Raw genomic sequence first — 57,671 nt, forward strand, 5'->3', positions numbered from 1 at the left:
ACCATGGCCAAATATCGTTCCGCATCCAAAGCGGCCATACAACCAGTTCCAGCAGCGGTAACGGCCTGTCTATATTCCTTATCCTGAACATCACCACTGGCGAATACTCCAGGTTTAGTCGTTTTGGTAGACTTTCCTTCGGTTATGATGTAGCCTGTTTCATCCATTTCCAACTGTCCTTTGAAGATGTCGGTATTGGGCTTATGTCCGATAGCAATAAATAGTCCTGTAATTTGAATATCTTCTTTCTCTCCTGTTTGATTGTTCACCATTCGAAGACCTTCGACCACCTGTTCACCAAGAACCTCATCCACTTCGGTATTGTATCGAATCTCGATATTGTCCAAACTGTTTACTCTATGTTGCATGGCTTTCGAGGCCCTCATATGATCCTTACGCACCAACATGGTAACTTTCTTGCAGATATTGGCCAAGTACGAGGCCTCCTCGGCTGCCGTATCACCACCTCCAACAATGGCAACTTCCTGTCCTTTATAGAAAAAGCCGTCGCAAACCGCACAAGCGGAAACCCCTCCTCCCCTTAAACGTTGTTCGCTGGGAATGTTCAAATACTTTGCTGAGGCTCCTGTGGAAATAATAATCGTCTCTGCCTCAATAGTTTTGTCATTGTCCACCACTACTCTATGGATTCCGCCTTGCTCATCGCTGAAGTCTACTTGGGTTACCATACCTACTCGAACTTCTGTTCCAAACCTTTCAGCCTGCTGTTGCAATTGTACCATCATGGTAGGTCCATCGATTCCTTCGGGATATCCTGGAAAATTATCAACCTCAGTAGTTGTGGTCAATTGTCCCCCGGGTTCCATTCCAGTGTACATGACCGGTTTTAAGTCAGCCCTAGCTGCATAAATTGCTGCGGTATATCCCGCAGGGCCTGACCCAATTATCAACGTTTTTAATCTTTCAATTTCTTCTGACATAATTAATTTCTCCTATAAAAGTTGGTACTACAAAAGTAGGGTTTTTATGCAGAAACTTACACTCCGAGAATTTGGGAAAGTTACTCCCGTTCGGATTGTAAACAATAGGAAATTTAATGCAAAAAGAAAGAGCCATAAGGACTATGACTCTTTCAACAAGCATATAGATCAAGTTGCTGAGAATATAACTTCGATTTCTTAAAACCGTTACAACCAAGGAGCTCAACCTCAAAACTCCCTGGCGTAACGGAAACCTCAATTAGTTAGGGGATTTGACCAAGAACACTACAAAGAGCTCAAAACAACCACCTAACAGTTGCTATGGAGGTTTATGGAATACTCCATGAAGAGTACGTTACTAATTCTTTTGTAAACATAGTGTGGAATGGTCCTAATTTCTGATTGGAATTAATCAATGCCCCATCTGCGTTTATGGATACACGATTTGAGGCAATATTTAAAAAATACGTTAGTGTGGTGTTTTATAAAGTCCAGTTGTAAGGAGGTAAAAGACCTCCTTCATTCGTATTTAAAAATGATTTTCGTAAGGAAAAACACGGTTAAAATTCCGTTCAACCATCCTTCCTCTATAATCTAAAAATGTGTGGGGATTGAATTCACTTTTTGCAGTTTAATGTGGTGATTCCAACTCTTGAAGACATAATTCCAACTTTGATTTTAGATAATTTAATTTGTCAGAATGATAAAATGGGTAACAAGAAAATAACCTGTTATTTAAAATTATAATATTCTTAACATACAAACCCTAGCGAAATCTTATAGTTTTGTGAAACTGTGAGAACCGTTTTTAAACAAATTGGAGTAGTTCTTTTTATTGGCTTGGTCCTAATAAAGGTGTCTGCTTTTCATGTTTATGAACATCATATTGACAACCAACACGAAAATCAATGTGAGCTTTGTGTTCTACTGGTTGATTCTCAGCAGGCGGAAACATTGTCCGTTATTCTAGATTCCAATCTGGAAAAATATTCTCTAACTGGTCTTCAATCCAAAATTCTTGTACCTGACTTCCAGGTCCTTTCCGATTTATTGAAAACCGATTTGTTTTCGAGACCTCCGCCCTTGCTTTTTTCCTGATTATTGCAGACAACCTTAGCTTTTTCTTAGAAAGAACGACCTTTTTTGGTTTGTCCATTGTTTTATGCTTCATATCAGGAGTTTAATCCAGTCTACTTGGCATATTTACATTTCATGATCTATTGTTTGATTATGAAGTGCACAATTACAAACATAGTTCAAACATACACTGATGATCATAACTAACAACCTTTCAAAAAGATACGGTGACCAAACGGCACTGGAAAATTTGAACCTCAATATTAAGGAGGGCGATATTTATTGCCTCTTAGGCGCAAACGGAGCAGGCAAAACAACAACTATTAATCTCTTATTGGGATTTATTGAGCCTTCTTCGGGCAGTGCTTTCATTAATCAATTGAGCGTTCACGAAAATCTTAAAGCAACAAAACGATTTCTGGCCTATATCCCTGAAAACCTTATGCTGTACCCTAGCCTTTCAGCCATGGAAAACCTCGAATACTTTTCGGGAATTGCGGGTAAAAAGCTTTCCAGTCAACAACTAAAGGATTTTTTAGAGGAAGCGGGACTACAATCCGAAGCTTTCCAAAAACGTATTTCCAATTTTTCCAAGGGGATGCGTCAGAAAGTAGGTATTGCCATAGCACTGGCCAAAGATGCCAAAGTTTTGCTCTTGGACGAACCCACTTCCGGTTTAGATCCAAAGGCCAGTAATGAGTTTGGATTGTTATTGCAAAAGCTGCGAACCAAAGGTGTCGCTACTTTAATGGCTACCCATGATTTGTTTCGAGCTAAAGAAGTCGCCACCCATATCGGCATCATGAAGGATGGGCAGTTGAAACAGCAATTTGTAACTAAGGACCTTAGCCTTCAACAATTGGAGGAAGCCTACCTCAACACAATGAAATACAAAGAGTTGGCCTCATGATAGCAAAAACTTTTCTAAAAGAAACGAAAGAACTCCTACGAGACGGAAGAGTTCGAATAGCAGTGGCAATTGTGTTCCTTTTGTTGGGAGCAGCAACATGGATAAGTGCACGGCAGTATAAAAACGTAAATGAGCAATATGTGGCGGCAAAAAAAGCGGAACGTTCTATTTGGGACAATCAGGGAGAGAAAAATCCACATTCCGCGGCACATTATGGAACCTACGCTTTTAAGCCCAAGTACCCGCTATCCTTATTGGACCAAGGAGTTGATAAATACGCGGGAACTTCAATTTTCTTAGAAGCACACAAACGGAATGAGGCACAGTTTAGTGCGGCAACAGACCAAACGGGTTTAGCACGATTTGGCGATTTGACCCCTGATTTTGTTCTGCTGTTCATCATACCATTGCTTATTATCCTTTTAGGATACAATAGCTTTACCAAAGAGCGGGAAATGGGAACGCTTACCCTCTTGAAAAGTCAAGGGTTTTCCAGTTGGAAGTGGATGTTGGGCAAATGGATGGCACTTTTTCTTCCTATTTTACTGATGGCCACAGCTTTGTTCTTGGTTGCTGGGGTAGTGTTAAGCAACCTAAAAGACTTTGGTGTCTTTAATTGGGGGTCACTTTTCGCCATGTACTTGGTCTTTGTTGTTTACTACGGCATCTTTATCAATATTGTTTTATTAATATCGGCAAGGACCAAAAAATCTGGGATTTCCCTAGTTGTTTCACTCTGTGTTTGGATAATTGCTTGTTTAGGTGCCCCCAAAGCTGCAAGCAATATTGCTGAGTCCAAACATCCTTATCCCACTCGACAAGAATTTGCCGCCAATGTCCTCAAGGATAAAAAAGAGGGATTGGATGGACATAATCCATGGAGTAAGGAAGCAAAACTTTTGGAGCAAGAAGTGCTATTGGAATATGGTGTGGACAGTCTTCATCAATTGCCCTTTAATTTTGATGCTTATCGTATGCAAAAGGGTGAAGAACATGAAGCTGAAGTGTATTTTAAGCACTACAACTACCTAAAAGACCAATATTCCAATCAGTCCAAAGTCTACAAAAGTCTTGCGGCAATCTCTCCATATCTTCCTACACGCTTTTTAAGTATGTCCATAGCCCATACGGATTATTCCACACATTGGGATTTTGCCGATGCTGCCGAGGAATATAGAATTGCTACCCAAAAGTTTTTGAACGGCAATTTCGCTGAAAATTCGGAATATGGGAACTGGGGTTATCGCGCAGAAGCCGGCTTCTGGAAAAATTTGCCCGCATTCGACTACAACCCTCCGGAATTGAATTCAACCCTGGCCAGAAATAGTTCAAACTTATGGCTTATGGGTATCTGGCTCATAACTTCTTTCGGACTTCTATTTCTATCAACCAAAACAATCTGACCATGCTATCCTATAATTTTAAATACGAATTGAAGCTCTTACTGCGTAGCCGATGGATACAGCTTTTGAGCATTATTTTATTATTGCTTTTTGGGTTTTCGACTTTTAATGGACTGCACAAAATTGAAAAACGTAAAAAGGATATCACTGCAGCCCATTCGGAAGTTGAAGAAAATGACGCCATGATGCTAAAGTTGCTCGATTCCGTGGAGCAAGGCATGGAAGTCAGTGCCTCCAGATGGACCATCCCAACAAGTCCAATGGCCGTTGGCAACTACCATCCACGAGTAGCGGCAATGGAACCTCAACCCTTAGCATTTATGGCGACGGGGCAGGCCGACTTATTTACTCATTATGTAAAACCGAAGGTGTCAGGGGACGACCATACCCTTAATTTTGCTGAGATGACCAGCCCAGTACAATTGCTTTTTGGCAGTTTCGATTTGGCCTTTGTAATTGTGTATCTTTTGCCTTTGCTCATTATTGCCTTCTCCTATAATGTACTCTCGTCTGAAAGGGAAAGCGGTTCGCTGAGACTTTTAGCCTCCCAACCCATTCGTATCCGGAGTTGGGTGCTACAAAAAATGGGGCTTCGCTTTTTCTGGCTATCGGTAATCGTGCTTTATGCCTTGTGCATCGTATTTTTTATGGTTTCCCCGCCTCTTGAACAAGTTTCTGCATTTTTAGGTTTGTTTGGATTGATTATCGCCTATATGCTCTTCTGGTTCGCCCTGGCATTTTTAATCAACCTTTGGATAGGTCGTTCAGCAAAAAACGCAGTCGCTCTGTTGGGCTTATGGATAGCTTTTGTGCTGTTGATTCCTTCAGTTTTAAATCAATTGGGCAATACCTTGTATCCCATTCCCTCCCGGACGCTTATGATCAATGAAATGCGGAGTTTAAAAGCTGAGGTAACTAAAAAACAAGATGAAATTCTAGATAATTTTTTAAGGGACCATCCGGAATATGCCATAAACGATACCACACAGTTTAGAGGATTTTATCATCGGTATATGGCATCACAAAGACTAATCAAAGAAGAACTAGCACCCATGATAAATGCCTACGAAGACCAACTTAGAAAACAACAGGATTGGGTTGGGATTTTCAAGTGGTTCTCACCAGCGATCATTGTACAAGAATCCTTGAACCAAAGAGCGGGTACCTCTACACAGGATTATGAGGACTATAGAAAACAGGTTGTGAGCTTTGCGGGCTCTTGGCGGGAACATTTTATGCCTTTCCTGTATAACAACAAGAATTTCTCCCAAAAGGACTATCCCGATCTTCCAAAATTCCAGTTTGTTCCAAAATCATTTAGCTCTTTGCTGACGGTGCCTCTGCTCTTTTTAATCTCGATTGGATTGTTTGGATTGGGCTTTTTTGTTTCTACCAAGATGGAGAAAAACGGAATCCTAACCACAAGCTGATATGAAACGGATTCTTTTATGGGTTCTTGCGTTCAGTCCCTGGTTGGGACAGACCCAAGAGAAAGATGATAACTTCTCCCCGCCTACGAAGCCTTTTGAAACTGCAGTTTCAAAAGCAAATGGGGAAATACGGTTGGATGGTTCTTTAAATGAACCTGATTGGGAAGAGGCACGTGTTACCCTGGATTTTTTTCGGAGGGAACCGAGACAAGGCGGAACAGTAAAGTATAAAACCGAGGTCCGTTTTCTATACGACGATAAAAATCTATATATCGGCGCCTTTTGTAAAGATTCTGTTGGCATTGAGGGCATACGTATTCAGGACCTTAGGCGTGATTTCAGTTGGGGTGAGAACGATATTTTTGGAATTGCATTGGACCCTCAAAACCTGAAACAATATGCACAAGGTTTCCAAACCACACCTTTTGGAAACCAACGGGATTTTCAGAATTTTAATGGTAACAACTTCGATAATGGCTGGAACACCTTATGGCGGGTGCGGACCAAAAGAACTGAAAAGGGATATACTGTAGAAATGGCGATTCCCTTTAAATCGTTGCGTTACAATTTACCCGAAACAGGAAATTCCATCGAACTGGGATTCACCTTGGTTCGTTACGCCCGTAGAGATATTGAGGTATCTTCTTTTCCGGCTATACCGCAATCTTTCACTCCGTATCGTATGACGTATGCCGCTAAATTGACTGACATTGAAGCACCACCTCCTTCCACAAATATTCGTATTGAACCGTATGCCCTTTACCAATACGATGAGACCCTAGCAGGTGATGTACTCCTTGACAAATTGAATGAACCCAAGGTCGGTGTGGACGTCAAATGGGCCATAGACCCCAAAACCGTCCTTGATTTGACCGTGAATACTGATTTCGCGCAAGCTGACGTGGATAGAGCCGTGAACAATTTAGAGCGATTCAATATATTTTTTCCGGAACAAAGACAGTTTTTCCTAGAAAACTCTGGAATCTGGGCAGGAGGTTTGCAAAGGTCCATACGCCCATTCTTCAGTAGAAGAATAGGACTCCAAGGAGAGTTCAATGCCATTCCCGCTCCCATCGATGTTGGCGCCAGGTTTACACAAAGAACAGAAAAAAGTGCCCTGGCAGGACTTTTCGTAAGACAACGGGAGACGGATAATTCAGCCGGCGCAAATTTTGGTGTGCTCAGGTATTTGAAGAACTACGGCAGGGAGAACAATATTGGTCTCATGGTCACCCACAGACTTGATGATAGTTATTCGGAATTGGGGTTGGAAAGTAACAACAATACCACAATTACTCTCGACGGACAAATTCGACCAACCAGCCAATGGGATATCCAATACTTGTTGTCAACTTCTATCGATGAAGCTACAGGCAAAACGGGTTACGCTGGCAGAATTTTTGTAGGCAACGATTCCAACAAATATTATTATGGATGGGTAACGGAATATACAGACGCCAATTACAATCCAAGAATCGGTTTTGTACGACAAAATGATGTTATACGACATAACCCGGGCGGATACTACATTTGGAGACCCAAAAAAATAGATTGGATAAGAAGATGGGACCCCGGTGTGTTTGTCAACTATAACCATGATGCAACGGATCCCAGCAGCTTCCAGCAAGCCAGTTTATACATTTTTCCTGTATTTACCTGGTTTAAGGACAACAGCTTTCTGGAGGTATCCACCACCCCAACATGGCAAAATATCAATTTTGCGTTCGCACCCTTGGGACTGGAAATTGAACAGGACCGGTATTATTACACTCGATACTTGGTTCAGTACAATACAGACCTTTCTAAAAAATGGTCTGGTGATATGGGAGTTAATTTTGGAGACTTTTATAACGGGACACGCACAACCATCAACGCTACAGCACGTTTTGCTCCCATCCCACACGCTACCCTTTCCTTGAACTATGAGCATAATAACATCAATGATGTAGGGATATTGGAAGAAGATTTGGAAACCGATTTGTACACGGCCAATTTGAGGTTGGCGCTGAATCCCCGACTCCAATTATCTACTTTCTACCAATACAACAGTTTTAACGAGCAGGGTAGATGGAACATTCGGTTTAGTTGGGAGTACATGCCCTTATCTTTTATATATCTGGTATTTAATGATACCGAAACCAACATTTTTGATCCAGTACAACAAAACTCTCAATTCATTAGCAAAATCACTCTGTTGAAACAATTTTAACCATGAAAATCATAAATATATCATCTAGGTCAGACCTAATAGGAGCATTAGCGAGTTCATTTTGTCTGATCCACTGCGTCGCCACCCCTTTATTATTTACTTTTCCTATTGTAAATTCCGCGAACAACAATCATGGGCATAATCTATGGTGGGGAATTTTGGACCTAGTTTTTCTTGGTATTTCCCTACTTGCAGTTAACAAGTCTGCGACTCATACCACCAAATCTTGGGTAGGTTATGCACTTTGGGGTACTTGGGGCAGTTTGGCCTTAATCATATTGAACGAAAAGATATCCTTAATCCCTATTTGGGAGGAGGCCATATATCTCCCAGCAATAGCACTTGTGTTTCTACACATTTACAATAGAAAATATTGCCGTTGCGGCAATGAGAAATGTTGTGCGGTGAAGTAGCACAACTTTGTAAATTGATTTCCAAAAAACAAAAAGTCGGGAGACAGGATTTCCTTCGGGCGTCCAGAGTTGTTGGTTACTGCAAATTAAAGCTTCGCTTTAATTAAAAAAGAAAGCGGAATATTTTCTTAAGAAAGTGAACTCTCTAAGAAAACCTCCGCTTTGTTTTGTCGGGATGACTGGATTCAAATAGTCATCACAAATTATTGTATATCAATATTTTACACTTATCTTCTGAACTAATCCACCGAACTCTAAACCAGGTTCAAATCAGTACATTTTGATGCAAAATTAATGGATCTTTTGCCTATCAAAAATAGATAATAAATTAATATAGATTCAAAAGAATAGACTTTTGTAAGTTATATTGCCAAGAACATGAATACTTGGCACATCCATATAGAAGGAAGGGTTCAGGGTGTTGGATTTCGTCCTTACGTATATCGGCTTGCGCTGGAAAGAGATTTAACTGGAGTTGTTTATAACGCACTTGATGGTGTGCATGTAAAATTTTCTGGGTCCGAAGATCAGGCGGAAGAGTTTTATGCCGCTATAATCGATAAAACACCTTCTTTGGCAAGAATAACCAATCACAAAATTACCAGAGAAACGGGAGAGCGTTACAAAGGTTTTCAAATCCTGCAAGACCAATCCGATGTATCTGCATCCCTTATGCTTCCTCCAGATTTTGCGGTATGCGAAAATTGCAAAAATGAGGTTTTGTTAGGCAAAAACCGTAGGTCTGGCTATCCTTTCATTACTTGTACACAGTGCGGTCCACGTTTTTCCCTAATCACTGAACTCCCCTATGAACGGGCGTTTACCACTATGGAAGCGTATCAAATGTGCCATTCCTGCAAACAAGAATATGGAGATCCTAGGGACCGCCGTTACCATTCTCAAACGAATTCATGCACAGCATGCGGTGTTCGAGTGGCTCTTTGGAATAACAAGGGTCAGAAAATTGAAACCAATTCCCAGCTGGCAATCGAAAAAATAGCGAGGTTATGGGAGGAGGGGAAAATTATAGCGATAAAAGGGGTTGGCGGATATTTGCTTACATGTGACGCCACAAATGCAAAAGCTATTCGAACTCTTCGGCAGAGAAAGCACAGACCTTCCAAGCCTTTTGCTTGCATGTACCCAAATATTAATGACGTACAGCGGGATTGCCATATTGACTCCGCTGAACAGCAGATGCTTACTGGTGAGGTGGCTCCAATCCTGTTGTTGCCAATAAAGAAGAAATCTGTTGATGTCGCCTTGAGCGATATTGCTCCTGGTCTCAATCAAATTGGGGTGATGCTCCCTTATACTCCATTGTATCTCCTACTGATGCAGGCCTTTGGGAAACCCGTAATTGCCACTAGTGGGAATCTAAGCAATACCTCCATCGTTTTTGAAGACAAAAAGATATTTATGGAATTATCTGACATTTGGGATTTTGCACTGACCAACGACAGGGAAATAGTAACCCCACAGGATGACAGCGTAGTGCGCTTTAGTCCATTTAAAAAGCAACCCATACTTATTCGTAGGTCCCGTGGTATTGCCCCGAATTACTTTTGGCCGGATACGCCTACAGAACAAAAGACAATTTTAGCTTTGGGAGCATCACAAAAAAGCGCTTTTGGATTGCTTTATGGAGGCCTATTATATTTAAGTCAATATCTAGGCGATCTGACCTTTCTGGACAGCACGGAAAACCTTAAAAGAACTATTCAATATTTTATCAATATGCTAAACTGTCGACCCGAAATTATTTTGGTCGATAAACATCCTAATTACTATTCCACTGAATATGGTAAATACTTGGCGGATGTATATGGAGGAAAACTTGTGTCCATACAACACCATTTTGCACATTTTGCAGGAGTTTTAGCCGAACATTCACTAATACAAAAATCTGAAAGGGTCTTAGGAATTATTTGGGACGGCACGGGTTATGGAAATGATGGGAACAGTTGGGGTGGTGAGTTTTTGGTTTATGAAAACAGGAAGATAAAAAGACTAGTACATATCGCATATGTCCCTTTAATACTAGGAGACAAAATGGCTACTGAACCCAGACTTTCGGCTCTGTCGCATTCGGGGCAGAACCCTGCCATTCTCCCCTTGTTGAAAGACAAGTTTAGTACGCAAGAATGGAAAATATATCAAAGACTCTTAGACAATGGTTCACCTCTAAAGACGTCCAGTATGGGGCGCTTGTTCGACGCTGTTGCCTGTCTATTGGGAATTATGGATACTCAAACTTATGAAGGTGAAGCCGCCCTGCAGCTTGAAACAATGGCGCAAACCTATTTTGACTACCATGAAGGTGCTGCCTATTCGGGCTATGATACCCAAATATCGTATCTTGAAGGAATATCAACTATGCCCATCATTGAAGGTGTAGTTAGGGATTTGAATAATGGTACTTCCAAGAATGAAATTGCATTCAAGTTCCATTATTCGCTTGTGAGGATGGTTGAAGAAATTGCTCTTACAAATGCTATGGAAAAAATAGCTTTTAGCGGAGGTGTTTTTCAGAACGGGCTTTTAGTGGATTTAATGATAATTCATCTGGAGGATACGTTTCAACTTTATTTTCATCAGCAGGTATCTCCCAATGACGAGGGTATTGCCCTAGGGAAATTAGCATATTACCAAAATATTGAAGAATGAAATTTCTTAGCGAATACAGGGATGCCGATTTGGCAAAAAAATATTTGGATGAAATACATTCCACTGTTACCCGGCAATGGAATATTATGGAAGTATGCGGTGGGCAGACCCATAGCCTGGTCAAAAATGGGATTATGGATCTATTGCCTAAAGAAGTTCAAATGATACATGGACCCGGATGTCCGGTTTGTGTTACTCCGCTTCATTTAATCGATAAAGCCATCTATCTCGCTGAGGACAAAAATGTTATTCTTTGTTCTTTTGGCGATATGCTGCGTGTGCCCGGATCGAAAAAAAGTTTGCTACAGGCCAAAGCTGGTGGAGCGGATGTACGCATTTTATATTCTCCGCTGGAGGCCGTCCAAATCGCAAATGAAAACCCTGACAAAGAAGTGGTCTTTTTTGCTGTTGGTTTTGAGACTACCGCCCCAGCTAATGCCCTATCGATTGACAAGGCTTATGATTTGGGACTTACCAACTATTCCATTTTGGCTTCCCAAGTGTTGGTGCCGCCAGCTATGGAAGCCGTTATCGAAGATGAAGAAAGTAAAATTGATGCATTTTTGGCTGCGGGTCATGTATGTACGATAATGGGTATGGATGAATATTATCCCTTGGTCGCCCATTACAGAATCCCGATGGTCGTCACTGGTTTTGAACCTGTGGACCTTTTGCAGGGTATACTACTTACTGTTCAACAATTGGAAAAGGGTGAGGCCGAGCTTCAAAATCAATATAGCCGTGTGGTTAAGCCGAAAGGAAACGCAAAAGCCCAGGAACTCATCCGTAAGATTTTCATGGTCTCTGACCGGGAATGGCGGGGCATAGGTACTATTCCCGCCAGTGGATTTGAGGTAAGACGCAAATATGCTGCCTTTGATGCCAATCTAAAGTTCACTATCCAAGTCGAAAAAGTGGAGGAGCCCAAAGAATGCATTGCGGGATTGGTTTTAAAAGGCATCAAAAAACCAAAGCAGTGTTCACAGTTCGGCAAAAAATGCACTCCTCAAAATCCGATGGGCGCCCCCATGGTTAGTTCTGAAGGAGCTTGTGCCGCATATTATCACTTTAGTGGAGCCGCAGAAACCGTTGCATAATCCTACCTATCTCAACAATGTCTAAAAAAAGCCTGAAAATGAAATTGCAATGTCCAATGCCTAAATTGGACTTTGACATTATCACTTTAGGCCATGGTAGTGGTGGCCTTTTGACCAACAAATTATTGGATTCCGGTGTTTTTCATCTTTTTGACAATAAACACTTGCAACAACGGCATGATGGTGCTATGTTGACATTAGAGGGAAAAACCGCATTTACTACCGATAGTTTTGTCATCTCTCCTATCTTTTTTCCAGATAGCAACATTGGTGAACTGGCAGTAAATGGCACGGTGAACGATTTGGCCATGTGCGGGGCAATCCCACAATACCTTTCCTTGAGTTTTATTTTGGAGGAAGGCTTGAAAATGACCGAGTTCTGGGAAATATTGGTATCCATCAAATCCGCTGCAGAACAGGCAAACGTGCAGATTGTAACTGGAGACACCAAAGTGGTCGAAAAAGGAAAAGGCGATAAAATATTCATTAATACTACAGGTATCGGGCATCTACATGCCAAAGCCGATATCGCTCCTTCGAATGTACAGCCAGGGGATAAAATTATCGTAAGTGATTCTATTGCAACCCATGGTGTTGCCATAATGTCCGTGAGAGAAGGGTTGGAGTTCGAATCCGAATTAAAAAGTGACACCCGCGGATTAGGCCACATGGTCTCCATCCTGCTCGATACATTTGGGGAAGATATTCATTTACTCAAGGACCCAACCCGAGGTGGGGTGGCAACCGTCTTAAATGAAATTGCCAGGGACAGAAATCTGGGCATAGAAATCTTGCAAAAAAATCTTCCCTTGCAAAATGAAGTAAGCGCGCTTTGTGAAATTCTCGGATTGGACCCTCTATATGTAGCGAACGAAGGCATCTTCATCGCGGTGGTCAGTGATGCGATTTCCGAAGAAGTAGTCGAAAAGCTTCAAAGTATGGAATATGGCGCAAATGCTTCCATTATCGGTGAAGTGACAAAAAACCATCCAAAACAGGTGGTACTCACAAGCGCCATTGGCGGAAAACGCATTGTAAATATGCTGGCAGGAGAACAATTACCTCGGATTTGTTAAAAAGTTATATCTTGAATGTCCAACTAAACTAGAACCTCTATGAAAAATTACCTTGCTATAGCACTTGTTGTGCTCACCACTGTCATCTCCTATAGTCAAGAACAGTCCCAAGATACCATACAAATAGACCCCGTAGAAGTTACAGCCGTTAGGTCTTCTTCGGCCTTAAAAAATCTGCCTATTACGGTCGCTGTGGTGAATCAGCTCGCTATTCTTGAAACGCAGCCCCCCTCTGCCACGGAAACCTTGAAGTACATTCCCGGGGTTACCATTCAAAACGATGGAGGCATCACCAGTACCCCCATCATAAGAGGGCTTTCCAGGGAACGTGCACCCATCCTCATTGATGGGAATTCATTTGTAGGTGGACGAATCAGGAGCTATGCTTTGATTGATCCATGGCAAATTGAGAGGGTTGAAGTTATCAAAGGCCCTGCCTCTGCCTTCTGGGGCAGTGATGCAGTAAGTGGATTGGTCAATGTAATTACCAGAAGGGCAGAAAATGGATACGGTAAAGATTTTAAGGTTGGCACCAGCCTTTATGGGGGCTATCAGTCCGTCAATTCCTATTCGAGAGGACGCCTTGAAGTGGAAGGAAGAGGTAATGGTTTTGATTTTTTGATCGGAGGAGGTCTCCGTGATGCCGATAATACAGACACACCTGGGGGTGAGGTGCCAAACAGCCAATTCGAATCAGCCTATTTTGATTGGAATATTGGATATTCTCCTTCCGAGAATCATCGTCTTGAATTTAGCGGTAAATATTTTAAGAATGACAATGTGGGCTTTCCAGGTGGATTGGGAGCGCCAGGTCCACCAGTACGGGACCGTGTTTTTGCTCCCGATGAACAAACCGGTTATAATTTCAATTATACTGGTAAAAATATATCGAACACTATTGAAGAGGTTGGGTTTAATGCGTATTTCAAACAGCAAAGACTGCACATTGACCAAGTGACCAATGTATTTTTTGAAGATACTATGGACATCAATCGAAGAATCGATGTTAGTCTGGATGTGGATGTAGATTTTGGTGGTTTCAAGGCCTTTACAGCGCTTCGATTGGCAGAAAATTCCAAGTTAACTGTCGGTGCGGATTATTTGAGGGAACATCGTTTTGGCACCAAAAGGGAGTTGGTTGTGGACATATTTAATCCTATGGGTGTACAAGTAAATCAAGTGGCCCCTCCTCCAGGACAAATCCAACCGGATAGTGATGCAACTTTCTTTGGGGTATTTGCCGTTGAGGAATGGAAAGCCAGCGAGTTTGTTGATTTGTTGTTTGCACTTCGGTTTGATAATGTCAAGACAGAAATAGAGGACGAACCTTTTTTCATTCCAGAAATCGCCGATTTATACAATGAGGATAATACCTCAGATAACAACACCGCCCTTACCGGTAATATAGGCGCTAAAATCCATGCATCAGACAGATCAGATTTCACGATCAATCTGGCTAACTCATTCCGAGCCCCAGATTTGTTTTCCAAATACAATTTTGCCGATGGGGTCATCCCCAACCCTGATCTTGGTCCCGAAAAAGGAGTATTCTATGAGTTGGGTTACGCTTACGATGGTTCAAAATTTGATATCGGCCTCAACTTTTACCAAAATTTCTTGAATGATCTATATGTTCCCGTAAGTGTTGATTTTCAGGGTACTCCAAATGTTCAGAATCAAGCCGTGGGGGAAGCCAGACTGACAGGTTGGGAATATCAGCTGAGCTATGCTATCGGTAAGTTGTCTAGTGTTTTCTGGACCGGGTCGTATATTAGGGGAAAAGATCGGGAAACCGATGAAAACCTTGCCTTTATGCCTGCGGATCAAAACATTTTCGGGTTTCAACTTCGAGATAACCGCAATGCATTTTTCGGACGGGTAGAGGGCATATTTACAAGCAAGCAAGATAGACCGGCTCCCACGGAAAGGGAAACCGATGGCTATAGCCTTTTCAATATCAGTGGTGGAATAAATCTGCACGAGGTCTTGCCAAAGTTTCCATATTCCAAGTTGGTGCTATCTGTGGACAACCTTACGGATAAAGAGTACCAAAGTCATGTTTTTAGAGGAACTCCTGGAAATCAAACCCGGTTTTTTGCACCAGGTCGAAGCATTAACGCCCAACTCATAATCAAACTGGGCGTCGCTGGTAAGTAGTACATCAATTGTGGGCAGTACAAAACATAAAATATTGAAATCAGCTATTGGGCTTTTTAACCAAAAGGGACTGGTCAATGTTCGACTGCAACAAATTGCTGATGAAGCCGGAATAAGTGTAGGGAATCTTGCCTATCATTATTACAGTAAAAAGGCCATTGTTCTGGCCATCGATTCAGAATTGGGGGAAGAATTGGAACTATTACTTTCGATAGACCAAAACTTTCCTTCACTTCTTGATTTTGACAATCATCTGGGGCGCTATTTTTTTATACTGAATCGTTATTCGTTTTATTTTCTGGATCTTTTAGAAATTGAACGGGCCTATCCAAAGTTGCATTCAAAGAGGGTGAATTATGTAGAAAAAATGATTGCACAAATACAAGAATGGCTTTTGCTCAATGTGGAAAAGGAAATCTTAAGGCCCGAAAAAATGGAAAATCAGTATCAACATCTTGCTGAGTCCATATGGATGATCATCACGTTCTGGCTCACCCAACGCCAAGTACGGGGTAAAACCGATATCGGTGAAGGCCATTTTAAAGAGTTCATCTGGAACCAATTGATACCATTGTTCACGAAAGCGGGTTGGATGGAATTTGAAGCGGTGATACTCCCACAATTAAAATTTTATCTGGACCAATCTATCTCACTAGATTTCCGTAAATTACCTTAATCGTAAATCCTAGTTCATGTGTTTGGCAGTACCTGGAAAAATTATTGGCTTTGAGGATACCATTGAAAGTGTGTTCAAAATAGGGAAGGTTTCCTTTGATGGGGTAGTGAAGAAAATCAATCTAGGGCTGGTACCGGAGGCGAAAGAAGGTGATTATGTACTTGTGCATGTCGGTGTGGCCATGAGCATTGTTGATGAAGAAGAGGCAAAGCGAACCATGGATTTTCTTCTGGGAACCGACGAACTTGATGACATTCGACCCGATGACGATTAATTGGACCAAAATCAAATTGAAATGAAGATAGCAATAGCAGGAAAAGGAGGAGTAGGCAAGACGACGATTAGCGGTACGCTTTGTCGTATTTTAGGAGCCAAGGGGGATCAAGTACTTGCTATTGATGGCGATCCCAATCCCAATCTCTCCATTGTTTTGGGAATTGACAAATCTGATGCAGGACCTCCGAACTTAAGCACCGATATCATCGAAAGGGTGGAAACTGAAGATGGCAAATGGAAATTTCAAGTAAGAATGCCATTCCAGGAAGTCTTAGAAACCTATGGACAAAAGGCCACCGACAATGTGACCTTGTTAATGGTGGGCAAACCTGAAAAGGCCGGTACCGGATGTATGTGTGGTTCCCATACTGTGGTCCGCGAATTGGTAAATGCTGCACTTAGTTCGGAACAAGGTCAGATTATGGTTTTGGATACGGAGGCATCACTAGAGCATATGAAACGTGGTACTTCAAAGTACGTTGATAAGATATATACGGTGGTAGAACCCTATTACCGATCTCTTGAAGCGGCTTCAAGGTTTGCTGAGATGGCCCAACAATTGGGTATTGGAAAGGTTGAGGCCATTGCCAATAAAGTACGGACCAAAGAAGACGAAATGGCCATACGCGAGTACTGCGAAAAAATAAACTTACCCATCGCGATATTTGTTCCTTTTGATGAACAGGTCATGGCTGCTGACCTAAAGGGAAAGTCTATAATAGATTTTGATCCAGAGGCGAAAGTTGTAAAAGCCCTGGAAGCACTAAGTGATGCTATTTTGAAGAATTAGTCTACTACCGCCCCACAAGTTCTGAGCCATCTCTTCTGTTGAAGAAACCATCTGGCAGTTCACGGTCTAAATTCACACCTGAATACACATACTCATCCATGACCTTGCCATTGGGCCAATAGCGTGTCCAACGATGGCTAAATGTAATCCCGTCCACAGTTTTGTGATCCGTCCAATAAATTTCCTCAGGTCTGGTTTCTCCCTTATCGGATTTGTTGTAGTATTCAACTTTGTGTATCAATTTATCTTGTGGGTCTACATAAAATCGCCACTTGTCCTTACCTATCTCGGGGTCATAAGAAATATCCAGCAAGGTAGGTTCTTTACCCGAACCTCCCAGTAAGTTCAACTCAGCAATATTGAAGCCTGTAGACGCTAAACTTGCGTTCACACCCCTGTCCTTTAGTTTAAAGGGCATCGAAAACCTGAAGAAAGCCATAGACGAAGCACACTGGGGATCGCAGAATTTAGAATCACACATCATGCCTTCTTCTTTGGCGGCAATCATCGGGTCAACGGTTTGATTATCCTTTGTAGCCCAGAATCCATAATCGTCCTTGCCAACCACAACTTCGCTATCGTCATCCCCAACAGATTTCACCTGCAACTTTAGCCCTTCCTTTGTTCTCTTAAAATAAAAGGTTTCCTCAGTAGTTTTTAATAGTTCTCCTGTATCATCATATAAATTATGGGTACGTGTGAACTGTCCTTGTTCAATACCGTTCCATGTGTCAAGACCGCCCGCGGCGTCAACAATCTCATCTATAAATTCCTCTCCTGTGGGCTCTCTCAGGAAATTTTCCCATGCATAAAAACCTACCACAACTAGAGCAAGCAACAACATCCCTGCTGATAACAATTGCATACGCTTAACGGTGATGGGTTTTACCAAATCCCTGACTTGCATATTAAACCACCACGGAATTTTTTCTTCCGATTTTTTCTGTGATTTTTTTGGGCCTTCAGTAGGCTTAATGTCTTGATTCATAATATGCTATTTACCATTTAAAGATACAAAATTCACTTGTACAATGGAATAGTTTCTTGGTCCATTCCTTATTCAAAAGTTGCGAGCTTCTTCATGTTCAACCAATTTTGTAACAGACTCATCGCTTTTGGGAGGGCATCTTCGACCACTTCACTCATACCTACCGCAAAATCATCATGCTCCGCCGCCTCACAACCCAAAATATATACCGCATTGGGCAATACCTTTAGTGCTTTTGCCAACATCAAAGCCCTTATGGGGTTCGTATAGTGCATATCGGCCAAAAATGTTCTTTTTTCAAAAACAGGCATTTCTTCAATATCCGAAACCTCTTCCATCTCCCTGAAGTATATATGGCCCGCTTCTTTTCCCCATGCTACGGCATCCACCAAAATCAAAATATCATAGCCTGCATGTAATTCTTGTACCAAATGTATCCCCCCGATACCTACCTCCATAACCATGATATGGTCTAAGTGCGAAACAGAATCCCGAAACTTTTTGGCAAACTCGATACCGAAGGCATCATCCTGCTTTAATTCATTACCAACTCCCGCGACAAGGATATTTTTCAAAACATTAGCCAACCCATCTAGTTCTTTACTTTAAATAATTCTTCTGGTAATTCTATGTCAAATTGAATCTCGGAATTACTATAAACAGTTCTTAAGTATACGGGTTCCCTGTTTTCATTGGAAACATAACTTTTTCTTTCCTTGGTTACCGCTATACCATCAACTTCTATAAAGGTGTCATAATCGGTATAGGAGTATCCTTTACCATGATCCAAAAAATTGGCCTCAAATTGATAATTGTCTGTATTTAAAAAGTAATGCCATGTATGCATTCCTCCTGAACTTCCAGCTCCCTTTTCGTAGGTGACCTTAAGATTGTGAACTATTCTATTATTGGACAGTGTGTCAATTCCTTCATATTTCAATAGGGTTCCGGGAGCCTTTAATTTAAATGGCATACATACCATATATTGTGAACCGAATGAAGAATTCCAGGCCGAATTCACAGCCACCTTATCTTCTTGAATTTCCCCGTTTACCAGTTTCCAGGCCTGTTTGCCGTTATTGACTATTTCATGTTTGTTACCATCGAGTTCCCAACTCATATAAGCCTTGAAGGAAGGTTTTAGCTGATACTTATGTATTTGTGCAACGGTTCGCAATAAAGTTCCGGTGGAATCAAAGCTTTGAATGTTTTTTATGTAGGACATCGTCTTCTTAGCAGACCAATTGCCCATCCCTCCAGCGCTACTTATAGCCTCATTGACTAGTTTCTCAGCTTTACTCAATTCTTCCTTGCTAGCTTCTGTTCGTTCTACCGAACTATCTTTTTTAGAATCACCTTTACATCCCAGGCCTAAAAGGCCAATCAATACAACAAGAAGAAGACTATGTCTTTTCTTGCGTATCGGGAAGGTTGGTATTTTCAAAATCATAAAGTTCTAAAAGTGTGTTTATAGTATAGTCTTGTTTTAGGGTATCCTTCAAATCGGGATAACTACGTTCAATGGCCTGCAGCATTCTTGAAAGTGGTTCCCGGTGCATTAAATCAAAATACTTTAAAATTTCAGCCGTAAGTTCCCTGGTTTCTTCATCAGGAATGTTCCCAGACTGCTTCACAAGTTCTTGCACATACTGCATAATCTCCTTAAACTCTACGTTATTGAATAGTACGGGTTTCATATTAATGGGAGCTGCTAGCACAGTTATGGACACAATTGTCAAGCTTGACACCGTCTGGACCGTAACAAAATTCACAATCGGGGCCGCATTCTCCATGACCCGCTTTCTGCATACCTTGAAACGCTTCTGCAAACTGGCGACCTCCTTCCTTTTTGCCCGTTTCGGACAATTTATAGACGGTAGTTCCTTCCCTCTCCAAAGTCACTAAGAGTCCAGCCTCGGTAACTCTATGTAAATGGTGTTCCAAATTTTCGCGAGATGTATTCAAAAAAGAAAGCATTTGGGTTAGGCCAATCTCCGATCCCATACCTTCACCATGCATCCAATACATGACCTGCAGTATTTCTTCCTTCCAAAACAAAGAGCGCAAAGCACTATCTTCTATGGATCCATTTTTCATACGTTTTCTTCAAATAAAGTATCTCCCCTTAATTTTTTGGTCTCTAAAACTATATAGTTTTCCTGGCTCAGCTTCTCTAAAATACGCAAAATTTCAGGAATTTTTGCCTCAACTTCGGCCGACAGGTACTCCCCTGCCTGTTCCGCTCCAGGCTCAACATCAACCAAAAAGACCTCTTCGGGCCAAATCTTAAAGTGCTCACCAATGACCAAAAGATTTTCGACGGAGATAACCCCGGTCGCCGCATCGCCAACGCAAGCCTGAATTTGTTTTTCAGAAGGTAAATGGCCCAACCACTGATATACTGAGATATCACCGATATTTCTTTCGGGCCTTTCAATGGCCACCAAAAAAATAACCCGATCAAAAGGTTTTTTTAGTGTTTGAAAATATTGGACAATGGCTATGGGGCCCCAATTCATTTCTTCGACGACAACTGAGCCACCATCTAAAGTGGATTGTAATTGAGGTAGTAGAATTGGCCCAACCGAATGGTTGCGAAGTAAATGATAACCTACCGTACCAATAAGTACGTTTTTACTCGACCCCACAGGCACAGGTTGTTACTTCCCGTGTTACCATATGATCGGTGTCCTTGGCCATGATATGTGTGGTACATGGCATACAGGGATCGAAACTCCGTATGGCCCTTAAAATATCTATTCCTTTATAATCTTCCGGATTGTCAAACTTTTCAAGGATCGGGGTATTGAGCACCGCCTCTTCATAGGGGCCCATTTCGCCCCAGGGGGTTCTGGGAGCCGCATTTAATGTAGAAGGGGTAATAATCTGATAATTATCAATGACACCGTTCTCAACAATAAGATGGTGGGTTAAAAAACCTCTACCGGCGCCCCATGCACCAAATCCAATATGTGTTCCTTTTTTAGGAATTTCATAGGGTACGCTCACTTTGGTTTCTCCATTCTTGATTAGATCCATGGCCAACAACCAGTTCTCCATGGCTACCATTGCTGAGTAAGGAATACAATAGGCCCTTGCCCTATTGCGTTCAAAGGCATTCCAATGTTCAGGAATCTTCCATTCCAGGGTTTTCTCAGGTAGATAGTGTTTGGGTACATGAATTTTCATGCTCGAGCCCGTATTTTCCAGAAACCTACTTGCTGGGGCTTTTTGGGCCTTGGCAGTCAGATACATTCGGGTATATGCCCCGGCTTCCATGGGCATTCTGTCCCAGGTAGGGGCAGTATCCCAACTATAACGGTCTTTCCAGCTTTGCTTTCCAGGTTTCGGTATGGTTTCCTTGTTCCAAGGATGGTTGGGACTTAAGGGCATTCCATTAGCATCTTCCTTAAAGCGATGTCCATCCCATTTTTCATAATAAGAGTGCTCCACAAATTCTTCTATCCCGGCATTGAGTTCAGTAAGTTTTGTAGTGACCACTTCTCCATCCACCAACACTCCTGGAGTGGACCATCGTGCCTCTCCCCATTTATCACAATTTTCAAAGGAGGCATCATAATGTTCCGGTCTATCCCATACGCCAGTATCCATCATAGTGGCAGGGCGAATACCGCACTTGGCATACTCCGGGTTGCTTTCCAAAAAGAAATCGAAAACATCATCCCAGATTCCAGTTACTTTTTGGCTGTAGTCAAAAAACTTGATCAATCGACTATAGACTTCATTAAGTACGGTAATATTGACAGTTACGGAAAGTCCGCCTGGGACGACTGATTGAGGGTGTGGGTATTTACCCCCTATCAACACATAAGCTTCCCGAGCCACCCGTGTCATGCTTAAGGCCTCCAAGTATAATTTGCCCTTCAAAGGGTTTAAATCTTTCATGATATCCAAAATGGTATCATAGCCGTGGACATCCTTATTCTTGGCTTTTGTATTCGCCGCCTTATCCAAAAGTTCGGGATTGGTTTCACGAACCAACTCCTCCGAATAATCAGGACCAGCCAATAGGAAAAGATGTAAAGGATGATCATACAGGTACTCTATAGCCAGCAGAATATTACGCATGACAATGCCCAATGGTGGTGGCTTAATCCCCAAGGCCATTTCAATGGCCAAGGCAGCCGTTGTAGCGTGCACGCCACCGCAAACCCCACAGGCCCGACTACTTATATAGGCAGCGTCTCTTGGATCGCGCCCTTTGAGAATAACCTCGTAACCACGAAACAGCGTAGCCATGGAGTTGGTAGATAATACTTTCCGCTTTTCCAGATCAACCACGCTATGAAAAGCCAAAGCCCCTGCTACCCGAGTCACGGGATCATAGTCAATATTTCTGATGAATCCGTTGCGTTCCAAGAGCCCTTTTAAAACCTCCTGCTCTTCGCCTAAATCAACTATTTTGTGTTCATAGGGGTCTGCAAGACCCTCTTTCAGGTAAGCATTTCCTTGTTCATCAAAAGCAATCGGTAAATTTTTAAAGCACATAGGCGATATCGTTATTTCAATTTAAATTCTTTAGGCCAGTTTAAGGACTTTGGCAATTGCCACTAAATGAGAATCCACTGAGGACAAACCACCGTGCAATTTTACCAAAGCACCATTGATGACCCCCACCTTTTCTCCTAAGGGACCGGTATCATCCTGTATTTTCTGTAAACCCCCAGCCAAACCTTCCAAATGAGTACCAGCTCTTCTAAGGGCAACGATGATAAGTACTAAATATACAACTAATACAAGCACTAAAAGTGTTACTATTATTACTGTAGCTATAAAAAGAGTTGATGAGTCCATACTGTCTTAGTTAATTTTTTCAGCTCGTGTAGCTAAAGTGGTTTTTAGGGTATCTGCATTTTCATCAATAGACCCAGCCACATCCAAAATACCAGAAGCAACACCTATGGTATCGTTTAAAGCTTTGATATGTTCCGTATTGCCTGCCACACCAATACCTGCTTCTTTCATTTCCTTAAAATAACGCTCTATTGACCTTGACGCCAGCCAGGTCCTATGTAACAGGCGTACTACATAAGGTAATACGAGTACAGTCACTATCAACAAAATCAACCATAAGATGTTTACTGTATTCATATCAAACATTTTGCTTAACGGCTGCATTTATTGATTCTTGAAGTTGATCATCCACAACTTTAAGCCCTTCGGCCACTTCGGTAAGCGAATCGTTCAGCTTGGTGACTTGAACAGGAAGATGTCCCGTCTCGGTTTCGATTGCCCTGAGACCCAATCTCAATTTCGCGAGATAACTTTGACCATCTCCTCCAATGCTAGTAAGAAGTTTTATGATTCCGTGCAGGTAGTACACCAAAACATAAACTAAAAGGAGTACGGCCAGAATGGTAGTAATCATTAATATCACGCTCATACAATAGAATCTTTAGAGTTTTGCAACATACAATGTGGACATCCCGGACAACCTTCAATATGTTGGGTAATAGACTTAGAGCCTCCAACAATAGCAACCGCAGATTTCAATATTTTACCAGCTACTTGATTAGTTTTGGTCAAAAACAATGGAATATGTATGGTGTTGTTCGCTGTCAATTTTCCCTGAGTCCAAATATCAGCAGCTGTACTGTCAATATCGTTTGCAGTCTTTTTTATCAAATTGAGCAGAAAGGCTACTACCCCAATAACCACTAGGCCGATTACCAGAGATATTATCCATAATTGTATTCCTGTATCCATATAATTTTCAATTAATGCATTATTCCAAAGCTTCTGCCACTAAAGTGGCATGCGCTTCAATTGCCTCTGCCTCTTTCTGAATATCCGTGGCTACATTGTTTGTCGTCTCTAACTCCCAAATACTGTTTGTATTCTTCTTTATCTGAGTCACTATTTCCAAAGCAACCCCAGCCAGCCTGAGAATCCGTTTAGCGGCCAACCAAACCAAGATCAATAGCACTGCGGCAATGACAATAATTACCGAGACCAAGGCTAGTCCAATCAACCATTCGTTAAAGAGTGCTTCGTTTTCCATTTCTATTCTTATTTTTTGGAACCAGGTTTAGGACTATCACTAAACTGCATTTTCTCATAGGTATAGTGCATCACTTTTTTGACCAAATTGGGCTCTTTGACATGCCCCCAGCCAGACGGCACCTTACCCTCTTTATTCCACTTTGGGGTCCGGTTTTGAAACGCCATGGTCATTTCACGTAAATTACGGATGACTGTACCGGTGACACGTGAAATATTGGAAGAAACCATGGTCCCGGGAGCCGTTTTATAAAATGGCGCAAAACTATCCGGAAATCCGGGCATAGTACACCCTATACAAGGTGCACCTACGTTCATACACCCTCCTGCATGATTTAAGGCTCCTCTTTTGTTAATATTACATTGCACCACTGGACCCCAGCACCCTATTTCTACCAGACATTCTTTATCCCCGTGTTCTTCTGCAAAGGTGCCTTCCTCATAAAATCCTGCTCGGGTGCAACCCCTATGGACCGTTTCATCAAATAACCATGACGGTCTCCCCAGCTCATCGAATTCCGGTAAAGGGGCCAGTCCATTAAGAAATAGCAACACAGCTGCAATGGTCTCAGTTATATTATCTCCTTGCGGAGCGCATCCAGGAATATTGACCACGGGGAGTCCAAGAGCACTTCGATAATCTTCTCCCAATAAATCCATGACACTTGCAGAATTCGTTGGATTATTTGCAGCGGCTGGAATTCCTCCCCATGTTGCACATGTCCCTACCGCGATGACTGCGGCAGCATGTTCTGACATTCTGGTCACCCAACTTGAAGAAGGTATGGGTTGCGGGTCTCCGTTCTCATCCTCATCAGCCCCTAGTCCAGACCAATAGCCTCCTGTTTCGGCTGCCATGCCCTCGTCCATTATTGAACCTTCACATAGCACCACGAACGGAGCGCCAAGTTCTCCCTTGGCTGCCAAACGAAAAGGTTTTATGAATTCCTCTCCAGCATTCACTGCTAACACGGGATGATGTAAAATAACTTTTGCCGCTCCGGGTATTGTTCCGTTTAGAAGATTTTCAACCGAAGGATTTGTTGCACCCACAGTAGCAATAGAGCAACCATCACAACTACCCCCTGCAATCCAAAAGGCATGAACCACGTCAAAGACATTCGAGATGGGACCTTGAAAATGTTTGGCTAGATTTTGTGTCATATCTACATAAAATTAGAGCAAACGTTTTTAAATTCTTAATAGAATCACATATTTATTATAGAAAATATTTTCTAATCGTATCTCATTGAATTCAAATTTGGAGATTATACATGCTGTTTTGCTACCAACCTGAAAATCAATCTAAAGGCATTTTATTTCGAAAAAAAGAATACCTTAATAAGCGTATATATGAAAAAAGCAAAATACACCTTATTGCCAAGGTTCATCTCATTGATCCTATTGCTTGTGATATGTTATCAGGATATAAGCGCGCAAGGGTCACAATCCCGTACCCTTGCAGAAACTTTTTTTGGTCATGAGGCTCTCTTTTTTCAATTGGTGGTTAAGAAAGCATTTAGCCCAACGGGTAAATTGAATTTTTTTACGGTTGCCACCTATACCGCAGATTACGAAAATGACGTAAGTAAAAACAACATTGTAATCCCTGTGCAACTAAGTTATGATCTGGGAAAGGGATTTGGAATCATGGGGGGGACTGATATAGGCAGCATTTCGGGGTTTTCTGCAATTGTTGGCCCTCAATTCAACTATTCCTCAAAAAAGTTTTTGGCAATAACAGTCGCCTCCTTTTTTTTGAACTCTGACAACGATTTCAAACTTTTCGGTTTATACGAGTATAAACCTACTTTTAATGAAAATTGGGGTTTGTATACCCGTATCCAATTCGTTCTCAATCAAAGCTGGAGATTGGGAATAAACAATCAACAATACTTATATCTTAGATTAGGCTTAAAGAATAATCAGTTTGTCTACGGCCTTGCAACCAATTTGGAACGGTCAGGCCCGCTTAAAGAAAGGAATGAAAATTATGGCTTGTTTGTTAGATGGGAATTTGATTGAGACTTAAAGGTTGGTGTTCTTTAATCTGGTTAAGCCGTAATTGCATTTAGTCTATTTTTTAGAAAGCAATAGAACAATAAACACGACACATCCTAGAATGCTATTCAGTGGGGGTTATAACCAAATATTAAACTGAAGAAAAAAGCAAGCGAAACTGAGTTTCGCGCTGCAAGCCCCAAATCCTTACCAGTTCTTTTTCCTATCTTTTTGCGAGGCAAGAACATCCCATAAATATTAACGCAAGCTTTTGAGGTTTTCCAATTCAAGTTCACTGATTTGGATTTTATAATACGGCTTTCCAAACTTTGGATTTACTTTTTCAAAGTTGTCCACTATTCGTTTAAGCTTTTTAATACTCGATTGATACTCCTGATCTAGATTAGAATAGTCAATTTTTGGTACAACTTGCTCCCGTTTCATCCATTCCTTTCTTGTGAGCTTTCTATCTTTCCAAGCAACCTTTACTGGTTTTTCCTCTTCTTTATACACTTCTCCAAATAATGAAAGCAACATTGCTGTGGTGGGTTTCGTTTGTCTCTTTTCAATATCCCTGATAATAGCGATAAGAGCGTTTATCCGTTTACGGGTCTTGTCTCCATCTTCATTGATTTGTTTTGGAAACCTACTTGAAGGGGATATTCCATGCCATTCAAAAAAATCCATAATGGTTTCCATGGTATCGGAATAGGATTTGGTAATTTTCTTGGAAAATTTCCTGAATCTTTTTACTGTTCTTCTATGCAGGCGTATCGTCGCAAATCCGTCCATTTTTGGATTTTTTTAAAGGAATTGTCACAATTTTTATCCCTATTCATAGGGCTTACAAGGTCAATTGTCACAATTCAGACAATTTTTAATATTTTTAGATTTTATTTTAAATAATTGATAATCAATTATTTAAAATATTAATTTTGATTCGTAGCGTCGCTTTAGCGCGCTACCCTCTTGCTTTTCCGAATTTGACCGCTTCGCCATCAAATCCAGAAAACATGAAATCCCTTTTCAACTTTCCATATATCGTATTTCTCTAGTACCGCTTTTGGTTTCCATTTTTGTGATAAGTCGCTGCATGTCCTCCCCTACTTTTCTTTCCAAAACCCTTGCATAAATCTGGGTAGTGGTCAGTTTGGTATGCCCCAACATCTTGGAAACAGTTTCGATAGGCACTCCATTCGACAAGGTTATTGTAGTAGCAAACGTGTGCCTTGCCGTATGGAAAGTTATATGCTTATGAATACCACAGGCTTTGGTTATTACCTTTAAATATGAATTGGTCTTTTGATTACTATAAACAGGAAGAAGTTTTCCCAAAACATCAGGTCTTGCATCTTTTCCGTACTTCTCAATAATCTCTTTCGCCTTGGGCAATAATGGAATCTTTACTGTTTCATTGGTCTTTTCCCTTTTGGTATGTATCCAGAGGTTTCCATCGATTCCTAAAACTAACTGTTGGGATTTCAGTTCCTTGACATCTATATAGGAAAGCCCTGTATAGCAGGAGAACAGAAAAACATCCTTTACCTTTTCGTAACCGACTCCCTTAAAAGTTGTTTGCTCAATGAGGCGAAGTTCTCTTTCAGTCAGATAACTTCGTTCCGTCTTGTGAAAATTGAGCTTGTAATTTCGAAAAGGGTCTTTTTCCAACCATTCCAATCTTACCGCAAGATTTATCATTTTCATCAACCGTTCCATGTGTTTCATGGCCCCGTTATTGGAACAGGTCTTTCTTGCTTTTCTCGGTTGGTAGGTTCTTAGATATTGTTCAAAATCAGTTATGAACCTGTAGTTCAATTGCTTCAGGAAAATGTCGGGGAGTTTCAATTTCTCGTCCAAGAACTTATGTAGGTATCTTTCAGTAGAATAATAGTTCTTCATTGTACCAGGTCGGAGAACAAGAATTTGAGTGGTGTTATGGTATTCAATGAGTTCTTTGAGGGTCTTGTTTTGGTCGTCCTGCCCTAGGAAACGGGCCTTAATCGCTTGGGCCGTTATTACTTTTCCCTCGCCCATCAGCCTTTTGTGGGCATCCATGATCTGGATATAGACCTCATCAAGATAACTGTTCAAGGTTCTTGCCTTTTGGGAAAACCCGATGACCCTGCCCCTGATCTCGTCCCATTCATTCACCGAGGTCCGGCGTTTCAAACTGATTTCTGCCCTCTTCCCGTCCACGGTTATCCGGGCGTAAATTGTAAGTTTTTCTGGATTGTGTGTGTGGTCCCTTGTAAAGATGAGCACCTTCAATGTACTGTTGTTCCGCATGATACAGGTCTTTAAAATGAAACATTGGTTGTTTGCAAAGACGACCCTAAATAGCCTTATATGCTATCAAAATTATGCACAAGGAACGTACCAATCCATTCACCGAACTCTACACCTTTTATATGGTTTTAGATGATATCAGATGAATACAATAAAAATGAAAAGCACTGTCAATCAGTCAGTTGACAGTGCCTTGATACCCACTGAAAAGTGGTTCGTCGGGATGACTGGATTCGAACCAGCGACCACACGCACCCCATGCGTGTACGCTACCAGACTGCGCCACATCCCGATGAGGGATGCAAAAATATAAATTTTGAAGAATTCTGGATGAGAATCAGAGGTGAAATACCTAAATTTTAATTTCTCTTTATTGGTTTGTCAAAAACTCCCTGATTTCCAAGCAAAAAGCCTCACGGGCTTCCACAGAATCATGCAAGGGATTCAAAAGAAAATAACTTATCGTCTGTTCTTGGCAGAACTCATCCAAATCTTTCCCCTTCCAAAAATGATAGCTCATTAACAATACCTGATAATCAATCGTGTAGGGCTTGCACCCATTAAGAAAAAGATTCAACTTAAAAATGGAGTATTCCAGGTCAGCAGGTTCATTCGTTAAAAACGAAGGGATTTGGGCACTCAGTTTTTTGTTCATTAGGTTGGTTTACCGGTTTTTGGAGATTATCCAATTCATATTTGCCCTAAATATACTAAAACTACTTTTTACCTACCTGTATAAGGTGAAATGACCTACATATTGTTGCTCCTCGTTGTCATTCGCATTTACAACATACCAGTAGTCACCTGTTGGTAACGGGTTGCCTTCGTAGGTGCCATCCCATTTTCTCACTTGATCTAAGCGGGCCACTACCCTACCGTATCGATCATAGATAATTACATCAATATTTGGGAAGAACTCGCGATTTTCAGGATACCAGAAATCATTCAGGTTATCCCCATCAGGTGTAAAGAACGGCGGAAACTCGGGCATACCCTCAAAATCGAAGGGCATAACCAAATTGGCCACACAACCAAGACTGTCCACAACCATAATATTGATATTCATGTCTTCGATGACATTGAAGGTATTGACTTCCCCAAAAGATTCCCCTTGGAAAAAGTACTCATATCCTCCAAAACCTCCTGAAGCCACGGCCGTAATCTCATTTGGACCTGTTTTCATTGCTTCCAGGACAAGCGGCTCGTAGGCATCAATTTCAAATTCCACGAAAGTGACACATCCATTTTGGTGATAGATATAAACCGTATGTTCACCCGCTGTCAAATCGGCAAATATTCTTTGGTCTGTGGCCAGATTGATATCATCCACATCCAACGAGAACAGGAGATTTGGAATCAGCGATGAGTCCTGTATGGAAATGGTGGTCGTGCTATTTGGGAAAATACCCTCACAGCCATATTGTATGATAGGTTCGGCCATGATTTCGATACCAATGCCAATATCGGCTACCACATTGGTTTGACATCCATTAGCATCCCTTACAAAAATTACATAGGTCTCACCACCTGAAAGATTATCGAAGAACAGGGAATCGTTTTGTACGAAATCAGCATCGTCAGCGGAGTTTACGCTTGTAAAATACGGAGCTGTTCCCCCAGTCACCTGTAAGGTCAGGGTGCCATCCATATCGCCCAAACAAACTTCAGGAGTAGTCGCGGCAATACCGGCTACCAGTTCCATAGGTTGGGTGATTTCCACGGTTCGGGTTATGGTACAACCCAAATCATCTTGTATGATGATATCATATGTCCGTGGTGCTAAATCGTTAAAGGTTTTGCGGTTCGGGTTCAAAGGGTCATCCCCTTCAAAGAACTCACTTAAGGTGTCCGAAATGGAATAGCGAATAGCTCCTGTTCCACCACTAGCCTCAATAATGATCTGTCCATTTTCATCTCCAGCACATACCACAGGTACCGCTTCAAGATATTCCAATACCAAAGGTGGTTTCGGGTCAATCACGATTGGAGTCGAAATGGCCTCACAACCCCCACTTTGCGCATACACATAGTAGGTTCCAGGAGGTAAATCCCTAAATATTCCTGAGGCCTGAGCCGGTCTTACCGTGTTGGCAGGGGTTGGGTTTGGAGGCACATCCGAATTTAATAGGGTGTAGACATAGCTTCCAATTCCACCAAAGGCTTCCGAACGAATAATACCAGTTGCTTCTCCTGCACAATTTATTGTGGCATTGGTCAAATCCAAAGCAATGACCAAGGGAGCGGCAGGGTCCAAAGAAATTTGGTTTGAACGTTCAAACGGACATCCATTGGAATTCTGCACATCGTACTGGAAAGGTCCTGGGTCTATGGTAATATCTTCTGAAATTTCCACAGAGGTCGCCAAAGGATCTGTTGTACTAAACGGCTCAAAAGGGTCAGCGGATCCCGAACGTCTGAAGAAATAACTCACTCCAGGTTCTGGATTGGTCACAGTAAGTTCCATTCTACCGAGGTCACCACATCCTGGAGGTTGTAGCTCCACCAATTCGGCAAGTACAATCTCAGGATCTTGCACCGTAATCGGAAGCGTGGTAAAACTACAGTTCCAACCATCGAAAATGGTTATCGTATAATCTCCCGCGGCCAAATTGGCAAAGGTCGGGGTCGTTTGCAAACCACTATTGGTCCCATCGGTGATACGGTTTAATTGGTAGAGATAGTTTCCAGGGCCTTGTCCTCCAGCAACGTTAAAGGTTTCGATAATTCCATCATTGTCATTGTTACATCGTAGTGGTTGTACTATCTGGATATCTGCAGTAATGGGCGTTGGCAATGGTAAATTGATTGTTGTACTTTCTTCACATCCTAGTAAATCGCGAATATTTACGGTATAGGTTCCCGTGGATAAATTTTGGAATATCGGATTCGTATTTGGATAGTCCACTAAAACAGTTGTACCATCAGGGGCAATCAACTGATATTCATAAGTTCCCCATCCTCCATCTCCAGTGGCTGTAATTTCACCCAAACCTGGCACATTACAAGTTACTTCTGAGGTCTGCAAAGCGGTGACCGACAACGCACGATCTGGGGAACGCACGGTAGCTACATTACTAGCAATATCACAGAAAGGGGAATCCAGAGCTTCTACATAAACAATCAGGTTGCCCGCGGGTAATCCAGTAATGATTTCAGGGGAGTTGATAGGTGCATTGGTATCGAAAGAACCGGTAACACCTGTAGTGGTTTCCACACCCAGGTTATCACGTGAGAAGACTTCGTAATTATATACACCGCTATAATTGTTTATCTGAAGGCTGATTTCACCATCATTTCCATTGAAACAAGTCACTGGAGCCACTTCGGCTATGATGGCTTCTATAGTGTTGTACTCGGGCATATTGACTGTAGAAGTCAAATAGGTACACCCTCCACTGCCAATATCCGTTACGGCAAAAATGTAATCCCCCGGAGTTGAAATATCCCAGGTAACTCGGTCGGTACCACCGGAATTTCTCGCCGGTTCCGAACCTAAGGGTAAAATTTCCACCTCGTAGTTTCCAGGTCCTTCATTGACAATAATATCTATTGACCCTGGGTTCACCCCTGTTCCTGAGGCATCACAAGTAATCTGATTTACACTAAAACTAAATGTGATATCTGTAGGGGTGTTGATTGTCACGGTATCGGTCACCTCACATCCATTTTGATCACGCGCCGTTAGGATTATGGTCTGATTGGTACCGTTATCTATCACCTCAAAGGTATTGCTAGTTTGGAAATTGGTGCCGTCAAACTGAGGCGTACCGTCATTCATGCTATAGGTATAGGGTCCGGTACCGGTTGCTGTTCCTGTTCCATCCCCGTTGGTGTCGGTAAAAATGGTAATCGTGGCCGTGCTGAACTGATTACTAGCCGGATTACAGCTGAAATCGGTATTTATGGCATTTACCTGAAGCTGTGTAGGTTCTGAAATAATAATGTCGCCTGAACGATCGGTACAACCTCTATCCGATACTACTTCTACCTGATATGTGTTTGGTACAAGGTTGTCAAATAGAGCTGTTGGTTGCGGACCAGCCAAGACCGTCGTACTGGAACCATCATATAAGATATAGCTTAGTGGTGTATCGGTATCACTTCCGGGCTGAAGTTCAATGGCAATGGTTCCATCAGCGGCACCAAAACAAGTTACGTCAGTACTGGGCGTCGCTGTGATGACCGGAGTATTTACTGTGGAGACATTCACAATAGCTTCGTCAGTACACAAGGGGGTAGTATTGGAGCTCAAATCCGTAACCAAGATATTATAGTCACCAGGCAATACACTATTGAAAACATTGGAGCTTTGTGGCGGACCAATGTTGGCCAAAGTGCCTGCATCTCTCAATTGATATTCAAAATTTCCACTACCTCCCGTGGTGTTCACCGTTATGGTACCATCTCCTGCATTACATGTGGGAAGTGAGGTAGCATCAGCGGTAATAGCAAAGAAATCGAAAACATCTGCATTCACCGTAGTTGTACAACCGTTTCCATCCCGAATGGTTATTACGTAGCTTCCAGGGTTGGGTACCACGAAATTTGGACTGGTTTGGAATCCACTTCCAATATCATATTGGAAAGTTTCCTCTGGTAGTCCTGAACCAGTGGATAACGGGGTTAAGACATCAATTTGATATCCACTAGTGGCTGTACACTGATTGATAACATCAATGGTGGGCGTGGGTATCCTAGATTCTTGGGTCACGGTAACCGTTGTAAATGCGGTACAACCGTTGGCATCCTGAACATAAAAATCGTAATCGGCCGGATAGGGTCCTGCTATTTCAAAAGTGGTATCCGGGAAGAAAGTTGTTGGCGCTGCCGCCCCATTGGGTACATAGGCATATTGATAGGGCGCTGTACTTCCAAAACCTCTTACCGTTACAAAAGCTCCCGCATTACAGGTGGCTTGAACATTGCTATCAACCGCAATAAACGGAGAACTTATACCGATAAACACCAAAGTACTCGCGCTACAACCTGTATTGTCGTCAGTAACAATGATTTGATAGTTCCCAGCATTTAGACCCGTAAAGGTGTCATTGTAAGGAATGGGCTCATTAGTCAAGGAGGTAGGTCCAGAAATCGTTGCTCCCGTATCCGTGTTCTGCAAGGTGATTGTAATATCCGCTGGACTGGGAGTAATTCCGGTCACCTCGTAATCAATCGTACCTCCTCCTGCTGCGCCGCATGCAAGGGTATTGCCAGTAGCTACAACATTTACTGGACTTGGAGGCGTAATAGGGTCTATTTCTTCAATATAGGTACAGCCCAGGTTATCAATTACTTCAACAAAGTAGGTAACACCGAAAGTGACCACAGAGGAAAAATCATGGATATCAACTCCATTCACATTCGCTGGAACAAACGTGGGATCTCCTACCAACCTAAATTGGTATGGTGCCGTTCCTCCCACTGCTTGCACTCGATAAGAAAGGAAAGGATCGGTACAAAGTGCCGGTGGAGGGTCCAAAGGAATCAAATCCAACTGGTTTTGGTCGATAACAAAATCATCACGGTCCTCACAACCCTGGGCATCCCGAGTTACAACCGTATAGTTTCCTACAGGCAAATTTGGGAAGGTTACCGTAGTACTTCCTGTTCCAATTGAAGATGCTATAAGTCCTCCATTGGCGTCGAAAAGTTCATAGTCATAAGGTCCTGTTCCATTGGAAATAGTGGTGGAAACCGAACCTTCAACATTGGGCGCAGAACAAACTGCACTTGTTGGTGTAGCCGTAGCATCCAAAGGTACACTGGCACCGATTGTAACCGAATATGGTGGGCTTATACAACCTCGACTATCTCGAATGACAAATCCACCATGGGTTCCTGCTCCATATCCTGAGAAAATATTTTGTGTTCCGAAGGTAACTCCATTATCGTTACTAAATTGATAAGGAGGAACGCCCTGGGTCGTGTCTGGAATTAACTCTACAATTCCACTGGTATTGTCCCCACATTGGGTATCAGTTCCTACAACAGATCCTGCAATGGTTTCCGGAGGTGTTATGGTCACAACATTACTTTCTGTGGTACAACCTTGGCTATCCGTTACCAAAAATTGGAAGGTGGTATCGGAAGTGATAGACCCATCGTTAGGAATACTATAAATGAAGGAATTCCCAGTGATGTTATTACTGTTGGATGTATAGGGAGCTCCGTTGATACTTACTTCATAGATATCATAATCTCCTCCTGAGGTATATCCGTTACTGATATTAACCTGAATCTGGGCCGGTGGTCCGGCACAATCCAGCTCTTGAATCGTAGTTGCTTGAGCTACCACCTGAGGTTCTATGGTTCGGGTCAAGGTATCCCTACAATCATTGGCATCGACCACTTCAATGGTATAGGTGCCCGGTGTTAAACCGGAGAAGGTATTGCTCGCGCCCAAAGCACCCCCATTAATTCTGTACTGGTATGGGGCAGTACCCAATGATGCATTTACCACCAAGGTAGCCGCCGTAAAGTTGTCATAACAAAGGTCTGAGGCTCCAAGGTCAAGGGTAAGCACCGGTGCATCCAAACTGGTTAAGGTAAAACTATCGGTTACGGTACAACCATTGGCATCTGTAACGCTGACTTGATAAGTTCCTGTCTGCGAAAGATTGGAGAAAACACTACCATTTTTAGGGCCTCGTGTAGAAGCATCGGGCTGGGTTAGGGTATATCGGTTACCACCCCAGCCGCCAACGGTATTCACTCGAACTGCTCCTATGTTACCATTTTGACAACTCATAGGTGTCACATCCAAACTGGAAATGGCAAAAGCTGTAGCAGGTTCTTCTATAACCAAAGTGGCCGTATCTGTACAAAATGTTTCTTCATCTGTCACCGAAATCACATAACTGCCCGCAGTCAATCCCGTCAAAGGAATAATGCTCGCAGTCTGAGCGGTGAAAACAGGTCCCCCATCAATACTATAACTGTAAGTGGTATTGAAACCATCCACCAAATAACGGCCCTCACCATCTGAATCACCGACACAGGTGACTACTCGAGTTTGTTGCGCCTGTACACCAATCGAACTAATATCGGTAATGGCATAGTTCTCATCATAGAAACAGCCCTCAGCATCGGTTACCCTAAAGGTGTAGGTTCCAAGACCCAATCCAGAAAATGAATTGTTGGTGCCATTATTTATGACACTTGCCGCTGGGGCAATAATCTCATAGTTATAAGGTCCGGTACCTCCTGTCACTGTCAAGTCCAGGGTAGCGGTTGTGGTCACACAGTTTAAGCTTGAAATCGCAAAATCGAGGTCTGTAGGTTTGTTCAGAGCGTTGAAAACAATATCTGGCAAAGGCTGCACGCATCCGTTGGCATCGCGAACCAAAGGGGTATAGGTTCCTACTCCAAGATTGGCAAAAATTGGGGTTGGACTAAATCCTGCACCTACGCTATATTCGTAAGGAGCTGTACCTCCCGAAACACCTGAAATGGTGATTTGACCACCTGTTTCATTGATACAGGTCGGCACAGAATCAGGATTGGCCGTCGCTGTTATTGTTGAGGGAGTACCGATGGTCGCAACCTGAGGAGCAGTGGTACAAGAAAAAGAGTCTTGCTGATACTGAAGTACTACATCATAGGTGCCAGGTGCTAAATTTGAAAATACGTTACTTACCTGAAAGTTAGCCCCGTTGTCAATACTATATTCAATTTCATATCCAAAACCACTCGTTACGTTTACAATAACTCTTCCGTCGTTCAATCCACCACAATTGGCATCTTCTTCCGTTATCGTAAACAGCGGCGGTGGGATATCCTGAACATCCGCAGTTGCACTCCGTTGACATCCGTTAGCATCCTCAACCAAAATTGAGTATGTTCCTGAAGTGGTAACCGAAAAAGTACTGCTACCTGTATATGTAGGTCCAAAAGGGCCTCCATCCACACTAAAACGATAAGGTGCGGTACCTCCAGAGGTGGCCACATTTACATCAATTGAAGTGGCCCCACAGCCAAAACTATCGGAAGCGGTTGCAGAAACATCCAATGGACTGATTCCGTTTCCTATTTCAATGGGGTCTCCATTGATATCCAAGGTGATGGTTTCGGAACAGTCATTGGTATCCACTCGTATACTGTACACTCCTGGACTTACGTTGGCGAAAGTATAGGTGTCTGAAGCATCAGGTCCAAAAGTATCGACCGTAACCCCGTTTTTTATTAATCGATAGGTGTAGAATCCAGGAACTCCAGAAACTTGCACATCCACACTGCCCAACTCACCACTACAAAGAATATCATTGGCCGTGACATCAACCGTAACATCCAGATTTTGAACCGTAACAAGATTGGATGGGAAAATACATGCACTAGCGGAAACATTTTTAAGACGGACATAAACCCTATAGTCGCCTGGAGCGGTTATGTCAAAAAACGGATCGTCCTGATAAGGCCCAGCTGGTGTTCCCAAACTGTATTCGTAGCCCGCAGGAACGTTGGTTACTTCAACCCTTCCAGGATTACCACAAATGATGTCCTCATGAATCAATTGGGGATCTAAGGGGTTAAGGGTTGACTTGAAGTAGAAAAATTGACCAGAATCAATACGGACCCTGAACTCTCCTGCCACAGATAAGTTAAATGTTGGTCCCGTACCCACCGTATTCCAAGTACAAGCAGCGTTAATTGTGGGACAATCATCCACTACTGTTGGCGCACAGGTATTGGGGTCTAGCTGCTGCCATTGGTAACTACCACCGGATTGATTTAATGAAATGGTACGAATATCACTGGTACCACATAAGAAGAATTTGGCGAGTGTACTACCGTCATTGGGACAGACCACTTCCTCATCCGCGCCTTGGATGATGGTCATGAACATCATACTGCTTGAGGCTTGTGAAACAGTTTCGTCCCTGGTAGTGAGCGAGATTTCCGATTCAGATTCACCTTGATCGGTAGAAGTATTGGATACAATGTCGACTATTGCATCAAAAACTACATTGACATCTGTTTTCGCTAAAACCGTGGTTCCGAAAATGGTTAGCAACACCATCAACACGGCATATGTGTAATGCCTTGTCTTTCGAGGGAGCATAGGTTAAGTCTTGTTAAGTAAGAAACTAAGATTTGGGACCTTATTTTCTTAGATTGTAATTATCTAAACTTATATTAAACTATTTAACTTTCGACTATAATTTGCCGTAATTCGTCTATTGATTCTTTCTTTTCAACGTGAAATTATGAAAAAAAGTGCTTTACTTACTTATTTTTTCGTTGTAATGCTAGGTGTGTCTTGCGCGCAAAAGACCGATAAAGGCATAAAACTTCCTCAAAAAGTAGATTTTACACCGGTATTGGTGGTTGATAACATTCGAAATCCTTGGGGTATGGCCTTTCTTCCCAATGGAGGTGTATTGATTACAGAAAAATCAGGAAAATTACTGCTAAGTCAAAATGGTAAAACTCAAGAAATACAGGGCCTTCCAGAGATTTATGTAAGAGGTCAAGGCGGATTAATGGATGTGGAAATTCATCCCAATTATTCTGAAAATAGTTGGGTCTATCTCTCCTTTTCTTCCCAAAAAGGAGGTGGAATAGGTGGAAACACAGCAATCATCCGGGCAAAACTTGAAAAAAATCGACTTACCGAGCTACAATGGTTGTATAAAGCGGCTCCAAATAGTCGTAGAGGACAACATTTTGGGTCTCGCTTGGAATTTGATAATCAGGGTTTTCTATATTTTTCGATAGGGGATCGTGGCAATCGCGATGTAAACCCGCAAGATATTACCAGAGATGGCGGAAAAATCTATAGAATCCATGATGATGGGCGCATTCCTGCAGATAATCCCTTCACTAACCAAAAAGGAGCCAAAACTGCCATTTATAGTTATGGACATAGGAATCCCCAGGGCCTCGCCATTCACCCTGAAACCCTTGAACTGTGGGAGCATGAGCATGGACCCAGAGGTGGTGATGAGATCAATATCATTGAAAAAAGCAAAAACTATGGTTGGCCCATTATTACCTACGGCATCAATTATAGTGGAACCAAAATCACGGATGAAACCGCTCGCCAAGGGATGGAACAACCGCTATACCAGTGGACTCCTTCCATTGCCCCCTGTGGTATGGCCTTTGTAACATCGGATAAGTATCCCAATTGGAAAGGAAATCTGCTGGTAGGTTCTTTGGCCTTCCAATATTTGGAACGATTGGTCATCGAAGCTAACAAAGTGGTCTATCGCGAAAAATTGTTGGACGGCATGGGACGACTTCGCAATGTAAAGGAAGGTCCTGATGGTTATATTTATGTGGGTATTGAGGGTAAAGGCATTTATCGACTAGAGCCTAAGTAATAAGGTCTATTGTTTTCAATGCTTTTTTGGCGACGGACTTCCTAGAATCGCTGGACAATCTCTCAAGGTGGGCCAATATCCATCCTCTTAATTCATCATCCTCTTTAGCCCAACGCCCCAATGTATCCATGGTTTGATTCAGCACAATCCAATCGTTGTGGGTCGCCAAGTTGTGTTGTAAAATTTGCTTAGCCTTTTCAAATTGAGCGTCCGTCATATCTTTTTGAAGCAGAAGAAAAAGTTGGGCCAAAGTCCATTGGGTGGAAGCCTGGTCAATTTTTGAAATTTCGTTCAGAAAACGTTCTATATAAGGAACAAGTAGTGATTTTCGCGCCTTGCAGATGCGCTTCATGGCATTGGACACTCTTAACCGAACCACCTCATCATTACTGAAATAACAGTTGAAGAGTTCATCAAAACCTGAAGGTCGGTGAAGCACTTCCTCCACGATTTCAATGGTATTTCCCAACGAATTGGGATGTCCTCCCTTTAAACGTTCTTCAAATGTCATGATGGTTTCAAGGCTTCCATTGCCTTTTTCACAGAACCGTATTTTTTTAAGGCAATTTCCGCTTCGTCATAGTTTAAACCCAGTTCCTCAACCAAGTAGCGAGTACCCCGATCCACCAACTTGGTGTTGCTCAGCTGCATATTGACCATTTTATTGCCTTTTACCCTGCCAATGCGTATCATAAGAGCAGTGGAAATCATATTCAACACCATTTTTTGGCTAGTACCGCTCTTCATACGGGTGCTTCCTGTTAAAAACTCTGGGCCTACCACAACCTCCAAGGCAATATCACTTTGTTCTGCCAAAGGAGACCCTGGATTGTTAGTGATTCCAGCGGTTAAAATACCGCGCTCTTTCGCGTCCTGTATGCCCCCTAACACATAAGGTGTGGTCCCCGAAGCGGCAATTCCCACCAATACATCATTGGCGTTTATTCCATATTCGGTCAAATCTTTCCAAGCTTGATGCATGTTGTCCTCGGCAAACTCAACAGCTTTTCTGATTGCACTGTCTCCCCCCGCGATAAGTCCGATTACCCTATCGTGTGGCATACCAAACGTAGGCGGAATTTCAGAGGCATCCAGTATGCCCAGCCTGCCACTGGTGCCTGCGCCTATATAAAAAAGTCGACCCCCTTTTTCAAATCGTGTTGTTAATTCATCAACCAGTTGTGCAATTTGAGGAAGTACTTTTTCCACGGCTTCAGCTACCTTCTTATCCTCATTATTAATGCTCGAGATGATATCCAAGGTATCCATCTGCTCCAGCTTGTCATAATGGGAGGCTTCTTCGGTTATTTTTAGGTGTTTATCTACAGCCACTACATCAATTGTATATTCATATTTTTAAAAACGTCCAACTTCACATCCCACGGTTCTAATTCAGTAATAAGAACGTCAACCTCTTCAACACCACAAATTTTATAGCGTTGCAGTGAACCAATTTTTTCAGAAATGCATGGTGAGACTACTTTTCGAGAACTATGGATCATTGCCTTTTTCATTTGAACAATCTCCCAATCGAACTCGGTCAACCCCTCAATGGGATGAATGGAATTTGTTCCCAAAAAGCAAATATCCACTTTTATTTCAGACAACATATTAATTGCACTGCCCCCAACTGTAATTTGGGAATCTTTGGAAAGTCGACCCCCAATGAAAATTACCTCAACATTGGTTTTGGTCAACAATTGCACCGCTATGGGTAAACTGGGCGTGAAACAGGTAAGCTTTATTTTTGCCGGAAGTCTGCGTGCCAGTTCTAAGTTCGTAGTTCCCCCACTCAGTAATATAACCTGGCCTTCCTTGATCAATCCCAATGCTTTTTCTGCGATACGAGACTTCTTTTCGAGGGAATAAATCTTTTTGCCTATAGGATTATAATTGTTAAATCCTAAAGAGATGGCACCGCCATGAACCTTTTTTAATTGCTCGGCGCTGTGTAATTCCTTGATGTCCCGACGAACGGTATCCACTGAAACATTCAATAAATCCGCTATGTCTGTGAGCAACACCCTATTGTGAATCCTTACTTCATTCAAAATAAATTGATGCCTTTCTTCCTTTAACATACGGGGAGCAAAGTTAAATAAATCTTAAAACCTTCTTCAATAACAGCAAAATACGGCAAAAACTAAAACAATTGCATTTTTTTTATATAATAATTGCATTTTATTGCACGATATGCCGTTTTTTGCATACATTTGATATCGAGAATTCAAGTTTTTGCAAGAACACTATAGCATTTTTCCATGACAGAGGTCTATCCCGAAGAAAGACGGTTTGAAAAGGTACATACCATCATCCATGAGGATTCCAATAATGCCTCGCTCTTTGTGGCCAATGAAATTGCCAGTCTCATCAATCAAAAACAAAAAGAAGGCAAGAAAGCCGTAATTGGTCTTGCAACGGGTTCTACCCCAACCAAGGTTTACGAATACTTGGTAAACTTTCATAAAGAAGGAAGGTTAAGCTTTGAAAATGTAGTAACCTTCAACCTGGATGAGTACTTTCCTATGGAACCTGATTCCATTCATAGTTATGTTCGTTTCATGCATGAGCATCTCTTTGACCACATAGATATTGACCCTCAAAATGTTCATATCCCCAAGGGCAATCTTGAAAATCACGAGGTACGTCAGTACTGTTTGGACTATGAGGAGAAAATAAACAATGTAGGGGGAATCGATATTCAGGTATTGGGTATTGGACGTACTGGCCATATTGGTTTCAACGAACCTGGCTCTTCCTTAAATAGCAAAACCCGTTTGGTTCGCTTGGACGGAGTCACGCGACTTGATGCTGCCAGTGATTTTTTTGGAGAAGAAAATGTTCCCCGTAAAGCCATTACCATGGGAGTGGGTACCATCATGAGTGCCAATCGAATTATTTTAATGGCTTGGGGCGAAGGAAAGGCCGACATTATTCAACAGGCCGTTGAAGGAGAAATCAAAGAATCTGTTCCTGCCACTTTTCTGCAAAATCATACAAACTGCGATTTCGTGCTTGATGGCGCATCCGCTTCTTTTTTAACCCGAACAAAGACCCCTTGGCTGGTCAAGGAATGTGAATGGAACGACCGACTTATAAAAAGTGCTACCATTTGGCTCTCAGAAAAATTGGACAAAGCCATCCTCAAATTGACCAACGAAGATTATAACGAATATGGCATGGGTAATTTGATTGCGGAAATCGGTTCTGCCGAGCAGATTAACCTAAAGGTCTTTAACCAGCTCCAGCACACCATTACAGGATGGCCCGGTGGAAAACCTAAAGCCGATGACAGTCAACGTCCGGAACGAGCAGAACCTTATCCGAAAACATCCTTGATATTTAGCCCACACCCCGATGATGATGTCATCTCCATGGGTGGCACTTTGCTCCGACTGGTAGATCAGGGGCATCATGTGCATATTGCCTATCAAACTTCTGGCAATATTGCCGTTTTTGATGATGAGGTCATCCGATTTCTCGATTTTGCAACCGATATCCAAGAAGACAACAAAACCCTCAGTAAAAAGTTCAAGGAGGTACGCGAGTTCTTGGCCTCAAAAAAGCCTGGCCAAATCGACAGTGAAGAAATTCAGGGTTTTAAAGGACTCATTCGAAAGGGGGAAGCATTGGCGGCATGTCGGTATTGCGGAGTCCCCGAAAAGAACGCTCATTTCTTGAACCTACCCTTCTATGAAACCGGTGCCGTTCGCAAGAAACCGTATTCGGAAGAGGACATACAAATTACATACGATCTCTTAAACAAGCTTCGGCCGCATCAAATTTTTGCAGCTGGGGATTTATCAGACCCCCATGGCACACACAGGGTTTGTCTGGAAGTGATTTTTAAGACCATCCAACGATTTATGGATGAGAGAGCCGAATGGATTTTGGATTGCTATGTATGGCTCTATAGGGGCGCATGGCAAGAATGGGAAATTGCCGATATGGAAATGGCCGTGCCCATTGGTCCAAAAGACATGGCAAGAAAAATAAATGCCATTTTCAAACATCAATCCCAGAAAGACAGTGCCATGTTCCCTGGAAACGATGAACGTGAATTTTGGCAACGCGCAGAACAACGAAACAAAGAAACCGCTAACCGATATAACGCCCTTGGGATGGCTGAATATGAAGCCATTGAAGGGTTTGTTAGGTATAATTTCAATATTAACTAAAAACTAACTTCTCTATGGGAAAACTTCACAATCATGCAGGAAAAATTAGGTTCCGGCTGCTGATGGTCCTCCTACTCGCGATTTCGCCAGTAACTTTTGGTCAAAGTCAGTACACCTTTAGCGGAACCGTAACAGAGAGCGGCACGAATGTACCGATATCGGGTGCCTCTGTTTTTATTCAAGGAACATCTTTCGGGACAATAACCGATTTTGATGGTAATTACAACTTTACAGCAAATCTGGAAACGGGTTCGTACAATCTAATGATCAGTTCGCTCGGCTACACCACCCAAAACATCAATGTTGACCTCGGTTCAAGTTTGACCATTGAAAACAGTGTGGCGCTAGTTGAGGATTTATTGAGTCTGGACGAGGTCGTTGTAACTGGTAACCCTGTTGGGGTGAACAAACGGACATTGGGTAATGCCATTTCATCGGTAAAATCTGAAGATTTGGTGAACAATGGTGCCATCGCGGTAGACCAAGCCATATCCGGTAAAATCTCCGGTGCGCTGGTTCAGCAGAACTCAGGTGATCCCGCAGGTGGTATTAGCATTCGACTCAGGGGTCCCAGCACAGTTTTGGGGAATTCAGACCCACTTTATATCGTGGATGGAATTATTATCAGTAACTCCAGTAACAGTAATGACTTGGTAGACCTTGGGGGTACATCGCAAAATCGATTGGTGGACCTAAATCCCAATGATATTGAGCGTATCGAAATTATCAAAGGTGCAGCAGCGGCTGCTATCTATGGTTCGCGAGCGAGTAATGGGGTTGTTCAAATATTCACCAAAAAAGGAAAGACCGGTGCTCCCAAATTCAATTTTTCGACCAACGTTAGAATTAATGAGCTTCGAAAAGAAATTGACTACAATACAGTCCCTCTAGCATGGGTAGACCCTTTTGACAGAACCAATTTGGAAACTGTTGCCGTGGATCGCTTTAATTATCAAGATGATTTTTTTGAATCAGGATTCGGTATAGAAAACTTCCTTTCCGTGACTGGAGGAAACGACCGTACCTCCTACTACATTTCTGGTTCTTTCTTGGATAACGAAGGAATCATAAAGAACACGGACTTTCAAAGAGTAGGCTTTAAAACCAACATCACCCAAAAAGCTTGGGATTGGTTGGAGATTTCTGCCGGTCTAAACTATACACGAAGTGTAAGCAATGATGTGCCCAATGGAGGTATCAATGCCGCCTACGGTGCCATTACGGGATTTGTTTTTAGTGATAATTCGGTAAATCCAAATCCCGATGAATCTGGGGTATACCCTGTGACTTCGTTGTTGGTACCACGTACAAATCCACTTGAAGCGGTAGATCGCTTCGACTTCGGTCAAAAGGTGAATCGATTTATTACCAGTATCGGACTAAATGCCAAGATCACAGATAAACTTAGGGCCAATTACCTTTTAGGTCTGGACTTCTACAACCAATCTGCAACAGCATTTATCCCTATCAATAACACCTCACCCAACGGCGATGGTTTCGCACGAAGGGCCGACATCAACAATTTTCAATACAATAGTGATTTGAATCTCATTTATCAAACCCCCATCAATGAGGATATTGAATCTACCACCACATTGGGAGGATCATGGCAATATGAGGAATTTGATAGAGTCGCCATAGAAGCTGATGGTTTGGTTCCTATAGTTCAAGTTGCAAACGAAGGAAGTATTTTAGACCAAGGGGAAACGCGTTCTCAAATATCTTACTGGGGTTCCTTTTTACAGCAATCCTTTAGCTATAAGAACAAACTGTACCTAAACGGAGCCGTTCGTTTGGATGGTGCTTCCACTTTTGGGGAAGATGAACGGAATCAGGTATATGCGAAGACAAGTTTGTCTTATGTGATTTCGGAAGAGGACTTTTGGAAAAACACTTTTGGCGACACGTTCAATACGTTTAAATTGAGGGGATCATGGGGACAAGCAGGAAACCTAACGGCCTTGACAGCTTTTCAAAGGTTTACAAGATTATCGCCTTTCTCGATCAATGGAACTCCAAGTTTGATTCCAGCAGGAAACGGGATTATTGGTCAAGCACCTGAACAAGGTGACTTAAATCTGGCACCGGAAAGACAGGAAGAATTTGAGTTTGGTTTTGACGCTGGTTTATTGAACAATCGACTAGGAATCGAATTCACTTATTATAAACAGAACGTTACCGACCTATTATTGGAAAGAGAACTGGCTCCCTCCACAGGTTTTGGCACTAGAATTGAAAATGTTGGAGACCTCGAAAACGAAGGTATCGAGATTTTGGTCCGAGGTGCTCCCATTAAAACCAATGATTTCTCTTGGGATGTTACAGCCACCTTTTCTCAAAATGAAAATGTGGTCACCAGTGTTGCTGGTGGAGGTCAATTTGCCTTGGCGGGAAGTTTTGCCACAAGCTTTGTGATTGAGGACGAACCTTTGGGCGTTTTCTTCCGTCAGTTTTATGCCAGGGATGCCGATGGAAGCATTTCCCTAGATGCCGATGGCTATCCTTTTAGGGGAACAACAGACGATGGACAGGCTTCCAAAGTTATTGGAGACCCCAACCCAGATTGGTTTGGATCTTTGATCAACGAGTTCGCATACAAAAACTTCAGACTACGAATCCAACTGGACGCTGTTCAAGGCTTTGACGTCTTTAACTGGAACCGCAGACTTTTGGATAACGTTATTTTTGGTGGAGGTTTCAACGTAGGTCAAGAACTTCTGGGCAATCGACCCAAAGGCTTCGGTGGTGCCCAAGCCGGGATTTTCGAAGAATTTGTGGAAGACGGTTCTTTTGTAAAGTTGAGGGAATTAGCTCTTAGCTATGACTTTAAATCCCCCATTGAAGGGATTGAAAACATTCAACTCAGCTTGGTCGGTAGAAATTTGATTTCTTGGGATGATTATTCCGGATGGGATCCAGAGATAAATACTGCCGGACAAAGTAATGGGGTGCGAGGATTCGATTTTGCAGGGGTACCTATACCAAGGACCTATCAACTAGGAGTCAATGTAAGTTTCTAAAAAAAAGTACGATGAAAAACTATATCAAATATATACTCATTAGTGTTTCAGTGATAACGGCATTCGTCTCATGTGAAACCAATTTTGAAGACCCCAACTCGGCAACCGAAGATCAGGTATTTTCCTCTAGGGAAGGTATTTTTGCAGCCGCAGTTGGCCTACAGCAACTCTATTCTACGACTGGCGTTCGTTGGATTGTGGAAACCCCGGCAATCACCACACGTGAAGGAGGTATTACCACAACTTTTCAAAACATGATTGAGTTGGAAGATGGCGGAACGAGTCTTCCGAATTTCAATTCCAATGTTCAGGGTTTGTGGTCAACCATGCTACGGATAATAAAAAATGCTGAAAGTATTGAAGAAGGTGTAGACAATATCGAGTTGGATGCAGGAACCCGTAGTGGCTTAATTGCCCATGCTAAGCTTTTTAAGGCCTTGGCCATAGGAAGCCTTTCCCAAAATTACGAACAAGTAATTGTGGCAACCAGCAATGACAATGACGCTACCTTCGTCTCTCGAAATGAAGGATTCCAGACGGCAATTACCCTTCTAACAGAGGCAGCTGCCCAGTTGGCATCAACAGCTCCATCGACGGAGTTTGTTAATGGAATTACCCTAGGGAATATCGATTTGGGCAATACCATTGCCGCCATGACAGCACGTTACAATTTGTTCGCAGGAAACTACGATGCAGCAATTGCTGCGGCCAATAGTGTTGATTTAACCTCAACCTCCATATTTGCATATGACACACAGAACCAAAACCCTATCTGGGCGCGAATTATCCAAAATGATGCACCTAATTTTAAGCCCAGGGACAATTTTGGACTTCCCGCGGAATTTGTTTTTGATGCTGCGGATGGACGCTTGGCTTTCTATTTGATTCCGTTGGATGAAACCAATCAAAATGGATTGCCCATTGAGGACGTTTCCGGTTTCTTCAATGAAATCACAGAACCCATTCCAGTATACCTGCCGGACGAAATGAACCTGATTATTGCAGAAGCCAACCTGAGGTTGGGCACCCCTAATTTAGGTGCAGCCACCGCCGCACTGGATGAGGTACTTACCGATACAGACGATCCCTTTGAGGTAAATGCCAATGTGGCTGCCTATTCAGGGCCTAATACGGTGAACGACCTTTTGAATGAAGTCTATCGCAATAGAAGGGCCGAGTTATTTCTTACGGGTATGAGTTTAGAGGACAGTAGAAGATTTGGGAGACCGGAACCCAGCGGTGCTGCCATGAACTTCACGGAAGAACGGAATAGGAATTTCTATCCATACCCAGATTTGGAAAGAAACAGCAATCCAAATACACCAGCTGATCCGTCAATTTAATGATTAATTTTTGAGTTTGTTAGTTTAAGTTAATCCAAGCAGAAAAGGCCTACATTTAATCTTCAAGTAGGCCTTTTTTATTCCTATGAAGTACATTTTAGGTTCCATATTGCTCTTTCTCGTCGCCTCCTGCGCTGTCACCAAATACCAAAAAACTACTCCTGAGGAGGAATTTAGGGGTGTGTGGATTGCCACTGTTGTCAATATCGACTGGCCTAAAAATGGAAAGGACAATACGGAAAAGCAGAAAAAGGATTTCATCGAAATTTTGGATTTCTATCAGAAACTCAATTTTAATGCGGCCATAGTTCAAATACGAACGGCCGGTGATGCCCTTTATCCTACAGACTTGGCACCTTGGTCCAAATATTTGACTGGCAAAGAAGGAACAGCGCCCAAAAACTTTGACGACCCACTGGTCTGGATGATTCAGGAGACGCATAAAAGGGGGATGGAATTCCATGCCTGGTTGAATCCCTATCGCGCCACTTTTGACCTGGACACTTTGGCTTTAGCATCTTCACATGACTTCTATCAGCATCCGGATTGGATGGTTAAATACGGAAAAAAGTATTACTACAATCCTGGATTGCCGGAAGTACAGGACAAGTTCTCAAGAGTTGTTGGGGAAATTGTTTCCAAATATCAAGTGGATGCCATTCATTTTGACGACTATTTTTATCCCTATAAAATTGAAGGCGAGACCTTCGATGATGCCTTGGCTTTTCAAACCTATGGTTTACCAAATCAGAACATTGAGGATTGGCGAAGAAGCAATGTGGACTCCCTGGTTAAAAAAGTTCATTCAACCATAAAAAGGACAAAACCTTGGGTGCAGTTCGGCATTAGTCCCTTCGGAGTATGGAAAAACAAAAGTACTGATCCCAATGGTTCTGATACCCAAGCTGGCCAGACCACCTTTGAGGATTTGTATGCCGATCCCCTGCTTTGGGCCAAAAAAGGCTGGCTGGATTATTTGGCGCCCCAGGCCTATTGGAGCATGGAATACCCTAGGGCTTCCCATCGAAAAATTACGCAATGGTGGGCAGATACCCTTCAAACTACAAATCTTTACATAGGAAATGGCCCTTACAAAATCAAAAACAACGCAGATAAGGCTTGGAACAAAAACAATGAAATTCCAAAACAGCTATTGCTGGCAAGAAATATCAATGGGATAAAAGGCAATGTGTTTTTTAGTGCGAAGTCCCTCATAGGGAAACACGAAAAAGTAGTACGGAAATTACGGAAGATTTATGCACTACCGACTAAAAATCCAGCCCTGCCAATTCGAAATCAAAGAAACATTGGCCTCCCAACTATTTCATCCCATAGCCTCAAGAACAACCAACTCGAATTCTGTATATCCCATAGCGACACATTGCCCCGGTTTACCTTGTATTACCTTTTAAAAGATACAAGCCGACCTAAGCAGAAAACACTAATTGGAAAAAGCTATCTTTCTGGGGACCAAAGTTCGCTATGCGATGTTATTTCCATTTCCAAAAAGCAAGCAAAACAAACTTTGGGAGTCTCAATCATTGATGCGTATGGAAATGAAAGTGAACTACAAATTTTGAACAAAAACTGAAGCAAATGCAAGACATGTTGGTTAGGCTATTAAATCTACCGGATATTGTTTCAGAAGAAGCAGAATTGGGCAATTCTGAGGATATCATCTTCAGAAGGCCCATTGCCCCAGAAAAAAGTATTGTTGTTAATTGGGTTCGAGAGCATTTCAGTCAAAACTGGACGGATGAGATGGAAGCTGCATTTTCCAATACACCTGTGAATTGTTTTGTTGCCCAAAAGGGACAATCTCTGTTGGGCTTTGCCTGTTTCGAGTGTACAGCAAAAAATTTCTTTGGACCGACCGGGGTTCTTCCCACGGAACAAGGAAGAGGCATCGGTAAGATTCTCTTGGTCAAGGCCCTGCAAGCCCTTAAGGAAATAGGGTATACCTATGCCATAATTGGCGGCGTTGGTCCCGTAGAATACTATAAAAAAGTGGTGGATGCACGAATTATTGAAAAATCAGAGAAGAGTATTTACCAAAACCTTTTAAAGCATCCCAAATAATGGTAGAAAAAGATAAAGGAGCTTGGGGATGGATTCCCACGTTGTATTTCACTCAGGGAATTCCTTATATCATGGTGGTCACTGTTTCGGTGATAATGTACAAAAGACTTGGTATCAGTAACGCAGATATTGGGCTGTATACTAGTTGGCTATATCTCCCATGGGTGATTAAGCCCCTATGGAGCCCCATAGTTGATTTAAAAGGCACCAAAAGAAATTGGTTTTTGGGGATGCAGTTGGTAATATCTCTCGCCTTTTTGGGAATCGGGTTGTTTTTACCGTCCAATGCATTCTTTACCATCACCCTTGCCTTTTTCTGGATGGCAGCTTTCGCATCCGCAACAAATGATATTGCCTCAGATGGCTATTATATGATTGGCCTAACACAAAAGAAACAATCTTTCTTTATAGGCTTACGCAGTACATTTTACCGTTTGGCCATGGTAACCGGTCAAGGTCTGTTGGTCATCCTTGCTGGGTTCTTGGAAAATAAGTATGGTGATAATACCAAAGCTTGGTCCATGACTATGATTTGTACTGCGGTCTTAATGTTGATTTTAACCTTGGCCAATTTCTTTGTCACCCCAAAATTTGAATCCACTGGGGAAATGGAGACAAAAAAACCCGAAAGCTTTCTTCAAGTGTTCATTTCTTTCTTTGAGAAGAAACAGATTTGGGTGGCGTTGCTCTTCATCCTTACCTATCGATTGGGGGAATCGCAATTGGTAAAAATGGCCTCGCCATTTCTGCTGGATAAACTTGAAGTTGGCGGATTGGAATATTCCACAGAGGCCGTAGGTACCATTTATGGTACTGTGGGTGTCATCATGCTCTCCTTGGGTGGAATTATCGGGGGAATTTTGATCTCTCGTGATGGCCTAAAAAAATGGATGTTGCCTATGCTTTTGGCCCTGAACATTCCGAATGCACTGTACGCAGTTTTAGCATACACCCAATCTACGAGTTTAGTTGTTGTTGTAGGTACAGTTGTATTGGAACAATTTGGATATGGCTTTGGATTTGCTGCCTTTTTGATTTTCCTGATTTACATCTCCGAAGGAATTTCAAAAACTTCGCACTATGCCATTGCTACAGGTTTTATGGCCTTGGGTATGATGATTCCTGGTATGCTGAGCGGATACATTCAAGAATGGTTAGGTTATGATGGATTCTTCCTCTGGGTCGTTATTGCGGCCGTACCAGCCTTCATTGTACTTCGCTATTTGGATTATCCGGCCGACTACGGCAAGAAAACCAATGATGTTGATGCGTGATGCTTTATTAAAATATCAGGACATCAAATCCCATCTGTCTGTAAAACAAAAAGTGGGGCAGCTGTTCATGCTGGCTGTTTTCATCAATGACACTGAAGAAGAGGTAGCCCAAATGGAAAAACTGATACGGGACCATTGCATTGGAGCGCTCTGTATTTTCCATAGCAGGGCCAGTGCGGCGACGAACTTTGAGGGCAAAAAGAAAGTAGTCTACAACGAAAACAGCTATGACCGGCTCAAAGCGTTGATTGACCGCTACCAGAAAGCTTCCGAGTTCCCATTGCTCATAGCCATGGATGCTGAATGGGGCCTTGCCATGCGTATTGAAAACACGCCCCAATATCCGTATGCCATTACCCTTGGAGCACTTCAAGATCAAAAAGACCTCATTTATGAGGTGGGCTTCCATATTGGTATGGACTGTAAAAAAGCAGGAATCCATTGGAATCTTGCCCCTGTTGTAGACATTAACAACAATCCTGAAAATCCAGTAATCGGATATCGCTCTTTCGGGGACAAAAAGGAAGAAGTAAAATCCAAGGCGGGAGCTTATCTTCTTGGAATGAATGATGCCGGAATTTTGAATTCCCTGAAACATTTTCCAGGACATGGCGATACGGCAACGGATTCCCATTTGGGCTTACCCGTAATCGATAAGTCCAAAAAAGAACTTTTTGAGAACGAGCTTTATCCTTTTATAAAACTTTTAAAAGAAGAGGTAGATTCTGTAATGGTGGCACACCTTTCTTTACCCCAATTGGATGCCTCCGAAAATCCTTCGACCACTTCAAAGAACATTATTACGGGTCTCCTTCGTGATGAAATCGGTTTTGAAGGAGTTATAATTTCGGATGCCCTGAACATGCACGCCGTTTCAAAAAGGTATCTCCAAAAAGGAGGTTTAGAGGTAGCGGCTTTTAACGCAGGAATGGATATGCTCTGCTTTTCTGAACATCCTGTGGAGGGAATTTCCCAAATTTTGGATTCAGGGAGCAAGGATGCGGTTGAAAAAAGTTTTAAACGTATCTGGAGATTAAAGGAAAAGGTGTTTGGTGGGGCTGTCTCTGAGGATAAAGCACCTTCTTTATCACACAAAGACTTAAATCGAGAGATTGCTAAAAATTGTATTACCGAACTATGGGCTGAAAAAAAACCTTTGAAAGATTGGAAAGAACATAATTTCTTGAATCTTTCTTGCGGTACGCCCATTGCCAATATTTTTTCTGAGGGATTGGAAAAAGAATTGGGTTCAAAACACTACCACCTAGGTGAAGAAGCCGTACATGAAGAAGAGCATCAGAATGCGGTATTGGCACTCTTCCCTCCTTCCGTAAAACCAAAGAACAATTTTGGTATTGAGTCGCATATTTTGGAGAATATCCAAAAGCTCATTTCGAAAAATGAAGTTACCGTATATCTATTTGGCAACCCATACGTCCTTGATGTTTTAGAGGGTATTGATGCTGCAGATGTCATCGTGTTTTATCAAGATTTTCCTGATTTCCAGGAAGTTGCGCTTCAACATTTTTTGGGAAAGATACCAGCCTTGGGAGAATTACCAGTACAATTGAAAACTTTGCAATCATGAAATCAGAAATCATATCCTCCTGGGAAAAGAATGCCAAAGAATGGGTAGAGGTGATTCAAAACCAAAGCATTCCCTCCAGAAAATTCACAAACCGGGCTATTTTGGAAAGTATCTCCAATCTAAAAGTTAAAAAAGTTGCGGATTTGGGTTGCGGAGAAGGGTGGTTAACCCGAGAAATGGCCCAATTGGGCATTGAGACCACTGGCTTTGATGCCATCAAAAGTCTTTTGGTCGAGGCAAGCAAAAAAGGACCTGAAACCTATCATCAGCTCACCTTTGAGGACATCATTAATGGGTTAGAAATCCCTGAAGCCCCATTTGATGCAGCCATTTTTAATTTCTGTCTGTACTTAAAAGATAATTTGAGATTGCTTTTGGAAAATACCCTTTCCAATCTGGTTCCAATGGGCCATGTTCTTATTCAAACCTTACACCCATTTTTCCTGATTCAAAATGGTTTCCGATATGAAAGCCAATGGCTATCAGATTCATGGAAGGGACTGCCCGGTAACTTTAAAGATGGGCATTCCTGGTATGCGCGCACTTTTGAAGATTGGGTCAATTTATTATCCGCTCTAGAAGATATCGCCTTTGAAATTTCCGAAATAAAAAACGATGAAGAGAAACCGATATCCCTTATTATCAAAATAAGAAAGCTAAAATGAAAATGTACAGAGTCCTTGGTATGATGTCGGGCACCTCTTTGGATGGCCTGGATTTAGCCCTTTGCCATCTATGGAAAGAGAATGGGCAATGGCAATTTAGCATTGAAAAGACTAAGGATATCACCTACGAACCCGTACTTCGGGAACAATTAAAGAACGCCATTCACTTAAGTGAGGAGGCTCATGAAACACTGCATCGCGAATATGGTGTTTGGTTAGGAAAACAAGCCAAGGATTTTATTGAAGAAGGTCAACTTGAGGTAGATTTTATTGCCAGCCATGGGCACACTTCCCATCATCGACCTGAAGACGGAATAACCTTCCAATTGGGAGATGGACAACAGTTGGCGAATACGAGCCAACACAAAGTGGTCTGTGATTTTCGGACGAAGGATGTTGGTTTAGGTGGTCAAGGTGCCCCCCTCGTACCCATTGGTGACAAACTCCTTTTCCATACCTATGATTTCTGCTTGAATCTAGGCGGTATTAGTAATATGTCCTTTGAAAAAGATGGCGAGCGCATTGCTTATGACATTGGGCTTGCCAACATGCCTCTCAATTACATTACCCAAAAAATTGGATTGGATTATGATGCCGATGGAAAAATGGCGAGAACCGGCTCTTTTAATGAAAGCTTGTTCAATACACTGAATGATTTGGAATACTACCGCCTCCCCTATCCCAAATCCACAGGGTATGAGTGGTTCATTGCCGAGATTGCCCCCCTGATTGAAAAATCAAAAGTTTCCGAGGCAGATTTATTGCACACTTTTATCCATCACAACTGTCAACAAGTTGCCATTGAGGTTAAAAAACATGCAGTGAAACCTAAGAACAAACTGTTTGCCACAGGCGGTGGGGCACTAAATTCATTTTTTACGGACACGCTTCGAGAAAAGCTTGGTCCTGCAATAGAATTGGCCATTCCCTCCAAAACCTTGATTGCCTTTAAGGAAGCCCTGGTTTTCGCATTAATGGGCGTGCTTCGTCAGGAAGGAAAAACCAATGTACTGAGTTCGGTGACTGGGGCAAAGAAAGATTCATGCAGTGGCGAAATTTTTATGCCAGAATCATAGCTCGCAACCAGTATTAGGCAGTTCTAACTGCTTTTTTTGGTCTCCAAACCAATAGAAAAACGAACATGGACAGTAATCCACAAATGGCCAAACCTACAAAAAGAGGCAATACCCGGTCATCGACAAAACTTCCAATGAGCGTAGCTATGGGAATGGCAATCACGGTAGAGAAAAACCCATTGATGGCGGCTCCGATACCCGCAATGTGTCCAATAGGTTCCATAGCAATGGAACGGAAATTACCCCACATAAAGCCTAAGCAGAAAAATTGAAGGGAAAGAAAGGTCACCAAGACAAACACATTCGGATTACTTGAATTCCAAAACAATAGCACATAAAGCAAGGCTATAACGCAAAAGCTTGCCAAGGCCATAAACCCCAATTTTCGCATTCCAAAACGCAGTACGAGGGTACCGTTGAAAAAGGTGGATAAACCAATGGAAATCGCCAACCCTGCAAAGATGTATGGAAAGGCTTCCTTTAATCCATATTGGTCTTCAAAAATATACTGTGAAGCACTGAGGTACACCAAGAAAGAGCCCGTTACCAAGCCCGAAATTATGGTAAAGGCCACCGTCTCCTTATAACGTAGCAATTCCTTAAAACCATCCATAAAAAGGCTATTTGAAAATGGAATTTTATATTCGGGACGCAAGGTCTCTGGTTGACGTTTCCAGAACCAAACCCCTACAGCAATGGTCAATACAAGCTGAATGTAAAAAATAGCCCGCCAGTCCGCTAAGTCTAAAATAAACTTGCCCAGTGCAGGTGCAACCACAGGAACCAAAATAAAAAAAGCCGTAACAAATGACATCACCCTGGCCATAAGGTCACCCTTGTACATATCGCGAATAATGGAAATAGAGATCGTCCTAGCCGCAGAAAGGCCAATGCCCTGAAGAATTCTGCCCACAACCATCCACTCCAAGTTGGGAGCGGCCAAGCAAATAACACTGGCGACAGCAAATACTGCAATGCCTAAGTATACAATGGGTTTACGTCCATACGAATCGGATAGCGGACCGAAAAATAATTGTCCAACCCCCAATCCCAGGAAAATCATGGTGATGAGCATCTGATTATCCGTCGGATCAGTGCTATTAATCGATGCCCCAATATTTGAAATGGCAGGTAATAGGGTATCAATGGACAACGCTACGACCGACATCAAGGCCGCCATCAAGGCCATAAATTCAAAACTCGGTTTAGGGGTATCATTTTGCATTCGGCAAAATTACGGATACCCTTTACAACCCATAACTTTTTAGGAGATATTTAGGTTATCTTTTCTCAATGCCTAAAGTGGAATGTTCCCATGCTTTTTCTTTGGAGTTTGAACCTCTTTTTTCTCTAGCATGGCGAAAGCCTTTAACAACTTGCGTCTGGTATTTTCAGGTAAGATGACCTCGTCGATAAATCCTCGACGCGCTGCACGATATGGATTCGCAAACTTATCGGCATACTCCATTTCCTTTTCTTTCAATTTGGCCGTAGGGTCATCCGCGGCGGCAATTTCCCTTCTAAAAATAATTTCACTGGCCCCTTTGGCCCCCATCACCGCAATCTCAGCTGTGGGCCAAGCAAAATTGAAGTCAGCTCCAATGTGCTTGGAGTTCATTACATCGTAAGCACCTCCATAAGCTTTCCGAGTAATTACAGTGACCCGAGGGACAGTGGCCTCGCTTAAGGCGTAAAGCAACTTAGCTCCGTGAATGATAATACCATTCCACTCTTGATCCGTACCGGGCAAAAATCCTGGTACATCTACCAAAACAAGCAAGGGAATATTGAATGCATCACAGAATCGGGTAAAACGGGCAGCCTTTTGCGAACTTTTAACCCCTAAAACTCCTGCCAAAAACATAGGCTGATTAGCTATGATCCCAACGCTTCTTCCACCGAGTCGGGCGAAGCCCACGATGATATTCTCGGCATAGTCTTTATGAATCTCGTAAAAAGAATCCGAATCAATAATACCCTCAATTACATCATGCATGTCATAGGGCTTACTCGGGTCATCGGGAACAATACTGGCAAGTTCCTCTCGCAGCTCTTCACCCAATTCATAAGGTTTATGTTTTGGGATTTCGCGGTTACTTTGCGGTAAATAGTCCAATAATTTTTTGATATCATCCAAACAAGCTGCATCGTTTGACGATGTTTTGTGCGCCACACCAGATTTTACAGCATGCGTGCTTGCTCCACCCAGTTCCTCTGAAGTCACCTCCTCATTAGTAACAGTCTTGACCACATTGGGGCCCGTGACGAACATATAACTGGTTTCTTCCACCATAATAATAAAGTCGGTCATAGCAGGAGAATAAACGGCCCCTCCAGCACAAGGGCCCATCACTGCGGATATTTGTGGAATTACCCCTGAGGCCTGAACATTTCGATAAAAAATATCAGCATACCCTCCTAATGATTTCACCCCTTCCTGAATCCGTGCACCACCTGAATCATTCAAACCAATAACAGGTGCTCCAACATTCATGGCAAGGTCCATCACTTTGCATATTTTTTCCGCATGGGTTTCTGACAAGGCTCCACCGAAAACGGTGAAATCTTGGGCGTAAACATAGACCAATCTGCCATTTACCGTACCATATCCTGTAATCACACCATCTCCAAAATAGATTTCCTTGTCCATGCCAAAATCGGTGGTTCGGTGTGTGACCAACACGCCCATTTCTTCAAAGGATCCCTCGTCCAACAAATAGTCAATACGTTCCCTTGCGGTTAATTTCTTTTTGGCATGCTGTTTTTCAATACGCTTCTCACCTCCCCCAAGATGGGCTTGGGCAACTTTTTCCTTTAACACCTTTATTTTGGAATCCATTTCAATCAGTTTATGGGTAGTTGAACTAGTTTTTTGTCCTCAAGATATTGTTTTAGAGCAATCATGGCTGCAACCTCAGCTTCAGAAGCGCTGTTTTGTTTTATCATTTCTGGGGAATAGTAGTCTTTTACAAAGTGTGTATCAAAATTCCCAGAACGAAAAGCCTCGTGCCCAAAAACGAAAGTTCCAAAGGGCAAAGTGGTCTGTACCCCTTTAATTTTGTAATTCTGGATGGCATCCAGCATCAACTCTATTGATTCTTCTCGGGTTTCGCCATAAGTAATCAACTTTGACAGCATGGGGTCATAATAAATGGGAATATCCATACCCTCCTCAAACCCATTGTCCACACGAATTCCTTCCCCCTCCGGAAGTTGATACTTTTCCAATGTGCCCACACTGGGCAAAAAATCGTTCAGTGGATCCTCGGCATATACCCTAAGTTCCATGGCATGGCCATTAATGGATAGTTCTTCTTGTTTTAGCGGTAAAACTTCGCCTCGAGCCACTTTGATTTGTAATTCCACCAAATCAACTCCTGTAATCATTTCAGTGACCGGATGTTCGACCTGAAGACGGGTATTCATTTCCAAGAAATAAAAATTGTGGTCCGCATCCATTAGAAACTCCACGGTTCCCGCACCGACATAATCGCAGGACTGAGCCACTTTGGTGGCTGCTATTCCCATTTCATTGCGAAGCTCAGGACTTAAAAGTGAGGATGGAGCCTCTTCGACAACCTTTTGGTGCCTTCTTTGAATACTGCACTCCCGCTCAAAGAAATGAATGACATTTCCGTGCTTGTCAGCCATGACCTGCACTTCAATATGGCGCGGGGAGGTAACATATTTTTCGACAAAGACCGAGCC

47 protein-coding genes and 1 tRNA gene (2 of these 48 only partly in view) are annotated in these 57,671 nt (G+C 42.4%); 23 read left to right on the forward strand and 25 right to left on the reverse strand.

What is annotated here, in order from left to right; genetic code table 11:
* Nucleotides 1–941: the 5' portion of a thioredoxin-disulfide reductase gene (gene trxB, locus EW142_RS05495; RefSeq protein WP_130610796.1), read on the reverse strand. Its footprint begins 28 nt before the window's first position; the window shows 941 of its 969 coding nt (coding positions 1–941); its start codon is at nucleotides 939–941; its stop codon lies beyond the left edge, outside the window.
* A gap of 1,270 nt (nucleotides 942–2,211) precedes the next feature.
* Between trxB and EW142_RS05500 the strand changes: the two genes are divergently transcribed.
* The 12 genes from EW142_RS05500 to EW142_RS05555 all read left to right on the forward strand — a co-directional run bounded on the left by EW142_RS05500 (nucleotide 2,212) and on the right by EW142_RS05555 (nucleotide 17,122).
* Nucleotides 2,212–2,928, forward strand: a complete 717-nt coding sequence (locus EW142_RS05500) for an ABC transporter ATP-binding protein (RefSeq protein ID WP_130610797.1) — start codon at nucleotides 2,212–2,214, stop codon at nucleotides 2,926–2,928.
* A complete protein-coding gene (locus EW142_RS05505; RefSeq protein WP_130610798.1) occupies nucleotides 2,925–4,331 on the forward strand; it encodes a DUF3526 domain-containing protein in 1,407 nt (468 codons plus the stop codon). The genes EW142_RS05500 and EW142_RS05505 overlap by 4 nt, the downstream gene beginning before the upstream one ends.
* A gap of 2 nt (nucleotides 4,332–4,333) precedes the next feature.
* Nucleotides 4,334–5,761, forward strand: coding sequence for a DUF3526 domain-containing protein (locus EW142_RS05510; RefSeq protein WP_130610799.1), 1,428 nt, complete (start codon nucleotides 4,334–4,336; stop codon nucleotides 5,759–5,761).
* A gap of 1 nt (nucleotide 5,762) precedes the next feature.
* Entirely contained in the window at nucleotides 5,763–7,970 is a 2,208-nt protein-coding gene (locus EW142_RS05515; RefSeq protein WP_130610800.1) for a DUF5916 domain-containing protein, read from the forward strand.
* 2 nt (nucleotides 7,971–7,972) lie between these two features.
* Nucleotides 7,973–8,383, forward strand: coding sequence for a MerC domain-containing protein (locus EW142_RS05520; RefSeq protein ID WP_130610802.1), 411 nt, complete (start codon nucleotides 7,973–7,975; stop codon nucleotides 8,381–8,383).
* Between the two features lie 378 nt (nucleotides 8,384–8,761).
* Nucleotides 8,762–11,050 (forward strand): carbamoyltransferase HypF, encoded by a 2,289-nt coding sequence (gene hypF / locus EW142_RS05525; RefSeq protein ID WP_130610804.1) that lies wholly within the window; start codon nucleotides 8,762–8,764, stop codon nucleotides 11,048–11,050.
* Nucleotides 11,047–12,147: a hydrogenase formation protein HypD gene (hypD, locus tag EW142_RS05530; RefSeq protein WP_130610807.1), complete on the forward strand. Its 1,101-nt coding sequence runs from the start codon at nucleotides 11,047–11,049 to the stop codon at nucleotides 12,145–12,147. Before hypF ends, hypD begins: the two co-directional genes overlap by 4 nt.
* A gap of 38 nt (nucleotides 12,148–12,185) precedes the next feature.
* Nucleotides 12,186–13,223 (forward strand): hydrogenase expression/formation protein HypE, encoded by a 1,038-nt coding sequence (gene hypE, locus EW142_RS05535; protein ID WP_240740162.1) that lies wholly within the window; start codon nucleotides 12,186–12,188, stop codon nucleotides 13,221–13,223.
* A 39-nt stretch (nucleotides 13,224–13,262) separates the two neighbouring features.
* Complete coding sequence (locus EW142_RS05540; protein WP_130610810.1) at nucleotides 13,263–15,380, forward strand: TonB-dependent receptor plug domain-containing protein; 2,118 nt, start codon at nucleotides 13,263–13,265, stop codon at nucleotides 15,378–15,380.
* A gap of 34 nt (nucleotides 15,381–15,414) precedes the next feature.
* Nucleotides 15,415–16,056, forward strand: coding sequence for a TetR/AcrR family transcriptional regulator (locus EW142_RS05545; RefSeq protein ID WP_130610813.1), 642 nt, complete (start codon nucleotides 15,415–15,417; stop codon nucleotides 16,054–16,056).
* 16 nt (nucleotides 16,057–16,072) lie between these two features.
* On the forward strand, nucleotides 16,073–16,330 hold the full coding sequence (locus EW142_RS05550; RefSeq protein ID WP_130610816.1) for a HypC/HybG/HupF family hydrogenase formation chaperone: 258 nt from the start codon (nucleotides 16,073–16,075) through the stop codon (nucleotides 16,328–16,330).
* A gap of 21 nt (nucleotides 16,331–16,351) precedes the next feature.
* The gene (locus EW142_RS05555; protein WP_130610818.1) at nucleotides 16,352–17,122 is read left to right on the forward strand and encodes an ATP-binding protein; all 771 of its coding nucleotides are present in this window, start codon (nucleotides 16,352–16,354) and stop codon (nucleotides 17,120–17,122) included.
* A gap of 4 nt (nucleotides 17,123–17,126) precedes the next feature.
* Here EW142_RS05555 and EW142_RS05560 read toward each other — a convergent pair whose 3' ends face one another.
* From EW142_RS05560 to EW142_RS05620, 13 genes are all read right to left on the reverse strand, one after another.
* Nucleotides 17,127–18,110, reverse strand: coding sequence for a DUF6503 family protein (locus EW142_RS05560; protein ID WP_130610821.1), 984 nt, complete (start codon nucleotides 18,108–18,110; stop codon nucleotides 17,127–17,129).
* 68 nt (nucleotides 18,111–18,178) lie between these two features.
* On the reverse strand, nucleotides 18,179–18,685 hold the full coding sequence (locus EW142_RS05565; RefSeq protein WP_240740163.1) for a hydrogenase maturation protease: 507 nt from the start codon (nucleotides 18,683–18,685) through the stop codon (nucleotides 18,179–18,181).
* A gap of 17 nt (nucleotides 18,686–18,702) precedes the next feature.
* On the reverse strand, nucleotides 18,703–19,560 hold the full coding sequence (locus EW142_RS05570) for a DUF6503 family protein (protein WP_240740164.1): 858 nt from the start codon (nucleotides 19,558–19,560) through the stop codon (nucleotides 18,703–18,705).
* Nucleotides 19,514–19,807, reverse strand: a complete 294-nt coding sequence (locus EW142_RS05575; protein ID WP_130610827.1) for a hypothetical protein — start codon at nucleotides 19,805–19,807, stop codon at nucleotides 19,514–19,516. The genes EW142_RS05570 and EW142_RS05575 overlap by 47 nt, the downstream gene beginning before the upstream one ends.
* A 1-nt stretch (nucleotide 19,808) precedes the next feature.
* Complete coding sequence (locus tag EW142_RS05580) at nucleotides 19,809–20,207, reverse strand: ArsR/SmtB family transcription factor (RefSeq protein ID WP_130610830.1); 399 nt, start codon at nucleotides 20,205–20,207, stop codon at nucleotides 19,809–19,811.
* Nucleotides 20,204–20,758, reverse strand: coding sequence for a hypothetical protein (locus tag EW142_RS05585; protein ID WP_240740165.1), 555 nt, complete (start codon nucleotides 20,756–20,758; stop codon nucleotides 20,204–20,206). Before EW142_RS05585 ends, EW142_RS05580 begins: the two co-directional genes overlap by 4 nt.
* Complete coding sequence (locus EW142_RS05590; protein ID WP_130610833.1) at nucleotides 20,745–22,619, reverse strand: nickel-dependent hydrogenase large subunit; 1,875 nt, start codon at nucleotides 22,617–22,619, stop codon at nucleotides 20,745–20,747. Before EW142_RS05590 ends, EW142_RS05585 begins: the two co-directional genes overlap by 14 nt.
* 30 nt (nucleotides 22,620–22,649) lie before the next feature.
* Nucleotides 22,650–22,874 carry a hypothetical protein gene (locus tag EW142_RS05595; protein WP_240740166.1) on the reverse strand — a complete coding sequence of 75 codons (225 nt, stop codon included), beginning with the start codon at nucleotides 22,872–22,874 and terminating at the stop codon, nucleotides 22,650–22,652.
* Between the two features lie 57 nt (nucleotides 22,875–22,931).
* Entirely contained in the window at nucleotides 22,932–23,222 is a 291-nt protein-coding gene (locus EW142_RS05600; RefSeq protein ID WP_130610838.1) for a hypothetical protein, read from the reverse strand.
* Nucleotide 23,223: 1 nt separating this feature from the next.
* On the reverse strand, nucleotides 23,224–23,514 hold the full coding sequence (locus EW142_RS05605; protein WP_130610841.1) for a hypothetical protein: 291 nt from the start codon (nucleotides 23,512–23,514) through the stop codon (nucleotides 23,224–23,226).
* A complete protein-coding gene (locus EW142_RS05610; protein WP_130610844.1) occupies nucleotides 23,511–23,837 on the reverse strand; it encodes a hypothetical protein in 327 nt (108 codons plus the stop codon). The genes EW142_RS05605 and EW142_RS05610 overlap by 4 nt, the downstream gene beginning before the upstream one ends.
* Before the next feature lie 19 nt (nucleotides 23,838–23,856).
* Nucleotides 23,857–24,132 carry a hypothetical protein gene (locus EW142_RS05615; protein ID WP_130610847.1) on the reverse strand — a complete coding sequence of 92 codons (276 nt, stop codon included), beginning with the start codon at nucleotides 24,130–24,132 and terminating at the stop codon, nucleotides 23,857–23,859.
* Nucleotides 24,133–24,140: 8 nt separating this feature from the next.
* A complete protein-coding gene (locus EW142_RS05620; protein WP_130610850.1) occupies nucleotides 24,141–25,295 on the reverse strand; it encodes an NADH-quinone oxidoreductase subunit B family protein in 1,155 nt (384 codons plus the stop codon).
* Between the two features lie 189 nt (nucleotides 25,296–25,484).
* Here EW142_RS05620 and EW142_RS05625 point away from each other — a divergent pair, with 189 nt between their 5' ends.
* Nucleotides 25,485–26,156 (forward strand): hypothetical protein, encoded by a 672-nt coding sequence (locus tag EW142_RS05625; RefSeq protein WP_130610852.1) that lies wholly within the window; start codon nucleotides 25,485–25,487, stop codon nucleotides 26,154–26,156.
* Between the two features lie 234 nt (nucleotides 26,157–26,390).
* Here EW142_RS05625 and EW142_RS05630 read toward each other — a convergent pair whose 3' ends face one another.
* The 5 genes from EW142_RS05630 to EW142_RS05650 all read right to left on the reverse strand — a co-directional run bounded on the left by EW142_RS05630 (nucleotide 26,391) and on the right by EW142_RS05650 (nucleotide 37,476).
* Nucleotides 26,391–26,924, reverse strand: coding sequence for a BfmA/BtgA family mobilization protein (locus EW142_RS05630; RefSeq protein ID WP_130610855.1), 534 nt, complete (start codon nucleotides 26,922–26,924; stop codon nucleotides 26,391–26,393).
* 234 nt (nucleotides 26,925–27,158) lie between these two features.
* Complete coding sequence (locus EW142_RS05635; RefSeq protein ID WP_130610858.1) at nucleotides 27,159–28,418, reverse strand: site-specific integrase; 1,260 nt, start codon at nucleotides 28,416–28,418, stop codon at nucleotides 27,159–27,161.
* A gap of 218 nt (nucleotides 28,419–28,636) precedes the next feature.
* Nucleotides 28,637–28,710, reverse strand: a tRNA-Pro gene (locus EW142_RS05640).
* A 78-nt stretch (nucleotides 28,711–28,788) separates the two neighbouring features.
* Entirely contained in the window at nucleotides 28,789–29,073 is a 285-nt protein-coding gene (locus EW142_RS05645) for a hypothetical protein (RefSeq protein WP_130610861.1), read from the reverse strand.
* A gap of 72 nt (nucleotides 29,074–29,145) precedes the next feature.
* Nucleotides 29,146–37,476: a T9SS type B sorting domain-containing protein gene (locus EW142_RS05650; RefSeq protein WP_130610864.1), complete on the reverse strand. Its 8,331-nt coding sequence runs from the start codon at nucleotides 37,474–37,476 to the stop codon at nucleotides 29,146–29,148.
* A 145-nt stretch (nucleotides 37,477–37,621) separates the two neighbouring features.
* Here EW142_RS05650 and EW142_RS05655 point away from each other — a divergent pair, with 145 nt between their 5' ends.
* On the forward strand, nucleotides 37,622–38,740 hold the full coding sequence (locus EW142_RS05655) for a PQQ-dependent sugar dehydrogenase (RefSeq protein ID WP_130610867.1): 1,119 nt from the start codon (nucleotides 37,622–37,624) through the stop codon (nucleotides 38,738–38,740).
* On the opposite strand, the gene EW142_RS05660 is transcribed toward EW142_RS05655, so the two are convergent.
* Genes EW142_RS05660 through EW142_RS05670 form a run of 3 tightly spaced genes read right to left on the reverse strand, consistent with a single transcriptional unit; the run spans nucleotide 38,733 to nucleotide 40,821 of the window.
* Complete coding sequence (locus EW142_RS05660; RefSeq protein WP_130610870.1) at nucleotides 38,733–39,251, reverse strand: hypothetical protein; 519 nt, start codon at nucleotides 39,249–39,251, stop codon at nucleotides 38,733–38,735. The two genes, EW142_RS05655 and EW142_RS05660, sit on opposite strands and share 8 nt — an antisense overlap.
* A complete protein-coding gene (murQ, locus tag EW142_RS05665; RefSeq protein ID WP_130610872.1) occupies nucleotides 39,248–40,072 on the reverse strand; it encodes an N-acetylmuramic acid 6-phosphate etherase in 825 nt (274 codons plus the stop codon). The genes EW142_RS05660 and murQ overlap by 4 nt, the downstream gene beginning before the upstream one ends.
* Complete coding sequence (locus tag EW142_RS05670; RefSeq protein ID WP_130610875.1) at nucleotides 40,072–40,821, reverse strand: DeoR/GlpR family DNA-binding transcription regulator; 750 nt, start codon at nucleotides 40,819–40,821, stop codon at nucleotides 40,072–40,074. Before EW142_RS05670 ends, murQ begins: the two co-directional genes overlap by 1 nt.
* Before the next feature lie 180 nt (nucleotides 40,822–41,001).
* On the opposite strand from EW142_RS05670, the gene nagB reads away from it, so the two are divergent.
* The 9 genes from nagB (at nucleotide 41,002) to EW142_RS05715 (ending at nucleotide 53,963) form a co-directional block, all read left to right on the forward strand.
* Nucleotides 41,002–42,918, forward strand: coding sequence for a glucosamine-6-phosphate deaminase (gene nagB, locus EW142_RS05675; protein WP_130610878.1), 1,917 nt, complete (start codon nucleotides 41,002–41,004; stop codon nucleotides 42,916–42,918).
* A gap of 14 nt (nucleotides 42,919–42,932) precedes the next feature.
* Complete coding sequence (locus tag EW142_RS05680; RefSeq protein ID WP_130610880.1) at nucleotides 42,933–45,938, forward strand: SusC/RagA family TonB-linked outer membrane protein; 3,006 nt, start codon at nucleotides 42,933–42,935, stop codon at nucleotides 45,936–45,938.
* A gap of 11 nt (nucleotides 45,939–45,949) precedes the next feature.
* A complete protein-coding gene (locus EW142_RS05685; RefSeq protein WP_130610883.1) occupies nucleotides 45,950–47,281 on the forward strand; it encodes a RagB/SusD family nutrient uptake outer membrane protein in 1,332 nt (443 codons plus the stop codon).
* A gap of 85 nt (nucleotides 47,282–47,366) precedes the next feature.
* Nucleotides 47,367–48,872: a glycoside hydrolase family 10-like protein gene (locus tag EW142_RS05690; RefSeq protein ID WP_130610886.1), complete on the forward strand. Its 1,506-nt coding sequence runs from the start codon at nucleotides 47,367–47,369 to the stop codon at nucleotides 48,870–48,872.
* A gap of 5 nt (nucleotides 48,873–48,877) precedes the next feature.
* Nucleotides 48,878–49,360 (forward strand): GNAT family N-acetyltransferase, encoded by a 483-nt coding sequence (locus EW142_RS05695; RefSeq protein ID WP_130610889.1) that lies wholly within the window; start codon nucleotides 48,878–48,880, stop codon nucleotides 49,358–49,360.
* Entirely contained in the window at nucleotides 49,360–50,634 is a 1,275-nt protein-coding gene (locus tag EW142_RS05700; protein ID WP_130610892.1) for an MFS transporter, read from the forward strand. The genes EW142_RS05695 and EW142_RS05700 overlap by 1 nt, the downstream gene beginning before the upstream one ends.
* Complete coding sequence (locus tag EW142_RS05705; RefSeq protein WP_130610895.1) at nucleotides 50,627–52,222, forward strand: glycoside hydrolase family 3 protein; 1,596 nt, start codon at nucleotides 50,627–50,629, stop codon at nucleotides 52,220–52,222. Before EW142_RS05700 ends, EW142_RS05705 begins: the two co-directional genes overlap by 8 nt.
* Nucleotides 52,219–52,887 carry a class I SAM-dependent methyltransferase gene (locus tag EW142_RS05710; protein ID WP_130610898.1) on the forward strand — a complete coding sequence of 223 codons (669 nt, stop codon included), beginning with the start codon at nucleotides 52,219–52,221 and terminating at the stop codon, nucleotides 52,885–52,887. Before EW142_RS05705 ends, EW142_RS05710 begins: the two co-directional genes overlap by 4 nt.
* Before the next feature lie 2 nt (nucleotides 52,888–52,889).
* Nucleotides 52,890–53,963 carry an anhydro-N-acetylmuramic acid kinase gene (locus EW142_RS05715; protein ID WP_313790904.1) on the forward strand — a complete coding sequence of 358 codons (1,074 nt, stop codon included), beginning with the start codon at nucleotides 52,890–52,892 and terminating at the stop codon, nucleotides 53,961–53,963.
* 13 nt (nucleotides 53,964–53,976) lie between these two features.
* Here the strand turns inward: EW142_RS05715 and EW142_RS05720 are convergent, their stop codons facing one another.
* The 3 genes from EW142_RS05720 to EW142_RS05730 form a co-directional block, all read right to left on the reverse strand.
* Nucleotides 53,977–55,188 carry a multidrug effflux MFS transporter gene (locus EW142_RS05720; RefSeq protein WP_130610904.1) on the reverse strand — a complete coding sequence of 404 codons (1,212 nt, stop codon included), beginning with the start codon at nucleotides 55,186–55,188 and terminating at the stop codon, nucleotides 53,977–53,979.
* Nucleotides 55,189–55,260: 72 nt separating this feature from the next.
* Entirely contained in the window at nucleotides 55,261–56,802 is a 1,542-nt protein-coding gene (locus EW142_RS05725; RefSeq protein WP_130610907.1) for an acyl-CoA carboxylase subunit beta, read from the reverse strand.
* A 5-nt stretch (nucleotides 56,803–56,807) separates the two neighbouring features.
* On the reverse strand, nucleotides 56,808–57,671 hold the 3' portion of the coding sequence (locus tag EW142_RS05730) for an acetyl-CoA carboxylase biotin carboxylase subunit (RefSeq protein ID WP_130610910.1). The gene runs 579 nt beyond the window's last position; only the last 864 of its 1,443 coding nucleotides appear in the window; its start codon lies off the right edge, out of view — the gene reads right to left on this strand; it ends in the stop codon at nucleotides 56,808–56,810.

The sequence above is a fragment of the Flagellimonas allohymeniacidonis genome (genome assembly GCF_004296335.1).
In the GTDB taxonomy this organism is placed as follows: Bacteria; Bacteroidota; Bacteroidia; order Flavobacteriales; family Flavobacteriaceae; genus Flagellimonas; species Flagellimonas allohymeniacidonis.

Bases quoted from the DNA above. Each gene is read 5' to 3' on its own strand.
- EW142_RS05500 (WP_130610797.1), top strand. From the start codon at position 2,212: ATGATCATAACTAACAACCTTTCAAAAAGATACGGTGACCAAACGGCA.
- EW142_RS05505 (WP_130610798.1), top strand. From the start codon at position 2,925: ATGATAGCAAAAACTTTTCTAAAAGAAACGAAAGAACTCCTACGAGAC.
- EW142_RS05510 (WP_130610799.1), top strand. From the start codon at position 4,334: ATGCTATCCTATAATTTTAAATACGAATTGAAGCTCTTACTGCGTAGC.
- EW142_RS05515 (WP_130610800.1), top strand. From the start codon at position 5,763: ATGAAACGGATTCTTTTATGGGTTCTTGCGTTCAGTCCCTGGTTGGGA.
- EW142_RS05520 (WP_130610802.1), top strand. From the start codon at position 7,973: ATGAAAATCATAAATATATCATCTAGGTCAGACCTAATAGGAGCATTA.
- hypF (WP_130610804.1), top strand. From the start codon at position 8,762: ATGAATACTTGGCACATCCATATAGAAGGAAGGGTTCAGGGTGTTGGA.
- hypD (WP_130610807.1), top strand. From the start codon at position 11,047: ATGAAATTTCTTAGCGAATACAGGGATGCCGATTTGGCAAAAAAATAT.
- hypE (WP_240740162.1), top strand. From the start codon at position 12,186: ATGAAATTGCAATGTCCAATGCCTAAATTGGACTTTGACATTATCACT.
- EW142_RS05540 (WP_130610810.1), top strand. From the start codon at position 13,263: ATGAAAAATTACCTTGCTATAGCACTTGTTGTGCTCACCACTGTCATC.
- EW142_RS05550 (WP_130610816.1), top strand. From the start codon at position 16,073: ATGTGTTTGGCAGTACCTGGAAAAATTATTGGCTTTGAGGATACCATT.
- EW142_RS05555 (WP_130610818.1), top strand. From the start codon at position 16,352: ATGAAGATAGCAATAGCAGGAAAAGGAGGAGTAGGCAAGACGACGATT.
- EW142_RS05560 (WP_130610821.1), bottom strand. From the start codon at position 18,110: ATGAATCAAGACATTAAGCCTACTGAAGGCCCAAAAAAATCACAGAAA.
- EW142_RS05570 (WP_240740164.1), bottom strand. From the start codon at position 19,560: ATGATTTTGAAAATACCAACCTTCCCGATACGCAAGAAAAGACATAGT.
- EW142_RS05575 (WP_130610827.1), bottom strand. From the start codon at position 19,807: ATGAAACCCGTACTATTCAATAACGTAGAGTTTAAGGAGATTATGCAG.
- EW142_RS05580 (WP_130610830.1), bottom strand. From the start codon at position 20,207: ATGAAAAATGGATCCATAGAAGATAGTGCTTTGCGCTCTTTGTTTTGG.
- EW142_RS05590 (WP_130610833.1), bottom strand. From the start codon at position 22,619: ATGTGCTTTAAAAATTTACCGATTGCTTTTGATGAACAAGGAAATGCT.
- EW142_RS05600 (WP_130610838.1), bottom strand. From the start codon at position 23,222: ATGAATACAGTAAACATCTTATGGTTGATTTTGTTGATAGTGACTGTA.
- EW142_RS05605 (WP_130610841.1), bottom strand. From the start codon at position 23,514: ATGAGCGTGATATTAATGATTACTACCATTCTGGCCGTACTCCTTTTA.
- EW142_RS05610 (WP_130610844.1), bottom strand. From the start codon at position 23,837: ATGGATACAGGAATACAATTATGGATAATATCTCTGGTAATCGGCCTA.
- EW142_RS05615 (WP_130610847.1), bottom strand. From the start codon at position 24,132: ATGGAAAACGAAGCACTCTTTAACGAATGGTTGATTGGACTAGCCTTG.
- EW142_RS05620 (WP_130610850.1), bottom strand. From the start codon at position 25,295: ATGACACAAAATCTAGCCAAACATTTTCAAGGTCCCATCTCGAATGTC.
- EW142_RS05625 (WP_130610852.1), top strand. From the start codon at position 25,485: ATGAAAAAAGCAAAATACACCTTATTGCCAAGGTTCATCTCATTGATC.
- EW142_RS05630 (WP_130610855.1), bottom strand. From the start codon at position 26,924: ATGGACGGATTTGCGACGATACGCCTGCATAGAAGAACAGTAAAAAGA.
- EW142_RS05635 (WP_130610858.1), bottom strand. From the start codon at position 28,418: ATGCGGAACAACAGTACATTGAAGGTGCTCATCTTTACAAGGGACCAC.
- EW142_RS05645 (WP_130610861.1), bottom strand. From the start codon at position 29,073: ATGAACAAAAAACTGAGTGCCCAAATCCCTTCGTTTTTAACGAATGAA.
- EW142_RS05650 (WP_130610864.1), bottom strand. From the start codon at position 37,476: ATGCTCCCTCGAAAGACAAGGCATTACACATATGCCGTGTTGATGGTG.
- EW142_RS05655 (WP_130610867.1), top strand. From the start codon at position 37,622: ATGAAAAAAAGTGCTTTACTTACTTATTTTTTCGTTGTAATGCTAGGT.
- EW142_RS05660 (WP_130610870.1), bottom strand. From the start codon at position 39,251: ATGACATTTGAAGAACGTTTAAAGGGAGGACATCCCAATTCGTTGGGA.
- EW142_RS05670 (WP_130610875.1), bottom strand. From the start codon at position 40,821: ATGTTAAAGGAAGAAAGGCATCAATTTATTTTGAATGAAGTAAGGATT.
- nagB (WP_130610878.1), top strand. From the start codon at position 41,002: ATGACAGAGGTCTATCCCGAAGAAAGACGGTTTGAAAAGGTACATACC.
- EW142_RS05680 (WP_130610880.1), top strand. From the start codon at position 42,933: ATGGGAAAACTTCACAATCATGCAGGAAAAATTAGGTTCCGGCTGCTG.
- EW142_RS05685 (WP_130610883.1), top strand. From the start codon at position 45,950: ATGAAAAACTATATCAAATATATACTCATTAGTGTTTCAGTGATAACG.
- EW142_RS05690 (WP_130610886.1), top strand. From the start codon at position 47,367: ATGAAGTACATTTTAGGTTCCATATTGCTCTTTCTCGTCGCCTCCTGC.
- EW142_RS05695 (WP_130610889.1), top strand. From the start codon at position 48,878: ATGCAAGACATGTTGGTTAGGCTATTAAATCTACCGGATATTGTTTCA.
- EW142_RS05700 (WP_130610892.1), top strand. From the start codon at position 49,360: ATGGTAGAAAAAGATAAAGGAGCTTGGGGATGGATTCCCACGTTGTAT.
- EW142_RS05705 (WP_130610895.1), top strand. From the start codon at position 50,627: ATGCGTGATGCTTTATTAAAATATCAGGACATCAAATCCCATCTGTCT.
- EW142_RS05710 (WP_130610898.1), top strand. From the start codon at position 52,219: ATGAAATCAGAAATCATATCCTCCTGGGAAAAGAATGCCAAAGAATGG.
- EW142_RS05715 (WP_313790904.1), top strand. From the start codon at position 52,890: ATGTACAGAGTCCTTGGTATGATGTCGGGCACCTCTTTGGATGGCCTG.
- EW142_RS05720 (WP_130610904.1), bottom strand. From the start codon at position 55,188: ATGCAAAATGATACCCCTAAACCGAGTTTTGAATTTATGGCCTTGATG.
- EW142_RS05725 (WP_130610907.1), bottom strand. From the start codon at position 56,802: ATGGATTCCAAAATAAAGGTGTTAAAGGAAAAAGTTGCCCAAGCCCAT.